At 71.3% G+C, this 57,671-nt stretch carries 44 protein-coding genes; 33 read left to right on the top strand and 11 right to left on the bottom strand.

Features of this window, described 5'->3' with window-relative positions:
* The first annotated feature begins 63 nt into the window (after positions 1-63).
* From Q5425_RS13735 to mmsB, 10 genes are all read left to right on the top strand, one after another.
* Complete coding sequence (locus Q5425_RS13735; protein WP_308672603.1) at positions 64-1,566, top strand: sugar ABC transporter ATP-binding protein; 1,503 nt, start codon at positions 64-66, stop codon at positions 1,564-1,566.
* Positions 1,563-2,609 carry an ABC transporter permease gene (locus Q5425_RS13730; RefSeq protein ID WP_308672584.1) on the top strand — a complete coding sequence of 349 codons (1,047 nt, stop codon included), beginning with the start codon at positions 1,563-1,565 and terminating at the stop codon, positions 2,607-2,609. The genes Q5425_RS13735 and Q5425_RS13730 overlap by 4 nt, the downstream gene beginning before the upstream one ends.
* Positions 2,606-3,589 carry a galactofuranose ABC transporter, permease protein YjfF gene (yjfF, locus tag Q5425_RS13725; protein ID WP_308672583.1) on the top strand — a complete coding sequence of 328 codons (984 nt, stop codon included), beginning with the start codon at positions 2,606-2,608 and terminating at the stop codon, positions 3,587-3,589. Before Q5425_RS13730 ends, yjfF begins: the two co-directional genes overlap by 4 nt.
* Positions 3,590-3,648: 59 nt before the next feature.
* Positions 3,649-7,464: a LamG-like jellyroll fold domain-containing protein gene (locus tag Q5425_RS13720; protein WP_308672582.1), complete on the top strand. Its 3,816-nt coding sequence runs from the start codon at positions 3,649-3,651 to the stop codon at positions 7,462-7,464.
* 70 nt (positions 7,465-7,534) lie between these two features.
* Positions 7,535-9,172 carry a ribulokinase gene (araB, locus tag Q5425_RS13715; RefSeq protein ID WP_308672581.1) on the top strand — a complete coding sequence of 546 codons (1,638 nt, stop codon included), beginning with the start codon at positions 7,535-7,537 and terminating at the stop codon, positions 9,170-9,172.
* Complete coding sequence (locus tag Q5425_RS13710; RefSeq protein WP_308672580.1) at positions 9,172-9,849, top strand: L-ribulose-5-phosphate 4-epimerase; 678 nt, start codon at positions 9,172-9,174, stop codon at positions 9,847-9,849. The genes araB and Q5425_RS13710 overlap by 1 nt, the downstream gene beginning before the upstream one ends.
* A gap of 17 nt (positions 9,850-9,866) precedes the next feature.
* Positions 9,867-11,375 (top strand): L-arabinose isomerase, encoded by a 1,509-nt coding sequence (gene araA / locus Q5425_RS13705; protein ID WP_308672579.1) that lies wholly within the window; start codon positions 9,867-9,869, stop codon positions 11,373-11,375.
* A gap of 51 nt (positions 11,376-11,426) precedes the next feature.
* Positions 11,427-12,530 (top strand): multiple monosaccharide ABC transporter substrate-binding protein, encoded by a 1,104-nt coding sequence (gene chvE / locus Q5425_RS13700; RefSeq protein WP_308672578.1) that lies wholly within the window; start codon positions 11,427-11,429, stop codon positions 12,528-12,530.
* On the top strand, positions 12,527-14,047 hold the full coding sequence (gene mmsA / locus Q5425_RS13695) for a multiple monosaccharide ABC transporter ATP-binding protein (protein ID WP_308672577.1): 1,521 nt from the start codon (positions 12,527-12,529) through the stop codon (positions 14,045-14,047). The genes chvE and mmsA overlap by 4 nt, the downstream gene beginning before the upstream one ends.
* Positions 14,044-15,264 carry a multiple monosaccharide ABC transporter permease gene (gene mmsB, locus Q5425_RS13690; protein ID WP_308672576.1) on the top strand — a complete coding sequence of 407 codons (1,221 nt, stop codon included), beginning with the start codon at positions 14,044-14,046 and terminating at the stop codon, positions 15,262-15,264. The genes mmsA and mmsB overlap by 4 nt, the downstream gene beginning before the upstream one ends.
* 355 nt (positions 15,265-15,619) lie before the next feature.
* Here the strand turns inward: mmsB and Q5425_RS13685 are convergent, their stop codons facing one another.
* Positions 15,620-17,065: a DUF1996 domain-containing protein gene (locus Q5425_RS13685; protein ID WP_308672575.1), complete on the bottom strand. Its 1,446-nt coding sequence runs from the start codon at positions 17,063-17,065 to the stop codon at positions 15,620-15,622.
* A gap of 249 nt (positions 17,066-17,314) precedes the next feature.
* On the opposite strand from Q5425_RS13685, the gene Q5425_RS13680 reads away from it, so the two are divergent.
* Complete coding sequence (locus tag Q5425_RS13680; RefSeq protein ID WP_308672574.1) at positions 17,315-18,148, top strand: substrate-binding domain-containing protein; 834 nt, start codon at positions 17,315-17,317, stop codon at positions 18,146-18,148.
* Positions 18,149-18,178: 30 nt separating this feature from the next.
* On the opposite strand, the gene Q5425_RS13675 is transcribed toward Q5425_RS13680, so the two are convergent.
* The 4 genes from Q5425_RS13675 to Q5425_RS13660 form a co-directional block, all read right to left on the bottom strand.
* Complete coding sequence (locus Q5425_RS13675) at positions 18,179-19,402, bottom strand: cytochrome P450 (RefSeq protein WP_308672573.1); 1,224 nt, start codon at positions 19,400-19,402, stop codon at positions 18,179-18,181.
* 114 nt (positions 19,403-19,516) lie between these two features.
* On the bottom strand, positions 19,517-20,947 hold the full coding sequence (locus Q5425_RS13670) for a pentapeptide repeat-containing protein (RefSeq protein WP_308672572.1): 1,431 nt from the start codon (positions 20,945-20,947) through the stop codon (positions 19,517-19,519).
* Between the two features lie 98 nt (positions 20,948-21,045).
* A complete protein-coding gene (gene glpK / locus Q5425_RS13665; RefSeq protein WP_308672571.1) occupies positions 21,046-22,995 on the bottom strand; it encodes a glycerol kinase GlpK in 1,950 nt (649 codons plus the stop codon).
* Between the two features lie 169 nt (positions 22,996-23,164).
* Positions 23,165-23,917, bottom strand: a complete 753-nt coding sequence (locus Q5425_RS13660) for an IclR family transcriptional regulator (protein ID WP_308672570.1) — start codon at positions 23,915-23,917, stop codon at positions 23,165-23,167.
* Between the two features lie 153 nt (positions 23,918-24,070).
* Here Q5425_RS13660 and Q5425_RS13655 point away from each other — a divergent pair, with 153 nt between their 5' ends.
* The 4 genes from Q5425_RS13655 (at position 24,071) to Q5425_RS13640 (ending at position 29,301) form a co-directional block, all read left to right on the top strand.
* Positions 24,071-24,892, top strand: coding sequence for an MIP/aquaporin family protein (locus Q5425_RS13655; RefSeq protein WP_308672569.1), 822 nt, complete (start codon positions 24,071-24,073; stop codon positions 24,890-24,892).
* Positions 24,893-24,906: 14 nt separating this feature from the next.
* A complete protein-coding gene (gene glpK, locus Q5425_RS13650) occupies positions 24,907-26,424 on the top strand; it encodes a glycerol kinase GlpK (protein WP_308672568.1) in 1,518 nt (505 codons plus the stop codon).
* Between the two features lie 17 nt (positions 26,425-26,441).
* Entirely contained in the window at positions 26,442-28,130 is a 1,689-nt protein-coding gene (gene glpD / locus Q5425_RS13645) for a glycerol-3-phosphate dehydrogenase (protein WP_308672567.1), read from the top strand.
* A 64-nt stretch (positions 28,131-28,194) separates the two neighbouring features.
* Complete coding sequence (locus Q5425_RS13640; RefSeq protein WP_308672566.1) at positions 28,195-29,301, top strand: hypothetical protein; 1,107 nt, start codon at positions 28,195-28,197, stop codon at positions 29,299-29,301.
* On the opposite strand, the gene Q5425_RS13635 is transcribed toward Q5425_RS13640, so the two are convergent.
* The gene (locus Q5425_RS13635) at positions 29,216-30,148 is read right to left on the bottom strand and encodes an aminoglycoside phosphotransferase family protein (RefSeq protein ID WP_308672565.1); all 933 of its coding nucleotides are present in this window, start codon (positions 30,146-30,148) and stop codon (positions 29,216-29,218) included. The two genes, Q5425_RS13640 and Q5425_RS13635, sit on opposite strands and share 86 nt — an antisense overlap.
* A 90-nt stretch (positions 30,149-30,238) precedes the next feature.
* On the opposite strand from Q5425_RS13635, the gene argG reads away from it, so the two are divergent.
* Positions 30,239-31,684: an argininosuccinate synthase gene (argG, locus tag Q5425_RS13630; RefSeq protein WP_308672564.1), complete on the top strand. Its 1,446-nt coding sequence runs from the start codon at positions 30,239-30,241 to the stop codon at positions 31,682-31,684.
* A gap of 50 nt (positions 31,685-31,734) precedes the next feature.
* Here argG and Q5425_RS13625 read toward each other — a convergent pair whose 3' ends face one another.
* On the bottom strand, positions 31,735-32,742 hold the full coding sequence (locus tag Q5425_RS13625) for a medium chain dehydrogenase/reductase family protein (protein WP_308672563.1): 1,008 nt from the start codon (positions 32,740-32,742) through the stop codon (positions 31,735-31,737).
* A gap of 76 nt (positions 32,743-32,818) precedes the next feature.
* The gene (locus Q5425_RS13620; RefSeq protein WP_308672562.1) at positions 32,819-33,385 is read right to left on the bottom strand and encodes a TetR/AcrR family transcriptional regulator; all 567 of its coding nucleotides are present in this window, start codon (positions 33,383-33,385) and stop codon (positions 32,819-32,821) included.
* A 198-nt stretch (positions 33,386-33,583) separates the two neighbouring features.
* Here Q5425_RS13620 and Q5425_RS13615 point away from each other — a divergent pair, with 198 nt between their 5' ends.
* Complete coding sequence (locus Q5425_RS13615; RefSeq protein WP_308672561.1) at positions 33,584-36,352, top strand: BTAD domain-containing putative transcriptional regulator; 2,769 nt, start codon at positions 33,584-33,586, stop codon at positions 36,350-36,352.
* Positions 36,353-36,725: 373 nt separating this feature from the next.
* On the opposite strand, the gene Q5425_RS13610 is transcribed toward Q5425_RS13615, so the two are convergent.
* The gene (locus Q5425_RS13610; RefSeq protein ID WP_308672560.1) at positions 36,726-37,226 is read right to left on the bottom strand and encodes a hypothetical protein; all 501 of its coding nucleotides are present in this window, start codon (positions 37,224-37,226) and stop codon (positions 36,726-36,728) included.
* A gap of 230 nt (positions 37,227-37,456) precedes the next feature.
* Between Q5425_RS13610 and Q5425_RS13605 the strand changes: the two genes are divergently transcribed.
* The 5 genes from Q5425_RS13605 to Q5425_RS13585 all read left to right on the top strand — a co-directional run bounded on the left by Q5425_RS13605 (position 37,457) and on the right by Q5425_RS13585 (position 42,270).
* Positions 37,457-38,053, top strand: coding sequence for a DUF6801 domain-containing protein (locus Q5425_RS13605; RefSeq protein ID WP_308672559.1), 597 nt, complete (start codon positions 37,457-37,459; stop codon positions 38,051-38,053).
* A 270-nt stretch (positions 38,054-38,323) separates the two neighbouring features.
* Positions 38,324-38,842, top strand: a complete 519-nt coding sequence (locus Q5425_RS13600; RefSeq protein WP_308672602.1) for a papain-like cysteine protease family protein — start codon at positions 38,324-38,326, stop codon at positions 38,840-38,842.
* Positions 38,839-39,603: a hypothetical protein gene (locus Q5425_RS13595; protein ID WP_308672558.1), complete on the top strand. Its 765-nt coding sequence runs from the start codon at positions 38,839-38,841 to the stop codon at positions 39,601-39,603. Before Q5425_RS13600 ends, Q5425_RS13595 begins: the two co-directional genes overlap by 4 nt.
* A gap of 67 nt (positions 39,604-39,670) precedes the next feature.
* Positions 39,671-40,708 carry an Lrp/AsnC family transcriptional regulator gene (locus tag Q5425_RS13590; RefSeq protein WP_308672557.1) on the top strand — a complete coding sequence of 346 codons (1,038 nt, stop codon included), beginning with the start codon at positions 39,671-39,673 and terminating at the stop codon, positions 40,706-40,708.
* A 323-nt stretch (positions 40,709-41,031) separates the two neighbouring features.
* Complete coding sequence (locus tag Q5425_RS13585; RefSeq protein WP_308672556.1) at positions 41,032-42,270, top strand: FAD-binding protein; 1,239 nt, start codon at positions 41,032-41,034, stop codon at positions 42,268-42,270.
* Positions 42,271-42,316: 46 nt separating this feature from the next.
* On the opposite strand, the gene Q5425_RS13580 is transcribed toward Q5425_RS13585, so the two are convergent.
* The gene (locus tag Q5425_RS13580) at positions 42,317-43,300 is read right to left on the bottom strand and encodes a LacI family DNA-binding transcriptional regulator (protein ID WP_308672555.1); all 984 of its coding nucleotides are present in this window, start codon (positions 43,298-43,300) and stop codon (positions 42,317-42,319) included.
* 287 nt (positions 43,301-43,587) lie between these two features.
* On the opposite strand from Q5425_RS13580, the gene Q5425_RS13575 reads away from it, so the two are divergent.
* The 11 genes from Q5425_RS13575 to Q5425_RS13525 all read left to right on the top strand — a co-directional run bounded on the left by Q5425_RS13575 (position 43,588) and on the right by Q5425_RS13525 (position 55,572).
* Positions 43,588-44,793, top strand: coding sequence for a Gfo/Idh/MocA family oxidoreductase (locus Q5425_RS13575; RefSeq protein ID WP_308672554.1), 1,206 nt, complete (start codon positions 43,588-43,590; stop codon positions 44,791-44,793).
* A gap of 211 nt (positions 44,794-45,004) precedes the next feature.
* On the top strand, positions 45,005-46,297 hold the full coding sequence (locus tag Q5425_RS13570) for an extracellular solute-binding protein (protein WP_308672553.1): 1,293 nt from the start codon (positions 45,005-45,007) through the stop codon (positions 46,295-46,297).
* A 3-nt stretch (positions 46,298-46,300) separates the two neighbouring features.
* The gene (locus Q5425_RS13565; protein ID WP_308672552.1) at positions 46,301-47,278 is read left to right on the top strand and encodes a sugar ABC transporter permease; all 978 of its coding nucleotides are present in this window, start codon (positions 46,301-46,303) and stop codon (positions 47,276-47,278) included.
* Positions 47,275-48,120: a carbohydrate ABC transporter permease gene (locus tag Q5425_RS13560; protein ID WP_308672551.1), complete on the top strand. Its 846-nt coding sequence runs from the start codon at positions 47,275-47,277 to the stop codon at positions 48,118-48,120. The genes Q5425_RS13565 and Q5425_RS13560 overlap by 4 nt, the downstream gene beginning before the upstream one ends.
* Before the next feature lie 3 nt (positions 48,121-48,123).
* Complete coding sequence (locus tag Q5425_RS13555) at positions 48,124-48,912, top strand: DUF624 domain-containing protein (RefSeq protein ID WP_308672550.1); 789 nt, start codon at positions 48,124-48,126, stop codon at positions 48,910-48,912.
* A complete protein-coding gene (locus tag Q5425_RS13550) occupies positions 48,909-50,042 on the top strand; it encodes a Gfo/Idh/MocA family oxidoreductase (RefSeq protein WP_308672549.1) in 1,134 nt (377 codons plus the stop codon). The genes Q5425_RS13555 and Q5425_RS13550 overlap by 4 nt, the downstream gene beginning before the upstream one ends.
* The gene (locus Q5425_RS13545) at positions 50,042-51,268 is read left to right on the top strand and encodes a Gfo/Idh/MocA family oxidoreductase (RefSeq protein WP_308672548.1); all 1,227 of its coding nucleotides are present in this window, start codon (positions 50,042-50,044) and stop codon (positions 51,266-51,268) included. The genes Q5425_RS13550 and Q5425_RS13545 overlap by 1 nt, the downstream gene beginning before the upstream one ends.
* Positions 51,265-52,206 carry a PmoA family protein gene (locus Q5425_RS13540; RefSeq protein WP_308672547.1) on the top strand — a complete coding sequence of 314 codons (942 nt, stop codon included), beginning with the start codon at positions 51,265-51,267 and terminating at the stop codon, positions 52,204-52,206. The genes Q5425_RS13545 and Q5425_RS13540 overlap by 4 nt, the downstream gene beginning before the upstream one ends.
* 10 nt (positions 52,207-52,216) lie before the next feature.
* Positions 52,217-53,503 (top strand): pectate lyase, encoded by a 1,287-nt coding sequence (locus tag Q5425_RS13535; protein ID WP_308672546.1) that lies wholly within the window; start codon positions 52,217-52,219, stop codon positions 53,501-53,503.
* Positions 53,504-53,698: 195 nt separating this feature from the next.
* Complete coding sequence (locus Q5425_RS13530) at positions 53,699-54,484, top strand: pectate lyase (protein WP_308672545.1); 786 nt, start codon at positions 53,699-53,701, stop codon at positions 54,482-54,484.
* Between the two features lie 65 nt (positions 54,485-54,549).
* Complete coding sequence (locus Q5425_RS13525) at positions 54,550-55,572, top strand: pectinesterase family protein (protein WP_308672544.1); 1,023 nt, start codon at positions 54,550-54,552, stop codon at positions 55,570-55,572.
* 83 nt (positions 55,573-55,655) lie between these two features.
* Here the strand turns inward: Q5425_RS13525 and Q5425_RS13520 are convergent, their stop codons facing one another.
* Positions 55,656-57,281 carry an ABC transporter substrate-binding protein gene (locus Q5425_RS13520; protein WP_308672543.1) on the bottom strand — a complete coding sequence of 542 codons (1,626 nt, stop codon included), beginning with the start codon at positions 57,279-57,281 and terminating at the stop codon, positions 55,656-55,658.
* Between the last annotated feature and the right edge of the window lie 390 nt (positions 57,282-57,671).

Here is a 57,671-nt window from a genome sequence, read left to right as displayed (position 1 = left end):
CGCCTTACCACTCACGACCCCCGCGGCCACCCCGGAGCACACCAAATGCCTGAACCGCAGCCCATGGTGCGGATGAGCGGTATCCGCAAGGAGTTCCCCGGCGTCCTCGCCCTGGACGGGATCGACTTCCGGATGTTCCCCGGCGAAGTCCACGCCCTGATGGGCGAGAACGGCGCCGGCAAGTCCACCCTCATCAAGGTGCTGACCGGCGTGTACGGGGTGGACGCGGGCACGATCGGGCTGAACGGCGACCAGGTCGCCTTCAGCGGGCCCGGCGAGGCGCAGCAGGCCGGCATCAGCACGGTCTACCAGGAAGTCAACCTCTGCCCGAACCTGTCCGTGGCCGAGAACGTCTGCCTCGGCCGCGAACCCCGCCGCTTCGGCCGCATCCAGTGGGGCGCGATGCGGCGGCGGGCCGAGGAACTCCTGGCCCGGCTGGACGTCCACGTGGACGTCTCGGCCGAACTGAGCACCTGCTCCATCGCGGTGCAGCAGCTGGTCGCGATCGCCCGCGCGCTCGACGTCGACGCGCGGGTGCTCGTCCTCGACGAACCGACGTCCAGTTTGGACACCGGTGAGGTCGAGCAGCTGCTGAAGGTCGTGCGGTCCCTGCGCGAAAGCGGTCTGGCGATCCTGTTCGTCTCCCACTTCATCGACCAGGTCTTCGCCATCGCCGACCGGATGACCGTGCTGCGCAACGGAAAACTGATCGGCGAGTACCGCACCGCGGACATCACGCCGGTCGACCTGGTCACCAAGATGATCGGCAAGGAACTCGAAGTCCTCGAGGACCTGGAGGACTCCGGGCCCAGCCGGGCCGAGGTCGCCGGAGCGCCGGTGCTGCTGGCCGCCGAGGACCTCGGCCGCAAGGGCGGTGTCGCGCCGTTCAGCCTCGACATCCACGCCGGGGAGGTCATCGGGCTGGCCGGTCTGCTCGGTTCCGGGCGCACCGAGCTGGCCCGCCTGCTGTTCGGCGCCGACCACGCCGACAGCGGCTCGGTGCGGGTCGACGGCGACCCCACCTCGCTGCGCACCCCGCGCGCCGGGCTCGACCACAAGATCGCGTTCCTCTCGGAGAACCGCAAGGCCGAGGGGCTGGTCGAAGAGCTCACCGTGCGGGAGAACATCGTGCTGGCGCTGCAGGCCTCCCGCGGCTGGGCGCGGCCGCTGTCCCGCCGCCGTCAGGACGAGATCGCCGAGAAGTACGTCAAGGCGCTCGACATCCGGCCCGCCAACCCGGAAGCGCTGGTGGGCAACCTGTCCGGCGGCAACCAGCAGAAGGTGCTGCTGGCCCGCTGGCTCATCACCGAGCCGCGGCTGCTGATCCTCGACGAGCCCACCCGCGGCATCGACATCGGCGCGAAGACGGAGATCCAGAAACTGGTCACCCAGCTCTCGGGCGAGGGGATGGCCGTCGTGTACATCTCCGCCGAACTGGAAGAGGTCCTGCGGCTGAGCCACCGGGTCGTCGTGCTGCGCGACCGGAAGGTGGTGGCGGTCCGGGACAACCAGGCCCTCACCGCGGACGACATCATGGCCACGATGGCCGAGGGGGTGCAGGCGTGAAAGGCTTGACGAAACACCGGCTGTTCTGGCCCGTGGTGGCGTTGCTGGTGCTGCTGCTGGGCGACCTGATCGCGAGCCCGTCGTTCTTCAAGGTCGAGATGCGCGACGGGCACCTCTACGGGAACCTCGTCGACATCCTCAAGAACGGCGCCCCGCTGATCCTCATCGCGATCGGCATGACGCTGGTCATCGCCACCCGCGGCATCGACCTTTCGGTCGGCTCGGTCGTGGCGATCAGCGGCGCGCTCGCGTGCCTCTGGGTCAGCGGCAACTCCGACGGCGCCGGCACCACGCTGATCGCGTTCGGGCTGGCGCTGGGACTGTCCCTGGTGCTCGGGGTGTGGAACGGCTGGCTCGTCGCGGCGCTGGGCATCCAGCCGATCATCGCCACGCTGATCCTCATGGTCGCCGGCCGGGGCATCGCGCAGCTGATCACCGACGGGCAGGTCATCACCGTCAACTCCCACTCGTTCGAGTGGATCGGCAGCGGGTTCCTGTTCACGCTGCCCAGCGCCATCCTCATCGCGCTGGCGGTGTTCGTGCTGGCTTCGGTGCTCGTCCGCCGGTCCGCGCTCGGGCTGCTGGTCGAGGCCGTCGGCGGCAACCCGGAGGCCAGCCGGCTGGCCGGCCTCCGCTCGGCGCGGCTGACCTGGCTCGTCTACGTCTTCTGCGCCCTGTGCGCGGGCATCGCCGGGCTGATGATCAGCGCGAACGTGCACAGCGCCGACGGCAACCACGCCGGGTTGTTCATCGAACTCGACGCGATCCTCGCCGTCGTCGTCGGCGGCACCCAGCTGACCGGCGGCCGGTTCTCCCTCGGCGGCTCGGTGATCGGCGCGCTGCTCATCCAGACGCTCACCACCACCGTCTACGCCCTCGGCATCCCGCCCGAGGCGATCATGCTGTTCAAGGCCCTGGTCGTGCTGGCCGTGTGCCTGCTGCAGTCGCCCGCGTTCCGCCGGAAGCTCCGGCGCCGCCGGACGCCGCAGGCCGGGACGGCGGCAGCCACGCCCGCTCCGGAGAAGGTGGAGGTCACGGCATGACCACGCTCGCCCGCGTCAAGGGCTACCGGCCGCAGCAGCGGCACCTGCCGATCCTGGCGACGATGGCGCTGCTGATCGGGGCGTACATCTTCGGCGCGTCGAGTTACGAGGCGTTCGGCTCGGGACAGGTCGTCCTCGACCTGTTCATCAACAACGCCTTCCTGCTCGTCGTCGCCGTCGGCATGACGTTCGTGATCCTCACCGGCGGCATCGACCTGTCCGTCGGGTCGGTGGTGGCGCTGTCCACGGTGATCTCCGGCGACCTGCTGCAGAAGCACGGCTGGCCGGCGTACGCGGCGATCGCCGTGGTGCTGGTCGTCGGCGCGCTGCTGGGCGCCGGGATGGGCGCGCTGATCCACTTCTTCGAGATCCAGCCGTTCATCGCGACGCTGATCGGGATGTTCTTCGCCCGCGGTCTCTGCTACACGATCACCACGGAGGCGTACTCGATCGACAACACGACGATCGCCACCCTGGCCCAGACGCAGCTCCCGCTCGGCGGCGAGCTGCACATCTCGATCAGCGTGGTCGCCGCCCTGGTGGTGGTCGCCGTCGCGGCCTACGTCCTGGCCTTCACGCGGTTCGGGCGCACGGTGTACTCGATCGGCGGCAACGCGCAGTCCGCGATGCTGATGGGGCTCAAGACCGGCCGCACCAAGATCGCGGTGTACACGATCAGCGGGTTCTGCTCGGCGCTCGGCGGGCTGCTGCTGGTCCTCTACAAGTCCTCGGGCGACCCGCTCAACGGCGTCGGCCTCGAGCTGACGGCGATCGCCGCGGTCGTCATCGGCGGCACCATTCTGACCGGCGGCTCCGGCTACGTGCTGGGCACCGTGCTCGGGATCATGGTGCTGGGCATCATCCAGACCCTGATCACCTTCGACGGCACCCTCAACTCCTGGTGGACCTCGATCATCACCGGGGCCCTCCTGTTCGTCTTCATCGTCCTGCAACGCCTCGTCACCCGCCGCCCCCGCTAGCGCCAACGCCGAGCTTTCACGTGAAAGCTCGGCTTCGGCACCCCCTTCGAAGGAGAGTCATGCTCCGCAGACTGCGGCGGCCCCTGGCCGTGCTCGCGGCCCTGACCCTGTTCTCCGCCCTGCCCGTGACCACCGCCGCGGCCGCCCCCGAGCCGGGCCTGGCCGGGCATTGGACGTTCGACGACGGCAGCGGGACGACCGCCGCCGACACCGCGGGTGCCCACCCGGCGACGCTGACCGGCGGCGCGGGCTGGGGCTCGGGCCTCCGCGGCGGGGCGTTGACGACCGACGGGACGAATGGTTTCGCCGACGCCGGCGCGCCCGTGCTCGACACGACCAAGAGCTTCTCCGTGAGCAGCTGGGTCAAGCTGGACAAAACCTCCGGGTACCAGACGTTCGTCAGCATCGACGGCACCCAGGTGAGCAACTTCTTCCTGCAGTTCCGCGACGACTCCCGCCGGTTCGCCTTCACCCGCCTGGCCGGGGACGCCCCGACCGACGGTGTCGTCGCGTCGGCGAACTTCGACCCCGTCGCCGGGCAGTGGTACCAGCTCACCGGCGTGTACGACGCCGCCGCGTCGACGCTGTCGCTGTACGTCGACGGCACCCGCCAGGCCGCCGCCGCCGCGCCCACCGCCTGGGCGGGCAGCGGCCACCTGGTGATCGGCCGCGGCAAGTACGGCGGCAACCCGGTGGACTTCGTCGACGGCACGATCGACGACGTCCGCGCCTACACCGGTGCGCTGACCGCCGCCGACGCCGCCCGCCTGGCCATCGCCGGGCACTGGGGCCTCGACGAAGGCACCGGCACCACGACCGCGGACGACTCCCTCGACACCCGCACCGCGACCTTGACCGGCGGCGCGGCCTGGGGCGACGGCGTCGTCGGCCCGCACGGCGGCGCGTTCAACGGGACCGACGCCGCGGTCGACGTCCCGGCCCCGGTCGTCGACACCGCGCAGAGCTTCTCGGTGTCCGCGTGGGTCAAACCGGCCGCGGCCACCGGCTTCCGGACCGCCGTGAGCGTCGACGGCTCGGCGATCAGCGGCTTCTACCTCCAGCGCACCGCGGACGGCCGCTTCGCCTTCACCCGCCGCGCGAGCGACGGCGACTCGGCGTCTTCTTCGGCCCTCTCGACGCTGCCCGCGCAGGCCGACCAGTGGCAGCACGTCGCGGGGGTCTACAACCGGGCCGCCGGCACGCTTTCCCTGTACGTCAACGGAACCCTGCAGCAGAGCGTCCCGTTCACCACGCCGTGGACCGCGGGCGGGCACCTGGAGATCGGCCGCGGCAAGTGGGCCGGCAACCCCGCCGACTGGTTCGCCGGCGGCATCGACGACGTCCGCGCCTACCCGACGCCGCTGACCGCGTCCGCCGTCGCCGCGCTGGCCGCGAGCGGCTCGTGGCACTTCGACGAGGGCACCGGCACGATCGCCCGCGACTCGAGCGCGAACGCCGCCGACGGGACGCTCAAGGGCGCCACCTGGACCGCCGGTGCGGCCGGCAAGGCCGGCCAGCTCGACGGCAAGTCCACTGTGGACATAGGCACCTCGCCCGCGTTCGACACCGGCACCGGCTCGCTGTCCCTGGCCGCCTGGTTCCGCACCACCGCGGCGGGCACCCTGGTGGACCACGGCGACGGGTACGCGCTCGGCGTCACCGGCGGCAAGCTCACCGCCCGAGTCGGTGCCGTCCAGGTGACCACCACCGGCGGCGGCCTCGCCGACGGCAACTGGCACCACGCCGCCCTCGTCCTCGACCGGGCTTCGCAGCGGCTCACCGTCTACGCCGACGGTGACGCGTCCGCGGTCACCAGCACCTGCGGCACACCCACCGGCACGACCCTCGACGTCTCCGCCTGCCCGGCCTCGGGCACGGCCGCGGCGCCGTTCACGGTCGGCTCCGGCTTCACCGGCGCTGTCGACGAGGTGGAGCTGCGCCGCTTCCCGCTGACCGCCGCGCAGGTCGGCACCCTCGCCGGGGCCAACCAGCTCGCCGTCGACGCCAACGTCGTCCGCGCGAACACGCGGCCGACCACCTACGGCTCGATCCTCGAAGACATCAGCCACTCGGTCGAAGGCGGCCTCTACGCCGAACTCGTCCGCAACCGCACCTTCAAGGAGGGCTACCAGCCGGGCAGCGGCGCGGGCAACACGCCGGTCCCGTACTGGTCGCTGCTGACTTCGGCCGGCGCCACCGGCACCTACACGATCGACACCGCGAACCCGCTGAACACCGCGCTCGACCGCTCGCTGAAGCTGCACGCCGACGCGGTCCCCGCCGCCGGCCGGGTGGCCGCCGCGAACGTCGGCTTCTACGGCGTCGCCGCGAAGCCGTCGACCAAGTACACCGGCAGCTTCTTCGCCAAGGGCACCTGGCCGGGCGCGGTCCGGGTCAGCCTGGAGAAGCCCGACGGCACGGTGCTGGCGAGCAAGGACCTCCAGCCGGTCGGTGCCGCGTGGGCGCAGCAGACGTTCAGCTTCACCACACCGTCGACGATCACCGCGTCGACCGACAACCGGATCGTGGTGTCCCTGCTCAACAAGGGCAAGACCGCGCTGAGCGGGGACGCCTGGTTCCAGCAGGTGTCGCTGTTCCCGCCGACCTTCAAGAACCGGCCCAACGGCGTCCGCGCGGACCTCGGGCAGAAGCTCGCCGCGATGAAGCTCGGCCTGTTCCGCGTCCCGGGCGGCAACTACCTCGAGGGCAACACCCTCGACACGCGCTTCGAATGGAAGAAGACGGTCGGCGCGCTGGAGCAGCGGCCCGGCCACCAGAACACCGCGTGGGGCTACTGGTCCACCGACGGCTTCGGCATCCTCGACTACCTGAAGCTCGCCGAGGACATCGGCGCCCAGCCGCTGCTCGGGCTGTTCGCCGGCTACACCCTCAACGGCCGGCACGTCGACCAAGCCGACTACCCGCAGTACATCGAGGAAGCCCTCGACGAGATCGAGTACGCCATCGGCGACGCCTCGACGACGTGGGGCGCGAAGCGGGCCGCCGACGGGCACCCGGCGCCGTTCGACCTGCGCTACGTCGAGGTCGGCAACGAGGACTGGTTCGACACCTCGGGCAGCTACGCCTGGCGCTTCACCGACATGTTCAACGCCATCAAGGCGAAGTACCCGCAGCTGACGGTCATCGCGACGACCGGCGGCCTGCAGGGCGGCGCCGCGTCGAGCACGTCGACCGGGGTGCGCCCGGACGCCGCGGACGACCACTACTACCAGTCGCCGCAGTGGTTCACCGACAACTCGACCCGCTACGACACCGCGGACCGATCCGGCCCGGAGATCCTCGTCGGCGAGTACGGCGCCCAGGACGGCCGGCCCACCGGCACCCTGGCCGCGGCGATCGGCGAGGCCGCTTTCCTCACCGGGCTGGAACGCAACAGCGACATCGTCATCGGCTCGATGTACGCGCCGGTGCTGGTGCACGAAAACCAGTCCAACTGGCCGGTCAACCTGATCGGGCTCGACGCCGGCAGCAGCTACGGTTCGCCGTCGTACTGGGTGCAGCAGATGTTCTCCAGCACCCTCGGCAAGCAGATCGTGACCAGCCGCCTCAACCAGGGCAGCCCCCTGCGGCAGGTGGTCAACGTGACCACGAAGAGCGGAAGGAAGACCTTCACGGTCAAACTCGTCAACCCGACTCCGCAGGTGCAGACCGCACGGCTGGCGCTCACCGGCGTCACCGCCGTCGACGGCACCGGCACGCTCACCACGCTCACCGGCGACCCGGCGGGGCGCAACAGCCTGGCCGCGCCGACCGCCATCGTGCCGCAGACCAGGGAGATCACCGGGCTGGCCGCGACGTCGAAGCTGACGTTGCCCGCCAACTCCGTGACGACGCTGGTCCTCACCGGCCGCTAGAACCCCGGGACGCGGCGCGGTCACACACCGCCCGCGCCGCGTCCCGGTACCAACCAGGAGGGAGGACACCGTGGGAGAACCACTCACCGTCGGCGTCGACTTCGGCACGCTGTCGGGCCGCGCGGTGGTCGTGCGCGTGGCGGACGGGGCCGAACTGGGCTCCGCCGTCTTCGAGTACCCGCACGGGGTGCTCGACGAGACGCTGCCCGCCACGGGCCGCGCACTGCCGCCGGAATGGGCGCTGCAGGTGCCCGCGGACTACGTCGGAGTGCTCCGCAACGCCGTACCGGCGGCGCTGCGGGACGCCGGCGTGGACGCGGGCGACGTCATCGGCATCGCCACCGACTTCACCGCGTGCACGATGGTGCCGACGACCGCGGACGGGACGCCGCTGTGCGAGCTGCCCGAGTTCGAGGCCGAGCCGCACGCGTACGTGAAGCTCTGGAAGCACCACTCGGCCCAGCCGCAGGCCGTGCGGATCAACGAGCTGGCCCGCACCCGCGGCGAGAAGTGGCTCCCGCGCTACGGCGGGCTGATCTCGTCGGAGTGGGAGTTCGCGAAGGCCCTCGAGGTCTTCGAAGAGGCGCCCGAGGTCTACGCCGCGATGCGGCACTGGGTGGAGGCGGCCGACTGGATCGTCTGGCAGCTCACCGGGTCCTACGTCCGCAACGCCTGCACCGCCGGCTACAAGGGCATCCTGCAGGACGGCCAGTACCCGAGCCGCGACTTCCTCCGCGAGCTCGCCCCCGGCTTCGAGACCTTCGTGGCCGACAAGCTCGAACACCCGCTGGGCCAGCTGGGCTCGCGCGCGGGTTCGCTGACCGCCGAGGCCGCGGCCTGGACCGGGCTGCCCGAGGGCATCGCGGTCGCCGTCGGCAACGTCGACGCGCACGTCACCGCCCCCGCCGCCCAGGCCGTCGAGCCCGGGCAGATGGTGGCGATCATGGGCACCTCGACCTGCCACGTGATGAACGGCGCCGAACTGCGCGAGGTCCCCGGCATGTGCGGCGTCGTCGAAGGCGGGATCGTCCCCGGGCTGTGGGGGTACGAGGCCGGCCAGAGCGGCGTCGGCGACATCTTCGGCTGGTTCGTCGAGCACAGCGTGCCGGCGGCCTACGAGGGGCACGAGCACCTCACCCGCCTCGCTGCCCAGCAGGAGATCGGCGAACACGGCCTGATCGCGCTGGACTGGCACAGCGGCAACCGGTCGGTGCTGGTCGACCACGAGCTGTCCGGCGTGCTCGTCGGCCAGACGCTCGCCACCCGCGCCGAGGACGTCTACCGCGCGTTGCTGGAGGCCACCGCCTTCGGCACCCGGAAGATCGTCGAGACGTTCAACGCCGCCGGCGTCCCGGTCACCGAGCTCATCATCGCGGGCGGGCTGGTGAAGAACGCGCTGCTCATGCAGATCTACGCCGACGTCACCAACCTCCCGCTGTCGGTGATCGGTTCGGCGCAGGGACCCGCGCTCGGGTCGGCCATCCACGCGGCCGTCGCCGCCGGGGCCTATCCGGACGTCCGCGTCGCCGCCGCCGCGATGGGCTCGGTCGAGCGCGCGGTGTACCGGCCGGTGCCCGCCCACGTCGTCGCCTACGACGAGCTGTACGCCGAATACACCGAGCTGCACGACTACTTCGGCCGCGGCGGCAACGATGTCATGCACCGGCTGGCCGCCCGCAAGCGCGCCGTCGCGAAAGGACAGTCCTGATGTCGCTGACCGGTGAAGTGCTCGACACCGTCGCGCAACTGCGCGAGACGGTGGCGAAGCTGCACGGCGAACTGACCCGCAACGAGCTGGTCATCTGGACCGCGGGCAACGTCTCGGCGCGGGTCCCGGGCCGGGACCTGCTGGTCATCAAGCCCTCGGGCGTCTCCTACGACAACCTGTCCGCGGACACCATGGTCGTCACCGACCTGCACGGCGAGCTCGTCGAGGGCGACCTCGCGCCGTCGTCCGACACGGCCGCGCACGCCTACGTCTACCGGCACATGCCGGAGATCGGCGGTGTCGTGCACACCCATTCGACCTACGCCACGGCGTGGGCGGCCCGCGGCGAGCCCATCCCGTGCGTGCTGACGATGATCGCCGACGAGTTCGGCGGGGAGATCCCGATCGGGCCGTTCGCCCTGATCGGCGACGACTCCATCGGCCGCGGCATCGTCGAAACGCTTCGCTCGAGCCGCTCGCCCGCGGTGCTGATGCGCAACCACGGCCCCTTCACCGTCGGCCGCACCGCGCGTGACGCGGTCAAGGCCGCGGTGATGGTCGAGGACGTCGCCCGCACCGTCCACAAGGCCTTCGAGCTCGGCACGCCCGAACCCCTCCCGCCCGAGGACGTCGACCGGCTCTACGCCCGGTACCAGAACGTCTACGGCCAGCACTGAAACGTTCGAGGAGAACGATGACCCGCGCGTCGAAACCCCAGCTCTGGTTCCTCACCGGCAGCCAGTCCCTCTACGGCGAGGAGACCCTCGAGCAGGTCGCCGGCCAGTCCCTGCGGATCCAGCAGCTGCTGGCCGCGTCCGGCAGCCTCCCGGCCGAGATCGTCGGCAAGCCGGTGCTGACCGAGGCCTCGTCGATCCGCCGCGTCCTGCAGGAGGCCAACGCCGATGCCTCGTGCGTCGGCGTGATCGCGTGGATGCACACCTTCTCGCCCGCGAAGATGTGGATCACCGGCCTCGACGCCCTGCGCAAGCCGCTGCTGCACCTGCACACGCAGCTCAACGAGGCGCTCCCGTGGTCCACGATCGACATGGACTTCATGAACCTCAACCAGGCCGCGCACGGCGACCGGGAATTCGGGTTCATCCAGACCCGTCTCGGCGTGCCGCGCAAGACCGTGGCCGGCCACGTGTCCGACCCGGCGGTCGTCGCGCGGATCGACGCGTGGGCGCGCGCGGCGATCGGCGCCGACCACCTGCGCAACCTGCGGCTGGCCCGGTTCGGCGACAACATGCGCGACGTCGCCGTCACCGAAGGCGACAAGGTCGAGGCCGAGCTGCGGTTCGGCGTCTCGGTCAACACCTACGGCGTCAACGACCTGGTCGAGCTGGTGGACGCCGTGTCCGAAAAGGACACGGTGGACGAGCTGGTGGCCGCCTACGCCGCGGACTACGACGTGGTCCCGGACCTGGCGGCCGGGGGAGCGCGGCACGAATCGCTGCGCTACGCGGCCCGGATCGAAGCCGGGATGCGGAAGTTCCTCACCGACGGCGGGTTCGGCGCGTTCACCACGAACTTCGAGGACCTCGGCGGGCTGCGGCAGCTGCCCGGCCTGGCGGTGCAGCGGCTGATGGCCGACGGCTACGGCTTCGGCGGCGAGGGCGACTGGAAGACCTCGGCGCTGCTCGCCGCGGTCAAGGCGATGGGCGTCGGCAAGACCGCCGGCACCTCGTTCATGGAGGACTACACCTACCACTTCGGACCCGGCAAGCCGAAGATCCTCGGCGCGCACATGCTCGAGGTCTGCCCGAGCATCGCCGCCGCCAAGCCGTCCTGCGAGATCCACGCGCTGGGCATCGGCGGCCGCGAGGACCCGGTCCGGCTGGTGTTCGACGCCGCACCCGGGCCCGGCGTCGTGCTCGGCCTGGTCGACCTCGGCGACCGGTTCCGGCTGGTGGCCAACGAGATCGACGTCGTCGCGCCGGACGAGCCGCTGCCGAACCTGCCCGTCGCACGCGCGGTCTGGGAGCCGGCGCCGTCCCTGGCGACGTCCGCGGAGTCGTGGATCACCGCGGGCGGTCCGCACCACACCGTGCTCACCCAGGCCGTGGGCACCGAGACCCTGCGCGACTTCGCGAATCTGCTCGGAGTAGAACTGCTGGTCATCGACCAGGGCACGACTCCGCACGACTTCGCCGACCGCATCCGCTGGAACCAGGCCTACCACCGCCTCGCCCAGGGTTTCTGACCCGAGCTTTCACGTGAAAGCTCCGGGTCGTCGAGAAAGGAAGAAGGAACAATGAAGTTCAGCAGAACAATCGCGGCGGTCGCCGCGGCGGGTCTCGCGCTCACGCTGTCGGCGTGCGGTTCGAGCCAGAAGACCGCGGACCAGACGGCTGCGCCCGGCGCGAGCGCGGAGGGCAGCCTGGTCGGCGTCACCATGCCGACCAAGTCCTCGGAGCGCTGGATCCACGACGGCGACAACATCAAGTCGGCGCTGGAGAAGCTCGGGTACAAGGTCGACCTGCAGTACGCCGAGAACGACATCCCCACCCAGGTGAACCAGATCGAAAACCAGATCACCAAGGGCGCCAAGCTCCTGGTCATCGCTTCGATCGACGGCACCGCCATCACCACCCAGCTGCAGGAGGCGGCCGACAAGAAGATCCCGGTCATCGCCTACGACCGGCTGATCCGCAATTCACCGAACGTCGACTACTACGCCACCTTCGACAACTTCAAGGTCGGCGTCGAGCAGGCGAACTCGCTGGTCAAGGGCCTGGGTGACGGCGCGGGCCCGTTCAACATCGAGCTGTTCGCCGGCTCCCCGGACGACAACAACGCCACCTTCTTCTTCAACGGCGCGATGTCCGTCCTCAAGCCCCTGATGGACAGCGGCAAGCTGGTCGTCAAGAGCGGCCAGACCGACTTCGCCCGCGCGGCCATCCTCCGCTGGGACCCGGCCACCGCGCAGCGGCGCATGGAGGACCTGCTCACCAAGACCTACACCGGTGGCGCGAAGGTCCAGGGTGTGCTCTCGCCGTACGACGGCCTGTCGATCGGCATCCTGTCGGCGCTGAAGAGCAACGGCTACGGCACCGGCGGCCAGGCGTACCCGATCGTCACCGGGCAGGACGCCGAGGTCGCCTCGGTCAAGTCCATCATCGCCGGTGAGCAGTACTCGACGATCTTCAAGGACACCCGCAAGCTCGCCGACACCACCGTCAAGATGGCCGACGCGGTGCTCAAGGGCGGCAAGCCCGAGGTCAACAACACGAAGGACTACGACAACGGCAAGAAGGTCGTCCCGTCCTACCTGCTGCAGCCGGTCACCGTGGACAAGGCCAACTACCAGAAGGAACTCGTCGACTCCGGCTACTACACGGCAGGTCAGCTGAAATGACCGAACTGCTCGGCATGCGCGGGATCACCAAGACCTTCCCCGGGGTCAAGGCGCTGTCGGACGTCAACCTTTCCGTGCGCCGCGGGGAAATCCACGCGATCTGCGGGGAGAACGGCGCCGGGAAGTCCACCCTGATGAAGGTGCTCTCGGGCGTCTACCCCCACGGGAGCTACGACGGCGAGATCACCTTCGACGGGCAGCGGTGCGAGTTCGGGTCGGTGCGCGACAGCGAACGGCGCGGGATCGTGATCATCCACCAGGAACTCGCGCTGTGCGGCCAGTTGTCGATCGCGGAGAACATCTTCCTCGGCAACGAACAGCAGAAGCGGGGCTGGATCGACTGGAACCGCACCAACCACGAGGCCGACGCGCTGCTCAAGCGCGTCGGCCTCGCCGAAAACCCCACGCGGGCGGTGCAGGAACTCGGTGTCGGCAAGCAGCAGCTCGTCGAGATCGCCAAGGCACTGTCCAAAGAGGTCGAGCTGCTGATCCTCGACGAGCCCACCGCGGCGCTAAACGACGACGACTCGGCCCACCTGCTCGAGCTGCTGCGCGGGCTGCGGGACGAGGGCGTCACGTGCGTGATCATCTCGCACAAGCTCGGTGAGGTGACGGAGATCGCCGACACCGTCACCATCCTGCGTGACGGCCGGACGATCGAAACGCTCGACGCGGCGGAGCTGACGGAAGAGCGCATCATCACCGGGATGGTCGGGCGCGACCTCGAGCACCGGTTCCCGCCGCGGGAGCCGGAGATCGGCGAAGAGGTGCTGCGGATCGAGGACTGGACCGTGCACAGCCCCACTCAGGCCGGTCGGGTCGTCGTCGACCACGCGTCGCTTTCGCTGCGGCGCGGGGAGATCGTCGGCTTGGCCGGGCTGATGGGCGCGGGCCGCACCGAACTCGCGATGAGCGTGTTCGGCCGGTCCTACGGCAAGGACATCTCCGGCCGGATCCTCAAGCACGGCAAGGAGATCGAGGTCCGGTCGGTGCAGGAGGCCGTCCGCCACGGCATCGCCTACGCCACCGAGGACCGGAAGCGCTACGGGCTCAACCTGATCGAGGACATCCAGCGCAACGTGTCCGCGGCCGGGCTGGGCAAGCTGGCCAAGCGCGGCTGGGTCAACGAGCACGCCGAGCACGACACCGCCAACCGGTATCGCCGCGACCTGCGGATCAAGGCGCCCAGCGTGCAGAGCGTGACCGGGAAGCTCTCCGGCGGCAACCAGCAGAAGGTCGTGCTGGCCAAGTGGATCTTCACCGATCCGGACGTGCTGATCCTGGACGAACCGACCCGCGGCATCGACGTGGGCGCGAAGTTCGAGATCTACACGATCATCAACGAGCTGGCCGCCCAGGGGAAGGCCGTCCTGGTCATCTCCTCCGAGCTGCCGGAGCTGCTCGGGCTCTGCGACCGGATCTACGCGCTGTCGGCGGGGCGGATCACCGGCGAGGCCAAGCGCGAAGAAGCCACTCAGGAACTGCTGATGCAGTACATGACTAAGGAACGGGAATGACCACGACCGAAGCGCGGCCCGCCGTGCCCCCGGTTGAGCGCTCCAAGCGGAGGATCTCGATCAACCCGCGCCAGAGCGGCATCTACGTCGCGTTCGCGCTGATCGTGGTGCTGTTCGAGGTGCTCACCGGTGGCGCGCTGCTGGAACCGCAGAACATCTCCAACATCATCGTGCAGAACAGCTACGTGCTGATCCTCGCGATCGGGATGATCCTGGTGATCATCTCCGGGCACATCGACCTGTCCGCCGGGTCGGTCGTCGCGATGACCGGCGCGGTGTCCGCGGTGCTGATGGTGAACTCGCACGTCCCGTGGTTCTGGGCGGTGCTGATCACCCTCGTCGTCGGCGCGGCGATCGGCGCGTGGCAGGGCTACTGGGTCGCCTACTTCGGCATCCCGGCGTTCATCGTGACGCTGGCCGGCATGCTGGCGTTCCGGGCGCTGACCCTGACCGTCCTGGGCAACCAGGGCATCGGGCCGTTCCCGGACGCGATCCGCACGCTGTCCAACGGCTTCACCGACGGCTACCTGGGCAACATCGGCCTCGGCCCGCTCGGTGGCGCCGACCTGGTGTCGCTGCTCGCCGGCGTCGCCGCGGTGGCCGGGATCGTGTTCACGCAGTGGCGCAAGCGGGCCGGGCGCATGGGCTACGGCCAGGACGTCGACCCGTTCGGCGTCTTCGTGCTGAAGCTCGCCGGGATCGCGGTGCTGGTGCTCGCGCTGGTCGTGCAGCTGGCCCGGTTCAAGAACCTGCCGTGGGTGCTCATCCTGCTCGCGGTCCTGGTGCTCGGCTACTCGCTGGTCGCCGGCAAGTCGGTGTTCGGCCGGCACATCTACGCCGTGGGCGGCAACCTGCAGGCCGCGACCCTCTCCGGGGTCAAGGTCAAGTCGGTGACGTTCTGGATCTTCGTCAACATGGGCGTGCTGGCCGCGCTGGCGGGCATCATCTTCGCCGGCCGGCTCAACCAGGCGGGCCCGACCGCGGGTGTCAACTTCGAACTCGACGCGATCGCGGCGGCGTTCATCGGCGGCGCGGCGGTCCAGGGCGGCGTCGGCAAGGTCGTCGGCGCGATCACCGGTGGCCTGATCATGGCGGTGATCAACAACGGCATGTCCCTGATCGGCGCACCGAGCGAGCGGGTGATGCTGGTCAAGGGCGTGGTCCTGCTGGCCGCGGTGGCCTACGACATCTGGACGAAACGCCGCGCGGCTTCCTGACCCGGTACGCAAAAGGGGCTTTCCGCGGTCACCGCGGAAAGCCCCTTTCGTCTGTCTGCGATACCCCGTGTCACCCGCCCACCACGCGAGATGCCCCTCCAATCACGCGAGATGCCCTTCCGATCACACGAGATGCCCTTCCGATCACACGAGATCCGCGCCCAATCACGCGAGATCCGCGTCCGATCACGCGAGTCACGTGCTCGATCACGCCGGCGGCGGCTTCGCTCGTGCGCGGAAGGGCATCACACGTGATCGAGCGGGCATCACGCGTGATTGGAGGGGCATCACCCGTGATTGGAGGGGCATCACGAGGTGGCCGCGCCGGGGGCTTTCCGGCGCGGCCACCCCGCGGTCACTGCTTGCAGCGCTTGCCGGTGTTGATGCAGTTGACGACCTGGTTCATCAGGCGCTGGCCCATGACGTTGGCGAAGTCGTCGTGGTCCGAGCGGGGGTTGTGGCTCTCCTGCTCGAAGGCGTCCACCTTGTACTGGCCCTTGACCTGGATGTCCCGCGGGATGTTGTAGACGAGCTTGATCACCAGCTGCGGGACGTTCTTGAAGCCCTGCGGGCACTTGCCCTGCTGGTCGGCGAACACGATGTGCGTGCGGTGGTTCGCGCTGTCGATGTTCTTGCCGTCCCAGCAGTTCGGGAAGGCATGGATGCGCTCCACCTTGCTGTTCTGCGGGCAGATCGGGTAGTGGTCGGTGAGCCGGTCCTCGAAGCCGGTGCAGGTCCAGCTGGGCCGGGCGTTGGCCGGGCCGTTGGTGCTCTGCTTGGCGTCGCCGTAGAGGATGCGGAGGAACTGCGGCATCGCGACGACCTTGCTAGCGCCGCCGCTGGTGAACGTGATCGTCGCCGACTGGACGCGCTGGATCTCGCCGTCGTTGTCGCCGACCTCGTTCTTGTCGTTGACGCCCGGCAGTTCGCCCGCCTGGCCACCGCTGTTCTGGCCGCCGTTGTCGAGGCCGCCCTGGCCGTTCTGCTTGAGCGCGCACTGAGCGAGGCCACCGAGGTTCGCCGGCTTCGCGGCCCGGCGGCCGATCGCGATGGCGATCCGGTCGATGGTCGAGGCCCGCTTGTCCTTGAGCGGGCCGACGACGGCGTTCTGGATGTCCTGCGGCGTCTTCAGGTCGCCGTTCGCGATCCGCTTGTTGGCTTCGTCGATCTGCTTGTCGAGCAGGTCGAGGTTGCGGTCGACCTCGGCCATGGCCTGGTCCGGGACGTCGGGCAGCTTGCTGGCGACGTCGGGGCAGTCGACCTGGGCGCTCGCCTTGTCCTTGGCGCTGCCGGCCCGGTCGGGCTGCGTGGCGGGCGGGTTCTTCTCGGCGTCACCGGTGTCGATGCGGACGACGGGCCAGAAGTAGGCGGACTTGTCGCCGTTCTTGCAGGTGGTGCCGGCCTTCGCGAGGCTCTTGTTGTTCGAGTCGGCGTTGGTGGAGAGGTTGCCGACGTAGTCGTGCAGGTGCTGGGCACCGTTCTTGATCCCCGGCTGGGCGATGAAGTTGTCCGGGTTGAAGTGCTGGTTTTCGTTGCGGCCGCAGTCCACCGAGAACGTGCCGCGGGCGCCCTTCTGCTGCAGCGCCTTGTTCACGTTGATGCCGGAGGGGACCTTCGCGATGTCGATGAAGAACGACGGGTCGGCCTCGTCCGCGCTGGCCTCGCCGGTGCGGCCGGCGGTGGTCGCGACGACGATGCCGCCGACGGCCAGCGCGAGCGCCAAGCCACCGGTCGCGATCTTCGTGCGGCGGGTGATGCGATGTCTGCCCGTGGCGGGGGTGCGGGAAGTATTCCGGGCCATGTTCACCTCGTTCGGTTTTCCGGGCACGCCGAAGACAGCTGCGTGTCCGGGCTTCAGATGCGCGGAACCCGGGGAGCGGCACCGGGGCGCGGGTATCGGGGGAACCCGCCCGGTGTCACTGGTTCCGGCATTGGGGGGAACGGCCGCGAACGGGGACCGGTTCAAGCGGCGGTTCCGCCGTTACCGGTTCGTTATTTATGGAAGGTGAACAAAGTTCACGTCCCACGGTGTGATCGCTAACATCGACCCATGTCCGTGGACGACGCAGGTCCCGACGGCCCTCTCCGCGCGCGGGCCACCCGGCGGCAGGGCACGCTCGGCGTGATCGCGACCGGCTCGTCCGCGTCGGGACCGGTCCTGCACGGCCTCCGCGCGGCCGCCCGCGAGCAGGAGTACTCGCTGAGCGTCTTCAGCGTGCCGGGGACCGGCGGCGCGGGGGTGCCGGCCGCGGTGGCCGGCCTGCAGCTGCAGGGCGTCGCCGGGATCGTCGTGCTCGACGGGTACCTCCTGGCCGAGCTGGCGCCGGCCGCCGGGATCCCCCTCGTCCCGGCGGCGTCCACCGACCAGTACGCCGGCGCGCGCCGGGCGACCGAGCACCTCCTGGAGCTCGGCCACCCGACGGTCTGGCACCTCGGCGGCCCGGAAGAAGGACCGGTGGCACGGGCCCGCGAGCGCGGCTGGCGCGAAACCCTGGAACGTCACGGAGCGGAGGTCCCCCCGGTGGTCCGCGGCGACTGGTCCGCCCGCTCCGGCTTCCGCGCCGGCCAGTCCCTGGCGGTCGAACCCGGCGTCGGCGCGGTGTTTTCGGCGAACGACCACATGGCCCTCGGCCTGCTGGCGGCGTTCACGGAGGCGGGAATGCGCGTCCCGCGCGACGCGCACGTCGTCGGCTTCGACGACGTCCCGGAGGCCGCGTACTTCGCGCCTCCGCTGACCACGGTCCGCCAGGACCACCTGGCGGCGGGCCGCCACACCCTGGCGGTCCTCGCGGCCCGGATCGACGGCGTGGCGGCCCCGGCGGCGGGAGCGGTCGAGGCCGAATTGGTGGTGCGGGAGAGCAGCCGCTGCCTTCGAGCGGGGTGACACCGCCGGGTGCTCTCCGGACGCCACCGGCTACCGGGTGAGCGGCAGAGCCGTCATCCCGCGCAGTGCGGGGTTCGGGCGGCGCTCCACCTCGCCCTCGATCCGCAGCGACGGGAACCGCTTTCCCAGCTGTTCCAGCAGCACGGTCATCTCGAGCCGCGCCAGTGCCGCGCCGAGGCACAGGTGCAGGCCGTGCCCGAAGAACAGGCCGCGGCCGTCGTCGCGGGTGATGTCGAAGCGGTCCGGGTCCGCGAACCGCGCGGGGTCCCGGTTCGCCGCTCCGACGAGGACCACGACCATGTCGTCCGCCGGAATCTCCTGGTTGCCGAGCACCACCGGCCGGACGGCCGCGCGCTGGCTCAGCTGAGCGGCCCCGTCCCACCGCAGCATCTCCTCGGCCGCGCCGGCCGCCAAGCCCGGATCGCCGGCGAGCAGGGCGAACTGGTCGGGGTGGGTCAGCAGAGCGTGGATCCCGTTGCCCAGCGCGCCGGCTGTGGTCTCGTAGCCGCCGCCGAACAACACCAGCAGCGAATTGAGCACCTCGTCCTCGGCCATCAGGTCGGCGTCCTCGGCGGGCCGGGCCAGCAGCGCGGACGTCAGGTCGGCACCCGGTTCCGCCCGCCGCCGCGCGATCAGGTCGGTGAAGTAGGCCCGGAATTCGACGGCGGCCGCGTCGACCTCGGCGCGCAGCTCCGGCGGCATCGCCGGGTCGACCTGCAGGCCGATCAGGCCGGTGACGCGGCGGAGCCGGTCGCGGTCGGCTCCGGGCACGCCGACCAGGTCGCCGATGACGGCCATCCCGAGCGGGTAGAGGACTGTGCCGGAGAACTCCGCCGGGGTTCCGTCCGCCGTGGCGTCGGCGAAGCCGTCCAGCACCTGGTCGACCGCCCGGCGGACCGCGGGTTCCAGCTCCTGAACGCGCCGGACGGTGAAGTCCCGCATGAGAAGACGGCGCTCGCGCGTGTGTTCCGGTGGGTTCTTCCACGGCAGCAGCGCGGTCAGCAGCGCCATCGCGGGGTTGTCGCGCCAGCCGGGCCGGTGCCGATCGCGCCACTGCGCGTCCAGCACCCGGAACGCCTCCCCGTCGGCGAGCACCCGCTGGCAGTCGGCGAACCGGCTGAGCACCCAGCCGCCGAAGACCTCGCTGCGGAAGACCGGTGACTCTTCGCGGAACTTCGCGTAGACCGGGTACGGATCGGCGATCCCGGCCGGGGTGGACAGGGACAGCAGGGCTTCATCGGCAGCTGCGGACACCAGTGCTCCCTCCAGTGGCGAAACGGTGCCCGCAGTCTTCTCCCCGGATCCCGTGCCGTGGCAGGGGAGGACCGCGGCTTCACCCGGATGGCCGGGGGTGAGCGGATCAGAGTGTCAAGCGGTCGCCGGGCCGGGCAATTCCGGCGGCACGCCACCCGGAAACTGGCCGGCGGTGACGCGAGGCGCCTGGGCGAAGCGCGTGCCGCGGAACTCGGTGTGCTTGCGGAACGTCGCGTCGCGCAGTCCGATGGCGCCGTCGAAGACCCCGCCTCGGAAGCTCACGTCGCGAGCGAAGACGGCTTCGCGGAAGCTGACGTCGCGCCGGAACGCGACGCCGTGGAAGTTGGCGTTGCCGGCGAAGGTGGTGGCGACGAACCTCGTGTTGCCGGTGAAAACCGCGCCGCGAAACTCGGCGTCGGTGGCGAAGCGAGCGGAACCGAACTCGGCGCCGCGCGCGAAGACGGTTCTGGCGAACCAGGCGCGGCGGGCGAACTTCGCTCCGGTGAACCCGGCGTCGGCGGTGAACGAAGCGTCCTCGAATCGAGCGCCTCGCAGGAACTTCGTCCCGGCGAAGTCCACACTCGCGGGGAAGGTCATGCCGCGAAACTGAGCGCGTCCGGCGAAAGTGGCGTGGCCGAACTGCGCCTCGCCGGTGAAGGCGGCGTGTTCGAAGGCCGCGTCCTCGGCGAAGGTCGTCCCGGCGAAGCGGGCAGCGCCGAGGAAGGTGACGCTGTTCAGCTTGAGAACGTGCAGGTGGCAACCACTGAAGTCGGCTTCGAGCAGGACCGCGCCGGTCAGGTCGAGTTCCAGACCGGGCCAGAACGTCGCCGCCGGATTCCCGGGTTCGGGTCCCGGGCGCAGGTGGCCGGTCAGGATCCGTTGCGCAGTGAGCCGGACTTCGTGTTCCCGCTGCCGCTGCCGGTCCGCGTCCGGGTCTTCGCCCGGCTCGCGCGCCGGGTCGACCGGCATCCGCAGATAGGCGCAGATGACGTTGACGATCGTCTGCCGTTGCTCGGAGTTGTCCTGGGCCAGTCGTTCCAGCGCGTAGAGCCCGCCCAGGCGAACCGGGGCCTCGCCGGCCCCGAGGTGCTCGACCGCCTTGCCTAACAGCTCCGTGATCCGGCGGGCCGTCGCGTCGGTTTCGGTGGCGAGCGCGACCCGCTCCTGGTGCGCCCGGTTTTCCGCGGCGACGCGCTCTTGGAGGGCGTAAGCGCGGGCGACGTCGGCCTGGTCACGCTCCTTCTGGAGCAGGGCGAGGTCCGTGGACCGCTGCCGGCGCCACGCCAGGTACAGGGCGAACAGCCCGCCGCCCCCCAAACCGAGGCTCAACCCGATCCGGAGCACCTCCAGCCGCGCCGTCACCCGGCTCGGGTCGGTGCCGTCCGTGGTGAGGCCGACCCACAAGGCGGTCACCACCGCGGCCACCACGAGCGCAGTTCCCACCGCGGTGGCCAGCACGGCCCGGCCGGACAGCGGGGTCACGATCTGCTTCGGCCGATCGGCGGGGCGCAGGACCGGCGGTGGCCCGGAGGCGGTATCGCTCACCGCCCCATCATGACGTGCGTCTTGGCGTTCCGAAGCGATCATCGCCTCGAAAGCCGGCGTGTTGCCGACGCCGGAACAACCCGCGGAGCGCGGGCCGGCTAGAGCTTCAGCCGGTCGCCGAGGTCGCGGACGTGGCCCGCCGCGCCGCAATCGAGATCCAGCTGGCGGCGCCGCTCCGCGACGAACGCCCGGCCCAGCCCCGTCCGGTCCGAAGTGGACGTCGTGCGGCGCAGTTCGTTGAGCAGCCCGCGTTCTTCGCCGCGGACGTGGGCGTCCACGACGTTCTCCAGGCGCAGCAACGCCTTCTCGAAGTCGTCGCCCTCCAGGACGGCCAGGAGGTCGTCGGCGAACGGGTCGCCCGGCGAGGCCGGGCGGACGATCCGCTCGGTCGCCGTCGCGTGGGCGACCAGCAGGGCCGCCAGCTCCGCCACCAGAGCCGGGCGGTCGGCTTCGGCGTTGCGCAGGTCGCGCAGCAGCTGCTCGAACCGGCGGTGGTCGGCCAGCAGCACCTCGACCAGGTCCGAGCCCGGCGCCGCGGCGGCCGGGGCGGGGCGCATCCAGCCGAACGTCAGCTCCACCGCCTGGCGCCAGTGAGCGTACTCGGAGTCGCGGCGGGCCGGGTCCATCGCCGGCAGCCACTGGCCGGCGCGGTGCCAGTTGCGCCGCAGCCCCTCCAGGTCCGGCCAGTACCCCACGGACAGCCCCGCCGCGTAGGCCGCGCCGAGCGACACGGTTTCCGCCACCATCGGGCGCACCACCGGCACGTCGAGGACGTCGGCGACGAACTGCATCAGCAGGTTGTCGGCCGTCATGCCGCCGTCGACCTTCAACGTCGAAAGCGCCAGCCCGGAGTCGGCGTTCATCGCGTCGACGACCTCGCGGGTCTGCCAGCCGGTCGCCTCCAGCACCGCCCGCGCCAGGTGGCCCTTCGTGATGTACGACGTCAGCCCGGCGATCACCCCGCGCGCTTCGCTGTGCCAGTGGGGCGCGAACAGCCCGGAGAACGCGGGCACGATGTAGCAGCCGCCGTTGTCTTCGACCGTGCGGGCGAGCGTCTCGATCTCGGGCGCGCTGCCGATCAGCTCGAGGCCGTCCCGGAACCACTGCACCAGCGACCCGGTGACCGCGATCGAGCCTTCGAGGGCGTACACCGCGGGCTCGTCGCCGATCTTGAAGCCGACCGTGGTGAGCATGCCGTGGGTCGACAGCACCGGCGTCGGGCCGGTGTTGAGCAGCAGGAAGCTCCCGGTGCCGTACGTGCACTTCGCCTCGCCCGGCGCGAAGCAGGTCTGGCCGAACAACGCCGCCTGCTGGTCGCCCAGCGCCGCCGCGATCCGGATGCCCGGCACAACGCGCGAAGTGGTGCCGTAGACCTCGGTGGAGGACCGGATCTCCGGCAGCATCGCGCGCGGGACGTCGAAGAAGTCGAGCAGCTCGTCGTCCCAGCTCAGGGTGCGCAGGTTCATCAGCATGGTGCGCGAGGCGTTGGTGACGTCGGTGACGTGCACGCCGCCTTCGGCACCGCCGGTGAGGTTCCAGATCAGCCAGCTCTCGATGGTGCCGAAGAGGACGTCCCCGCGTTCGGCGCGTTCGCGCAGGCCGGGCGTGCGTTCGAGCAGCCAGCGGACCCGGGGCGCGGAGAAGTAGGTCGCCAGCGGCAGGCCGCAGAGCTGCCGCACGCGGTCGGCGCCGGGTTCGCGGGCGAGCTGCTCGAGCATGGCGTCGGTCCGGGTGTCCTGCCAGACGATCGCCCGCCCGACCGGGTTACCGGTGCGCCGGTCCCACAGGACGGTGGTCTCCCGCTGGTTGGCGATCCCGAGCCCGACGACCTGCTCGGCGGTGGCCCCGGCGTCGGCCAGCGCCTGCGGCACGATCCGGGACACGTTCCGCCAGATCTCGGTGGCGTCGTGCTCGACCCAGCCGGGCCGCGGGAAGTGCTGCTGGTGTTCGCGCTGCACCACGGAGACGAGCCGGCCGCGGGCGTCGAACAGGATGCACCGGGTGGAGGTGGTGCCCTGGTCGATGGACATCACGTACCGCTGGACCATGCCCCTCCCTTCACCATCGGGACGCTCTCAGGTCCCGCGAAACCGCCCGCCCCCGGCGGCCGGCCCGGAGATCGCGAATGACTCATTCGGGGCGCCGGAGGTCGCGAATGAGTCATTCGCGACGCCGAAGCCGGGCCGGCCGGGCCGAGGGCCGTCACGCGCACCTGCCTCACCACCGGGACGCTCCCAGGTCCCGCGAGACCGCCCGCGCCGCATCGCGGATGTGGCCCAGCAGCCGGACGCTCGGGCTGCCGTCCGGCTCGCAGATGCGCTCCACCGCCCCGGACACCCCGATCGCGCCCACCACGATGCCGCCGTGGCCGCGGATCGGGGCGGCGATCCCGGCCTCGCCCGAGATCATCTCGCCGTTCTCCACCGCCCACCCCGCCTCCCGTACCTTCGCACACGCTCGTTTGATCGCGGTCTGGGTGACCAGCGTGCGGCGCGTGTACGGCTCCGGGTCCGCCTTCAGCGTCGTGTCGTAGGCCAGCAGCACTTTGCCGAGCGCGGTCGCGTGCAGCGGCAGCAGCGTGCCGACGTCGAGGGTCTGCAGGCTGTCGTCCGGCCGGAACACGTGGTGCACGACCAGCACCCGGCCCTCCAGCGGCGCCCCGATCCGGACCGCCTCGCCGCTGCGCGCGGCCAGCGCGTCCGCCCAGTTGATCGCCCGGGACCGCAGCTCGTTGACGTCGAGGTAGCTCGTGCCCAGGTGCAGCAGTGCCGCACCGAGCTGGTACTTGCCCGTGTCGCGGTCCTGCTCGACGAACCCGACGCCCTGCAGCGTGCGCAGGATCCCGTGCGCGGTGCCCTTGGCCAGTTCGAGGGACTCGGCGATCTCGCCGACGCCCAGCCGCCCCGAGCCGCGCGCCAGCAACCGCAGGATCGCGGCGGCGCGCTCGATGGACTGGATCGGACCCGGCACGGCGCGACCCTAACCTGACCGGCCCTGATTCGACAATGTCGAACATCCACTTCGGTCGTTCGACAATGCCGACCGCCGTCCGTTGACCCCCTCGACCAGCGAACTTAACTTTCATCCACCAATAGGGGGACAAGGTCCTTTGTGGAGGAAGCAATGGTGCGAAACCTCAAGGCCCGTGGGCTCGGCGGCGAGATGGCCGCCGAGTTCGTGGGGACGATGATCCTCATCCTGTTCGGGTGTGGCGTGGTGGCGCAGGTCGTCGCCGCGGGCATCGGGGACCACGACAGCATCGCCTGGGCCTGGGGCCTCGGTGTCACGCTCGGTGTCTACGTCGCTTCGCGGATCAGCGGCGCGCACCTGAACCCGGCCGTGACCATCGCGCTCGCGGTGTTCAAGGGCTTCGAGTGGCGCAAGGTCGCCCCCTACGCCCTGGCGCAGACGGCCGGGGCCTTCGTCGCCGCCCTGCTCGTGCGCTGGAACTACACCGAGGTGCTCAACGCCAAGGACCCCGGCCTCACCATCAAGACCCAGGGTGTGTTCTCCACCCTCCCGGGTAACGGCACGCTCCCGGTGGGTGACTGGGGCGCCTTCCGCGACCAGATCATCGGCACGGCGATCCTGCTGATCGTCCTCTTCGCCATCACCGACCTCCGCAACACCTCGCCGGGCGCGAACCTGGCCCCGGTCGTCGTCGGCTTCCTCGTCGTCGCCATCGGCATGGCCTGGGGCACGAACGCCGGCTACGCGATCAACCCCGCCCGTGACTTCGGCCCCCGCCTCGCGTCCTGGCTGACCGGTTACGACACCGCGTGGTCGGACCAGTACGGCTTCCCCTACTGGTGGATCCCGGTCGTGGCTCCGGTCATCGGCGCCCTCGTCGGCGGCGCGATCTACAAGTTCCTGATCGAGCGCTTCCTCCCCACGGGGGACCCGCTGGACGCCATGCCCGCCAAGGACCTCGAGCCCGCCAACTGAGTAGGAGCACGACCATGCCGGACTTCGTCGGTGCCGTGGACCAGGGCACGACCAGCACCCGCTTCATGATCTTCGACCACGGCGGCAACGAGATCGCCCGCCACCAGCTCGAACACGAGCAGATCCTGCCGAAGCCCGGCTGGGTCGAGCACGACGCCACCGAGATCTGGGAACGCACCCGCTCGGTCATCGCGACCGCGCTCAACAAGGCCGGCCTGACCGTCAAGGACCTGGCCGCCCTCGGCATCACCAACCAGCGCGAGACCACCGTCGTGTGGAACCGCCGCACCGGCCGCCCCTACGGCAACGCGATCGTCTGGCAGGACACCCGCACCGACCGGATCGCCTCCGCACTGGAGCGCGAGGGCAAGGGCGACGTCATCCGCCGCAAGGCCGGCCTGCCGCCCGCCACCTACTTCTCCGGCGGCAAGCTGCAGTGGATCCTCGAGAACGTCCAGGGCGTGCGCGAGGACGCCGAGAAGGGCGACGCGATCTTCGGCACCACCGACTCGTGGCTCATCTGGAACCTCACCGGCGGCCCGGACGGCGGCGTCCACGTCACCGACCCGACCAACGCCTCCCGCACCATGCTGATGGACCTCGAGACCCTCGACTGGGACGACGAGCTGCTGTCGTTCTTCGGCGTCCCGCGGCAGATGCTCCCGGCGATCCGGCCGTCGTCGAACCCGGGCTTGTTCGGCACCACCCGCGCCGACGGCCCGCTCGGCGGCGAGGTCGCCATCACCGGTGTCCTCGGCGACCAGCAGGCGGCCACCGTCGGGCAGGTCTGCTTCCGGCCCGGTGAAGCCAAGAACACCTACGGCACCGGCAACTTCCTGCTGCTCAACACCGGCCACGAACTGGTCCGCTCGAAGCACGGCCTGCTGACGACGCTGTGCTACCAGTTCGGCGACGACAAGCCGGTCTACGCGCTCGAAGGCTCGATCGCGGTCACCGGCTCGGCGGTGCAGTGGCTGCGCGACCAGCTGGGCATCATCAGCGGTGCGTCCCAGAGCGAGAGCCTGGCCCGCCAGGTCGAGGACAACGGTGGCGTCTACTTCGTCCCGGCGTTCTCCGGCCTGTTCGCGCCGTACTGGCGCTCGGACGCCCGCGGCGCGATCGTCGGCCTCACTCGCGCCACGACCAACGCCCATCTGGCCCGCGCGACGCTGGAAGCGATCTGCTACCAGACCCGCGACGTCGTGGAGGCGATGCAGAACGACTCCGGGGTCACCCTCGACGTGCTGCGCGTGGACGGCGGCGTCACCGCCAACGAGCTGTGCATGCAGCTGCAGGCGGACATCCTCGGCGTGCCGGTGTCGAAGCCGGTCGTCGCCGAGACCACCGCGCTCGGCGCCGCCTACGCGGCCGGGCTGGCCGTCGGGTTCTGGTCCTCGCCCGACGAGCTCGAGCAGAACTGGAACGAGGACAAGCGCTGGACGCCGTCGTGGAGCGAGGAGCAGCGCGCCGAAGGCTACGCGGGCTGGCAGAAGGCCGTCGGCCGCACCCTCGACTGGGTCGACGTGCAGTGAACTTGAGGAGGAGCACCGTGACACCGCTTTCCCCGCAGTACCGGGCGGAAACCCTGCGGAAGCTGGTGAGTGAAGAGGTCGACGTGCTCGTCGTCGGCGGGGGCGTGACCGGCGCCGGCATCGCGCTCGACGCCGCTTCGCGCGGGCTGTCGACCGCGTTGGTCGAAGCCCGCGACTTCGCCGCCGGCACGTCCAGCCGGTCGTCGAAGCTGATCCACGGCGGCCTGCGCTACCTGGAGCAGCTGGACTTCAAGCTGGTGCGCGAAGCGCTCAAGGAGCGCGGGCTGCTGCTGCAGAAGCTGGCCCCGCACCTGGTGCGGCCGGTCAAGTTCCTGGTCCCGCTGCAGCACCGGGTGTGGGAGCGCGGCTACATCGGCGCCGGCGTCACGCTGTACGACACCCTCGGCGGCGCCCGTGCGCTGCCGCGGCACCGGCACCTGTCCAAGCGCGGCGCGGTCAAGGTGGCCCCGGCCCTCGCGGACGACGCCCTGATCGGGGCGATCCAGTACTACGACGCCCAGGTCGACGACGCCCGCCACACGATGACGATCGCGCGGACGGCCGCGGAGCAGGGCGCTTCGGTGCTGACGCGGACTCGCGTCACTTCGCTGCTTCGCGACGGCGAGCGCGTCGTCGGGGCGAAGGTCGTGGACCGCGAGAGCGGGGTCGAGTTCGAGGTCCGCGCGCGCACGGTCGTGGCCGCGACCGGCGTGTGGACCGACGACATGGCGGAGGCGGCCGGGATCCCCGCGCCGTTCACCGTGCGCGCGTCGAAGGGCATCCACCTGGTCGTGCCGCGGGAGAAGATCGACCTGGACACCGGGCTGATCCTGCGCACCGAGAAGAGCGTGTTGTTCGTCATCCCGTGGGGACGGCACTGGATCGTCGGCACCACCGACACCGAGTGGGACCTCGACCGCGAGCACCCGGCGGCGAGCCGCGCGGACGTCGACTACGTGCTCGACCACCTCAACGCCGTCCTGCGCACCCCCGTGACGCACGACGACATCGAGGGTGTGTACGCCGGTCTTCGCCCGCTGCTGGCGGCGAAGGCGGCCGCGACGACGAAGCTGTCGCGGGAGCACGCGGTGGCGCACCCGGTGCCGGGCCTGGTCATCGTGGCCGGCGGGAAGTACACGACGTACCGGGTGATGGCCGCGGACGCGGTCGACGTCGTGGTCGAGGAGCTCGGTCGTCCGGCGCCGCCGTCGTGGACCGACCGGCTCCCGATCGCCGGCGCCGAGGGCTACCACGAGCTCTGGGACGACCGGTACTCCGTGGCGTCGAAGACGGGCCTGCCGGTGCCGGCGGTCGAGCACCTGCTGGGCCGGTACGGGACGCGCATCTGGAACCTCGTCGAGCTGATCGAGGAGCAGCCTTCGCTCGGGGAGCCGATCACGGAGACCTCGGAGTACCTCCGCGTAGAGGCCGTTTACGCGGTTTCCCACGAGGGTGCCTTGCACTTGGAGGACGTGCTGACCCGGCGGACGCGCATCTCGATCGAGGAGCGTGACCGCGGTGTGGCGGCGGCCCCGGTGGTCGCCGGGCTGATGGCCCCGCTGCTGGGCTGGGATTCGCACCGGACCGGCCGCGAAGTGGCCAACTACCTGGCTCGGGTCGAGGCGGAACGCTCGGCGCAGGAGGCCCCGGACGACGCGGCCGCCAACGCCACCCGTCTCGCGGCGCCGGCGCTCCTGCCGGGCTGACTCAACCGATCGCCGCCGTCGCGCGTGAACACCCCGAATCGACCTGACAGGGGAGGAGCAGGGGATGTTCAGAGGGGTTTTCGCGCTGGCGGCGGCGATGACGGTGCTCGTCGCGGTCCCGGCGAGCGCGGACGAGATCCAAGGGCCGATCGACCTGGGTACGCTGCCCGGCGGGCTGAGCAGCTACGGGCTGGCGGTGACGAACCACGGGACGGTGTTCGGCACGGCGTACGACAAGGCGTACCACGAGCACGGGGCGCGGTGGGACGCGGCCGGTCGGATCACCGAGCTGCCGCCGCTGCCGGGCTACGGGTCGGTTCTCCCCGTCGCGATCACGGAGGGCGGGGTGGCGGTCGGGAACTCGATCGCCAATCCGCTCGCCGGGCGGGCCACGCTGTGGGGCGCGTCGGGCGTCCCGGTGGACCTGCCGCCGGTGCCCGGCTTCCCGAACTACGCGTCGTCCAGCGTGGCCGCGATCAACAGCCACGGCATCGCCGTCGGGTACGCCTACGGGGCGCCGGGCCCGGACACGGCGGTGAAGTGGGACACCGCCCGGGGCACGGTCACTTCCCTCGGCCTGGGCCACGCCTACCTGATCAACGACGCGGGCGCGCTGATCGCCTCGTTGCAGGACGGGCTGCGCTACTGGGACCCCGCGGGCAACCTCGTCGAGCTGGAGGGCGGCGGCGGAGTGGAGGACCTCGACGAGGCGGGGACGGTCGTCGGCACGTACGGCCTCCACGCCGCGAAGTGGGACTCGACCGGCCGGCTCACGGTGCTCGACACCACCTGGAAGTTCAGCGAGGCGAAGAAGATCGGCGAAGACGGGACGATCTACGGGGAAGTGGGAGCGGGGGACGGCACGGTCCGCCCGGCCCGGTGGGACCCGGCCGGGCGGCTCACGGTGTTCCCGGTCCCGGACGGCGCCCGGAGCTGGTTCACGGCCGCGAACGACACCGGCAGCGCGCTGGTGGAGACCAGCCCGGGCGGATACTTCGTCTGGGGTCCCGGCGGCGCCGTCACCCCGCTGCCGCTGCCGGCCGAGAACGCCTTCTGCCGCGCTTCCGGCCTGAACCACTGGGCGGTCACGGGGTCGTGTTCCCTGCCCGGCCGGAACGCGCACGCGGTGCTGTGGAAGCTGTCGGAACCGACCGGCAGCTCAGCTCACTGAGCACGTACCGGGCGTTGGCCGAGATGACCGGGTTGGTGTGCCGGTAGTACGGCAGCTGGATCACCGCCATCGACAACGCCCGGCCGCGGCCGCGGGCCCAGGTCGCGTCGTCGGCGCCGACGACGTCGCGGAAGACCGGGCGCGCGGCCGCGGGCAGCAGGTTCCACGCGGGGATCAGGTCGCACGCCGGGTCGCCCAGGCCCGCGGTCGCCCAGTCGAGGACGCCGCTCAGGTGGCCGTCGCGCAGCAGCAGGTTGCTCGGCATCAGGTCCGCATGCACCCAGCACGGCGGCCCGGTCCAGGGTGGAGCGTCGAGCGCCTCGGTCCAGACCGCCAGCGCGGTGGCCGCGTCGAACGGCTCGTCGGTACGGCTCAGCTCCTCGATCGCCCGGCGGGTGGCCGTGTCCACGGTAAACAGCGGCTTCCCGCGGAACGCCGGGGGACCGTCCGCCCGGTTCGCCCGCAGCGCGAGGACGAAGCCGGCGAGTTCGCGGGCCGGTGCGTCCCGGCCTTCGAGCGCCGGTTCGCCGTCGAGCCAGCCGTGCACCGCCCACGGCCACGGGTAGCCCTCGGCGGGCTCGCCCAGCGCGACGACGGCCGGGACGGCCACCGGCAGCCCTTCGAGCGAGGTGAGGACGCGGGCTTCCTTCGTGATGTCACCGGCACCACCGCCGGTCAGGGGAAGCCGGACCGTGTGGCCGGAGCCGAGCCGGTACACGGCGTTGACCGTGCCGCCGGAGGCTAGGGGAGTGACCGGCAGGCCCGTCCAGTGCGGGAACTGCCCGTGCACCAGCCGCCGGACCAGCCCGGCGTCGATCGGGTGCTCGTCGGCGTGCATGCGGCCCATGCGCTCACGCAACCACGCACGTCAACCGGGTTTCCGTGCCACAGGCACCCCGGATTGCACGACGATGCATAGCCGTGCATAATCATTCGCATGTCCAAGGTGCTCACTTCCCTGCCCGTCGGCGAGCGTGTCGGTATCGCCTTCTCCGGTGGCCTCGACACTTCCGTAGCGGTCGCGTGGATGCGCGACAAAGGCGCGGTCCCCTGCACCTACACCGCCGACATCGGCCAGTACGACGAGCCCGACATCGATTCGGTGCCCGGGCGCGCCGGCCAGTACGGCGCCGAGATCGCGCGGCTGGTCGACTGCCGGGAAGCGCTGGTCGAAGAGGGGCTCGCCGCGCTGACGTGCGGCGCGTTCCACATCCGCACCGGCGGCCGCAGCTACTTCAACACCACCCCGCTCGGCCGCGCGGTCACCGGCACGCTGCTGGTGCGCGCCATGCTCGAGGACGACGTGCAGATCTGGGGCGACGGCTCCACCTACAAGGGCAACGACATCGAGCGGTTCTACCGCTACGGCCTGCTGGCCAACCCCTCCCTGCGCATCTACAAGCCCTGGCTCGACGCGGACTTCGTCACCGAGCTCGGCGGCCGCAAGGAGATGTCCGAGTGGCTGCTCGCGCACGACCTGCCCTACCGCGACAGCACCGAGAAGGCCTACTCGACCGACGCCAACATCTGGGGCGCCACGCACGAGGCCAAGTCGCTGGAGCACCTGGACACCGGCATCGAGATCGTCAAGCCGATCATGGGTGTGGCGTTCTGGGACCCCGAGGTCGAGATCCCGGCCGAGGACGTCACGATCGGCTTCGAGCAGGGCCGGCCGGTGACGATCAACGGCAAGGAGTTCGCCACCGCCGTCGACCTGGTCCTCGAGGCCAACGCCGTCGGCGGCCGGCACGGCCTCGGCATGTCCGACCAGATCGAGAACCGGATCATCGAGGCCAAGAGCCGCGGCATCTACGAGGCGCCCGGCATGGCGCTGCTGCACGCCGCCTACGAGCGGCTCGTCAACGCCATCCACAACGAGGACACCCTCGCCAGCTACCACAACCACGGGCGGCAGCTCGGCCGCCTGATGTACGAGGGCCGCTGGCTGGACCCGCAGGCGATGATGCTGCGCGAGTCGCTGCAGCGCTGGGTCGGTACCGCGGTCACCGGCGAGGTGACGCTGCGGCTGCGCCGCGGCGAGGACTACTCCATCCTCGACACGACCGGCCCGGCCTTCAGCTACCACCCGGACAAGCTGTCGATGGAGCGGACCGAGGACTCGGCGTTCGGCCCGGTCGACCGGATCGGCCAGCTGACCATGCGCAACCTCGACATCGCCGACTCGCGGGCGAAGCTGGAGCAGTACGCGAGCCTCGGCATGGTCGGCGGCTCGAACCCGAAGCTGATCGGCGCCGCCCAGGCCGCGTCGACCGGCCTGATCGGCGCGATGCCCGAGGGCGGCGCCGAGGTGATTGCCTCGCGCGGCAAGACCGACGACGTCGAGCTGCTCGACAACGCCGCGATGGAGTTCGGCACGGACTGATCCGCAACGCCCGAAGGCCACCACGTCCGCCGTGGTGGCCTTCGGTGCGTTCAGGGGACGAGCACGACCTTGCCGGTGACCGTGCCGGATTCCGCCAGCGCCAGCGCCCGGCCGGCTTCGGCCAGCGGGATCCGCGCGGCCACCTGCGCTGTGAGCCGGCCTCCCGCCGCCAGGTCGAACACGGCGGTCAGGTCTTCGGCCAGGCGCGCGCGGAACCGGGTGAGGTTCCGCTTGCCGCCCCACACGTTGTAGAAGTGCGTGCGGCGCCGGTTCGGCAGCGCGTTCCACCACAGCAGCCGGGCGAACAGCTTCAGCACCGGCACGCGGGGGTTGCCGCCGGTGTCCCTGGTCGACGCGCTGCCGTAGGCGACCAGCGTCCCGCCCGGCGCGAGCAGCCGGAACGAGGCGGTGATGCCGGGCCCGCCGACGTGGTCGAACACCGCGTCGACCCCGCCCGGCGCCAGCTTGCGGACCTCGGCAGGCACGTCGCCGCGGTAGTCGACGGCGGTCGCGCCGAGCGCGGTCACGACGTCCTGGTTGCGAGCCGAGGCGGTGCCGATCACCTCGATCCCGGCCGCGCGGGCCAGCTGCACCAGCGTGGTGCCGACGCCGCCGCTCGCGCCGTGCACCAGGATCGTCGCCCCGGCCCGCACGCGGGCGATCCGGTGGAGCATCTGCCACGCCGTGATGCCGTTGACGACGAACGTCTCGGCTTCCGCCGCGTCCAAGCCGTCCGGCACCGGGACGAGGTCGGCTTCCGGCAGGACGAGGTGGCTGCTCCAGCCGCCGGTCTTCGTCAGCGCGGCCACGCGACGGCCGGCCAGCGCAGGATCGGTGGCTTCGAGCACCGTGCCGACCACGTCGTAGCCGGGCACGAACGGGAACGGCGGCTGGTCGTAGTACTTGCCGCGACGCATCTGCTGTTCGGCGAAGGAGATTCCGCTCGCCTCGACGCGGACGAGGGCCTCGCCGGCGCCGGGCCGGGGCACGGCGCGGTGTTCGACGCGCAGGCCGTCCGGCTCGACGAGGCCGGGGAGGACGATTTCGGTGGCGGTCATGGTGCTTCCTAACGGTTGTGAGTGACTGGTCAATCACTCGACGGGCGAGAAAAAGGGCCGGGGAGGGCCGGTTCGGTTACCGGCCGGGGTGGCGGATGCCGGCGGAGAGCACGGCGGCCCAGTCACCGGACCGGCCGTCGAGGTCGAGGGTGGCGATCAGGTGGCAGAGCTGGCCGTAGGCGACGAACCGCTGCACCTCGCCGTCGGCCGCTCCGGAGCGCGAGCGGGCGAACTCGGTGACCTTGGCCAGCCCGCGGCGCACGGCGTCGGCGATTTCCGGGGTGTCGGTGGCGGACTGGGCGTGCACCTGCAGCATCAGCAGGTTCCGGTCGGCGATCAGCTCGGCGTACGCGCCGCCCATCTCGTGGAGGATCTTCTCCGGATCGGCGTCCCCGGCGCGCGCGGCCCCGTTCGAAAGGGCGTGGACGACGAGTTCGTAGCACCGGTCGAGTGCGGCGACGAACAGGGAAACCTTGCCGGGGAACAACTTGAAGACGTAGGCGGGGGAGATGTCCGCCCGGGCGGCGACCGCGCTGATCGGCGTGCTGTGGTAGCCGCCGCGGGCGAATTCGGCGATGGCGGCGTCGACGACGGCGTCCCGCCGGGCGTCGGAGGTGGAGAGCGTGGCCCCGCGTCTGGTCATGTGAGTGACTGTACACTCACTCTCGCTCGGCGGTCAACCGGGCGGTCCGGCGGCCCGGCAAACGAGTGACATCCACTGTCCCGCTGTCCCGGATGTCCGCGATTTCCCCACGGGCCGCGCCGTCGTCCGGTTACAGTCCGGCTGCTGGTTCCGCCTGGGGGCGGCCGGGGGAACGGGGGCGACGCGATGGGGCCTGAAGTGCGGTTTTACCTGCTCGGACCGCTGACCGTGACGGTCAGCGGCCGGGCGCTGGCCCTCGGCGGGGCGAAGCAGCGGGTCCTGCTCGCCCACCTGCTGCTCAACGCAAACCGGATGGTCTCGCCCGGGCAGCTGATCGACATCCTCTGGGCGGGCGAACCACCGACGTCCGCCACCGCCAACCTCCAGACGTACGTGTGGCGCCTGCGCCGGCTGCTGCCCGAAGGCGCCGTCCTGCGCACCCACGGCCCGGGTTACTCGCTGGTCGCCGACCCCGGCGACGTCGACGCCCACCGGTTCACCCGGCTGGTCGCCGACGCCGCCCGCGTGGCCAAGGACGGCTCGCCCGAGTCGGCGCTGACGCTGCTGGCCGAGGCCGAAGCGCTGTGGCGCGGCGACCCGCTGGAAGACCTGCCGACCGCACCGGCCTGGGACGCCGAGCTCGGCCGGCTCGTCGAAAACCGGCTGGCCGCCGTCGAGGAACGGCTGGCGTTGCAGGTGCGGCTGGGCCGGCACGACCCCGCGATCGCGGAGCTCACCGTGCTGCTGGCCGAACACCCCTACCGCGAACGGCTCTGGCAGCAGTACCTGCTCGCGCTCGCCGGCGCGGGCCGCCGGGCCGAGGCGCTGCGGGCGTACACGACCGCCCGCGAGCGGCTGGTCACCGAACTCGGCGTCGAACCGGGGCCGGAACTGCGGGCCCTGCAGGCGGCGATCCTCACCGGCGAGCCGCTGCCCGGGCCCGCGTCCGCCCCGGCCGGCCCGTCGCCGTTGCGGCAGCTCCCGGCGGACCTGCCCGACTTCACCGGGCGCGAGGAGTACGTCCGCGAGCTGGCCGGGCTGCTCGGGGCGGGGCCGGCGCCGGTCGTGCTGACCGGCGCGCCCGGCACCGGCAAGACGGCGCTGGCCATGCACGTCGCCCACGGCCTCGCGGACCGGTTCCCGGACGGCCAGCTCTACGTCGACCTCGCCGGCACCGGCGCGCCGCGTGACCCGGCGGAGGTGCTCGCCGACTTCCTGCACGCACTGGGCGTCACGGGCAACACCGTCCCCGCCGGGCTCGGCCAGCGGGCCGCGCTGTTCCGCTCGCGCCTGGCCGGGCGCCGGATGCTGCTGGTGCTCGACGACACCGCGACCGCCGCGCAGGTCCGCCCGCTGCTGCCCGCCGACGCCGGGTGCGCCGTGCTGGTGACGACCCGCGGGCGGCTGCCGGAGCTGGCAGGCGCGAAGCACGTCGAGCTGACGGTGTTCGGGGAACGGGAAGCTGCGCAGCTGCTGGCGGAGCTGGCGGGAGCGGACCGCGTCGAGGGCGAACCGGCCGAAGCCGCGGCGATCGTCCGGTGCTGCGGGTACCTGCCGCTGGCGATCCGCATCGCGGGCGCGCGGCTGGCCGGGCGGCAGGCGTGGAGCCTGCGCACGCTGCACGACCGGCTGGCCGACGAATCGAGCCGGCTGAGCGAGCTGCGCGTCGGCGACCTCGGCGTCCGGCCGAGCTTCGAGCTCAGCCTGCGTCAGCTGCCGCCGTCCGCGCGGACGGCGTTCGGCCGGTCGGCGGTCCTGGGCGCGCAGGACTTCCCGAGCTGGGTGATCGACGCGCTGCTGGACCGCGACGGCACCCACGACGTCCTCGACGTGCTCGTCGACGCGAACCTGGTTTCCCTGGTGGGGCAGGATTCCAGTGGGCACCCGCGGTACCGGCTGCACGACCTGCTGCGGTGCTACGCGACGGAACTGCTCGCGCAGGAGCCCTTCGCGCAGCGGCGGGAGACGCTGGCCCGGGTGCTGTCGGTCCTGCTGGCGCTGGCGAAAACGGCGGCGGCCGGTCTGCCGCCGGCGTTCGGCGCGATGACCGGTCCCGCGCTGGACGTTCGTGCGGTGCCCGGCCGGTTGCCGGCCGACCCGCTCGCCTGGTTCACCGCGGAGCGCAAGCTGCTGGCGGCGGCGGTCCAGCTGGCGGCGGACGCGGGTCTCGACGAGCTGGCCTGGCAGCTGACCGCGGCGGCGGTCCCGTTCTACGACCTGCGAGGCGCGTACGACGACTGGCGGCGCAGCCACGCGACGGCGCTGGCGGCAGCCGAGGCGGCGGGCAATCGCCGGGGAGCGGCGGTCCTGTGCCGCGGCCTCGGCCAGGTCCGGCTGTACCACGACGAATACGCGGAAGCGACCCGCGACATGCGGCGTTCGGCGGAGCTGTTCGCCGAACTGGGCGACGTCCGCGGCGAAGCACTGGCGGTGGCGGGCCTCGGCACGGTGGCCCGCGTCCGCGACCGCCCCCGCGACGCGCTCGGGTTCTACCGCCGGGCGTTGGCGGGCCTGGAGCGGGCGGACGACCGCAGCGGCGTCGCCCAGATGCGCAATTCGATCGGCTCGACGTATGCGTTGCTGGGCTCGTACGCGGAGGCGGAGACGTGGCTGCGCCGGGCCCGCGAGCTGGCGCGCGAGATCGAGGACCCGCACCGGGAGGCGAAGGTCCTGACGGAATTGGGCACGCTGCACCGCGACACGGACAGGCTGCCGGAGTCGTTGACGTGTCTGAGGCTGGCGTTGAGCATCCTGGAGGGCCTCGACGACGAGAGGTGCAGCGCGTACGCGTTGCTGGGAATAGGGCAGACGCTCCTGGCGGCGGGCGAGCCGGTGCAGGCCCGCGGGGTGTGCGACCGGGCGTTGCGGGTGTTCCGCGAGACGGGGAACCACCAGGGCGAGACGACGGGGCTGGCGTTGCTGGAGCAGGCCCAGCGCCGCCGGAGCCCGGCCGCGGTTCGCACCTGACTCATCCGTGTCTTCGCCTGCCTGGACTGCAAGTTCAACGACGCGGGCACGTCGCAAGCGCGAAGCTCACAAACTTGTGCTTTCGGCCGGGATCGGCGTGATTGAAGCCGGATCTCGCGTGATCGGGGCCGGATCTCGCGTGATCGAAGCCGGAACTCGCGTGATTGGGCCCGGAACTCGCGTGCTTGAAGCCGGATCTCGCGTGATTCGGCGGGCATCTCACGTGACTGGAGGGGCATTTCGCGTGATTCGGGGGGCATCTCGCGTGATTGGAGGGGCATCTCGCGTGATTCGGCGGGCATCTCGCGTGATTCGGCGGGGCATCACTCGGGATTGGGGGCCGCCGGCGCGGAGTGCCGGCGGCCCCGCCCGGTCAGTTGCTGTTGCCCGGCTTCCAGCCGAGGTAGTTGGCGAAGTAGCCCTGGCGTGCGTGGCCGATCGCGCCGTTGACGCTCGTGGCCCAGACTCCGCCGCTGCCGTCGGCGATGCCGACGTGGCCGTACGCCGAGATGTTCCAGAACACGAACGCGCCGCGCGGCGGGGTGCCCGTCGTGTGGCGGGCGCCGTCGGAGGAGCGCCAGTGCTCGATCGCGCTCGCGTGGTGCGTCACGCGGTCCCACGCCAGGCGCACCGCCCGCTCGCAGTAGCCCTGGTAGGCCGTGCTGCCGTTGCGGCTGGAGAACCAGGCGATCGCCTGGCTCGCCGTCCGGGCCGCCGCCAGGTCCGCGGCGGAGTCGGTGATGACCGCGCCCGGCTCGGCGATGTCGGCAGCGGTGACTTCCGAATACACCTCCGGCGTGGCGGCCGAAGCGACGGTCGCGCCGCCGAAGAGCAGGGCGGCCGAGAGCGCGGCCGCCTGGCAGATGGTTCGCATGGTGTCTCCCTCAGTAGGCCGGGGCAGGGGTCCCGGCGTCGACGGGAACCACCCTGCGCGCGGCCGCTACACCGCCACTACACGGCCGCTCTCGCGGGCACGTGACAAAAACCGCGGCGGTGTGGACCGAGCGGCGTGACAAATTCCCGGGCAACGGAAAAAGGGAATGGCCGGTTGGGAAGTTTTCCACCTAGTATCCGAAAGGCCGTTCAACGAGGAAAGGACCAGACATGACGGAAACCCTCATGCGGAAAACCACCCGTCGATTCCGGGGAATCGGGGTCGCCGCGCTGCTGGCGGGCGCGATCGCCGTCGTTTCCGCGGCACCGGCCGCGGCGGCGGAGAAAACGCTCACCTACCGGGGCGGGTTCCCGCTGATCGGCGACCAGCAGGTCACCGTCGTGGTCAAGGCCGACATCCCGGCGACCGCCACCGCGGGCAGCACGGTTTCGGTGCCCTTCAGCCTCGACGTCGACGCCGGTCAAACCGCGGGCGACGGCCTGCGCCTCGTCGGTGCCACCAAGCTCTCCGGCACGATCAAATCGCAGGTCAACGTCGCGATCGGCGACCAGTCCGTGGCCATCCCGGTCGAGCTGCCGATCCCCGAGACGCCCGTGCCCGCCGAAGGCAGCCTGAAGTTCACCGCGCTCGGCCAGGTCGACTTCACCGTCCCGGCCGGCACCCCGGCCGGCGAGGCGACCAGCGGCGTCGACGCCGCCGCGACCACGCACGTGATCACCGACAGCGGCCTCGGCGAGTTCGACGTCGCGCTGACGCTCGACCCGCCGGGCCAGGACGTCACCCTCGGCACGACGACCGTTTCCTGACCCCGGGCGACCGGTCGGGGCCGCCGGAATCCGTCCGGCGGCCCCGAGCCGATGCCGGAATCCGGCACCCTGCGCATGCCGGGATCCGCCGGAATCCTTTTCCCGCCGAAGCAATCCTCCCTTGGTAGGTACCGGATCCCCGTGCCGGCGCGGAGTATTCCCTGCCACCACGTCGAATCGTCACCGGCTGGAGGAGCACTTCGTGAAAACACATCAGGAGTCCTACGTGGACTCGCCGCGCTTTGGGCCGTCACGGCTGCGGTCGTCGCGCTGCAGGCACCGGCCGCCGCGGCCGCGGCGCGCACCGATCTCGGCATCACCATGCAGGCCCAGCAGAAGGACCAGTGGTGCTGGGACGCCAGCGGCAACACGATCGCCGACTACTGGGGCTATTCGCTGACCCAGACCCGGTTCTGCCAGATCGCGCACAACGAATCCGGCAGCGATTGCGCCAACAACCAGGGCTACCTGTCCGACCAGCAGCGCGTGTTCCGCTACCTCGGGTTCACCACCGCCGGGACGTACAACTCGGGCGGCCAGACGCTTTCCTTCACCGGCGTCAAAACGCAGATCGACGCGGGAAAGCCGGTCGGCACCCGCATCGGCTGGCGGTCCGGTGGCGGCCACATGCACGTGCTCTACGGTTACGACAATGCGAGCGGGGCCACCCGGGTCGAATACGGCGACCCGTGGCCGAACAACAGCCGCTACAACTCGATGAACTACGACACCTACCGTTCGAACACCCAGTTCCAGTGGACCCACACGCTGTACGGGATCGAGGGATGAGCATGCTGCGGAAAGCGATGGGCGTGGCCGTGCTGGCCGGCGCCGCGATGTTCACCACGACCGGCGCGGCGGGCGCGGCGAACGGGCCCGCGGACGCCCCGACCGCCGCCGACACCGCCGCCATCGGGCAGGTCACCGGCGGCCCCGCGACGCTCGGCCGGCTCGCGACCACGAAGTTCCCCGGCGCACGGGCGGCCGCGGCGGCGCAGCAGGCGGCCGACCCGCGCACGCAGGTCCCGGTCTACGAGCCGACGGCGGCGTTCGTCGCCGGGAAGTCGGACGTCCCGGCCGCGCTCGCCTACGTCGCGGTCCCGGCGCGGACCGGCGACGGCGCCACCGCGACCGTGTGGGCGGAGCGCCAGGGCCCGGCCTGGACCGTCGTCAACGTCGCGTCCGGCGACTACGAGCGGCAGTACGCGCAGGCCGCGGCCGGCGGCTACCTCCTGCACGAACCGCAGGTCAACGCCTGGTACGCGGTGCACGGCGACACCGTCACCGTCCTGGACGGCTCGGTCACCGGGCTCGCCGCGGGCACGCAGCTGTCCCTGCGGGACTACCGCGCGGCCCTGCACGAGCGGTACTCGGACAAGCTGCCGGGCTCGGCCTACGACCGCGACGGTGCGGGCGGCGGTTACGGCGGGCGGGAACGCGCCGTCCCGGCCGCGGACCCCGGCGACGTGCCGGCGCTGCCCTTCGTGATCGGCGGTGTCCTCGTGCTGGTGGCGGGCGCGGCCGCGGTGCCGCGGCTGCGGCGGCGGTAGGACGGCGAGGGGCCGGCGGACGCCGCCGGTCCCTTGGCAGCCGATCATGACCAGGCCACAATTCGCCATGCCCGTTTCCCCCGGTGTGCAGCCGGACACGGCGCGCCCGGGACTGAACGCGTCCGACCTCGCGCTGGTGGAGGCCCTGCAGCGCGATCCTCGGGCGCCGTGGACGCGCATCGCCGCCGCCGTGGGCACCGACGCGACGACGGCGGCGCGCCGCTGGGAGCGGCTGCAGGCCGCCGGGCTGGCTTGGCTCACCGCCTACTCGACCCCGCCGACGACCACGGTCGGCTACGTCGACCTGGCCTGCCGCCCGGACGCGCTGAGCGGGCTGACCCGCGAGCTGTCCGGCTGGCCGCCCGTGTTCAGCGTCGAGCGCACGACCAGCCGGTTCGCGCTGTTCCTCGGACTGGCGGCGCGCGACCTCGACGCGCTGGACGCGCTGGTCACCGGCCGCATCGGCACCCTGCCCGGAGTGCGGGAGGTCCGCTTCGCCGTCGCCACCCGCGTCTACCGGGAAGGCAGCGGGTGGCTGGTGGACGCGCTCGCCCCGGAGCAGCGGGCCGTGCTGGACGACACCGCGGTGCAGGCCCGGCTGGTCGTGCCGCAGCAGTGGAACGACCAGGGCCTGCGCGCGCTGGTCGAGTCCCTCGGCGAGGACGGGCGGCGCAGTTACGCCGTGCTGGCCCGCGACTGCGGGATGAGCGAGTCGGCGGTGCGGCGCACGCTGGCGCGGATGCTGCGCAACCACGAACTCGACTTCCGGTGCGACCTCGCGCACGTCCCGGCGGGCTGGCCGGTGATCGCCGGCTACCGCCTCGACGTCGGCGCGGCGGAGCTCGAGCGCGCCGGCGCGGCGATCGCGCAGCTGCCGGAGACCCGGCTCTCGGCCGCGGTGGTGGGCGAGGGCAACCTGGTGGTGTCGGCTTGGCTGCGGGTGCCGTCGGACTGCACGGCCTACGAGACGCGGCTGGCCGAAGCCGCGCCCGGCGCGCGGGTCCTCGACCGCGCGATCACCCTGCGGATGCCGAAGCGGATGGGCCGGCTGCTCAGCCCGCACGGCCTCGGCGGCCCCCACCAGGCGATCATCCCGGCCCGCTGAACTATCGTCGGCCGGACCGGCCCGGGGGAGGATCATGAGCCCGCGGCGGCTGCCCGGCGCGGTGGCGGTCGTGGACCGGGACCGCGGGGCTCACACCGGAATCCGTCCGGCTGACGACCACCGGCCAACCCGCCCCGGCGCACCGCGGGATCGGCGCACTGTTCCTCGAAGGCCGGGGCTGGGGGATGGGCGGGGCGGTGGACATCGCCGCCACCGCGCACGTCATGCCCAACCCCGTGCCACCGGACTGGATGCGCGGCTTCTGGCGCGCGGCGGCCGCGTAGGGTCGGGGACGAAGATCGGGCACGGGAAGGACACAGCGGGTGGGCGAGTCGAACTGGGCCGGGAACCACACCTACGGCGCGGACGCGGTGACGACCCCGCGGACGGTCGACGAGGTGCGGGCGGCGGTCGCGGCGGCGACCCACGTCAAAGCCCTCGGCAGCCGGCACTGCTTCAACGACATCGCCGACTCCCCGGGCGGGGTCCTGCTGGACCTGCGCGCCCTCGACACCGGCGTCGAAATCGGCGACGGCACCGTGACCGTCGGCGGGTCGGCCCGGTACGGCGACTTCGCGCAGCAGCTGCACGCCGCCGGGTACGCGCTGCCGAACCTCGCGTCGCTGCCGCACATCACGGTGGCGGGCAGCGTCGCCACCGGCACCCACGGCTCCGGGCGGCGGCAGCCGGGGCTCGCGGCGGCCGTCTCGGCGGTGGAGCTGGTCACCGCGGACGGCGGGCTGCGGACGTTCACCCGCGCCGACGCCGCGTTCCCCGGCCTGGTCGTCGGGCTCGGCGCGGCCGGGGTGGTCACCCGGCTCACCCTCGACGTCGTCCCCGCCTTCGACGTCCGGCAGGACGTCTTCGACGGATTGCCGTGGGACGCCGCGTACCGGCACTTCGACGAGATCGAAGACGCCGGCTACAGCGTCAGCATGTTCACGAACTGGGTGAACGACGCGGTCGACCAGGTGTGGGTCAAGAGCCGCGTGGACGCCTTCACCGAGCGGCCGGAGCTCTTCGGCGCGGTCCCCGCGGACGGACCGCGCCACCCGGCCCACGCCGCCGGCATCCCGGCGGACAACTGCACGCCGCAGCAAGGGGTGCCGGGCCCGTGGCACGACCGGCTCCCGCACTTCGCGCTGGCGTTCACCCCGAGCGTGGGCGACGAGCTGCAGTCGGAGTACTTCGTGCCCTACCGCGACGCGGTGGCGGCGGTGCGGGCGGTCCGCGAGATCGGCGACCTGGTGGCGCCGCTGCTGCTGGTCTCGGAGATCCGCGCGATAGCGGGCGACGACCTGTGGCTGAGCCCCTGCCACGGCGGCGACCGGGTGGCCCTGCACTTCACGTGGCAGCCGCGCCAGCCCGAGGTCGAGGCGGTGCTGCCGGTGCTCGAGGAGCGCCTGGCCCCGTTCGGCGCGCGCCCGCACTGGGGCAAGCTCTTCGACGCCGTGCCGGAGCACTACCCGCGGCTGGCCGACTTCCGGGCGCTGGTGGCGGGCCTGGATCCGCAGGGGAAGTTCCGCAACCCGTTCCTGGAGCGCCACGTCTTCGGCGGCTAGGGTCTCCGCTCGCCGCGTCACCGACGTCATGAGCCGCAACAGCCGGCTAGCCCGAGGGCGGGGCCGTGGTGGCGCGGACGATGAGGTGGGTGTCCAGCATCTGCGTCGTGTGCTCGTCGGCCTCGCCGTCGAGCCGGCCCAGCAGGATCGTCACGGCCGCGCGGCCCGCTGCCTCCGTCGGCATCGCGATCGTCGTCAGCGGGGGTGCGGAGATCGCCGCGAACACCAGGTCGTCGAAGCCGACCAGGCTGATCTCGTCCGGCACCGGGACCCCGCGGGCGTTCAGCCGCGCCAGTGCGCCGAAGGCGACGAGGTCGTTGTAGGCCACGATCGCCGTCACGTCCGCCGCCAGTGCCAGGTCCGCGCCCTGCAGGCCGCCTTCGAACACCGGGGGGAACGGGCCGAACTCGACGACGTCCGTGCCGTACCGCTGCGCCGTCTCCGCCAGGCCCTGCTTGCGGGCGCGGTTCGCCCACGACGTGCGGGGACCGCCCAGGTAGGCGCACCGGCGGTGGCCCAGCGCGGCCAGGTGCTCGATCGCCTGCCGCATCCCGTCGGCGGCGTCCATCACGATCGACGGGATCCCGGGCACCTCGCGGTTGAGCAGCACCAGGGTCGTCTGCCCGGCGAGCGCGCGCAGCTGGTCGTCGGTCATGCTCGGGCTGCACAGCACGACCCCGTCGACCTGCTTGGCCATCCGGCGGACGAGGTTCTGCTCGGTCGCCGGGTCCTCGTCGCTGTTGGCGAACAGCACCGCGATGTCGTCCTGCCGCGCCCGGGCCTGGACGCCGTTGAGCACCCCGGTGAAGAACGGGTTGCCGAGGTCGGAGACCACGATCCCGATGTGCCCGGTGCGGACGGCGGGCCCGGGCTGCGGCGCGCCGGCCGCGTGGTAGCCCAGTTCGTGCGCCGCGGCCAGCACCCGGGTGCGGGTCTGCTGGCGGACCAGGCCGGGGGACGTGAACGCCCGCGACACGGTCGAGATCGACACGTTGGCCCGGCGGGCGACGTCGTGAATGGTCACGGTCACGGCAACTCCTCGGCAGGCTCCGGGCAACATCATGGAAACACCCTGAGTGCGTTGTCAACAAATCCTGCAAACCTTGCAAGCGGAAGTGGTCTATTCCAGTAAGCGCTATCTCGAAAGCCCGCCCGCCGTTCGGCGTACCGGCGTTTCGACGAATTCGACGGAGCTGTCCCGTGTGTTGACACGTTTGTCGCGCACGCCCTACGGTGACGACCGGAAGTTTCTCCCGAACTCCTGACCCATTCGTCAGTTCCGCGCGGCCCGCACCGGGTCCCGCCGATCGGAGATCCATGTCGGGGAGCCGGAGCCGCATCGTCGCGGACCCGCCGAGGCTGGCGGTCGTCGGCACGTCCGGCTACGCGTTCAGCTACCTGCACCGCGCGCGGATCCTGCACGACGAGGGCCTGGTCCGGTTCGCGGGCATGGCCGACATCCGTCCCCCGTCGGCGGCCGCGATCGCCTTGCTGCCCCCGGGCGGCACCGCGCACACCGGCGTCGAGGACCTGCTCCGCCGCTGCCGACCCGACATCACCGTGGTCGCGACCCCGCCGCACGCCCACGTCCAGGCCGGGGCCGCGGTGCTGCGCGCGGGCAGCGACCTGCTGCTGGAGACCCCGCCGGTGCTCGACCTCGACGGCTTCACCACGCTGTCCCGGCTGGCCGCGGAGACCGGATCGGCCTGCCAAACCGGGTTCCAGAGCTTCGGCTCCCCGGTGCTGCCCGTCCTCCGCGCGGCCATCGCGGCCGGGAAGCTCGGGAGGGTCGCCGGGGTCGGTGCGGCCGGGGCGTGGATCCGCACCGACGCCTACTACCGCCGCAACCCGTGGGCCGGCCGCCGGTGGCTCGACGGCGAGGCCGTCGTCGACGGCGCGCTGACCAACCCGTTCTCCCACGCCGTGGCCACCGCGCTGCTGGTCGGCGGGGTCGCCGGGCGCGACCCGGCGGAGATCGCCCTCGAGCTCTACGGCACCCGCGACATCGAAGCCGACGACACCGCGTGCCTGCGCATCCGGTTCGGCGACGGGCCGGAGATCGTCGTCGCCGCGTCGCTGTGCGCCGAACAGGACCACGAGCCCTACGTCGTGGTGCACGGCGAGCGGGCGCGCGCGAAGTTCTGGTACAAGAGCCACCGCCTCGAGATCGACGACGAGCGGATCCACCTCGGCGAACCGGCCGACCTGCTGCGCAACCTCATCGCCCACCACCTCGACCCGGACGGGGTGCCGCTGCTCGCGCCGCTGTCCGGGACCCGGGCGTTCGCTTCGGTGGTCGAAGCGGTGCGGGACGCGCCGTCGCCGTCGCGGATCCCGGCGGGCTGGATCCGCACCGTCGGCGAAGGGGCGAGCCGGCACCCGGTGGTGCGGGGGATCGGCGAAGAGGTCGCCGTCGCCGCGGACCGGCTGGCGCTGTTCTCCGAGATCGGCGTCCCGTGGGCGAGTGCTTCGCGACGGCCGGGCGGCGGCCCGGGCGCGGAGACGGCCGAACGCACCGGATAACGCGGGCCGGTGCGCACCAGCGCTGGCAGCCCGGTTTTCGACGCCGTTGCTGTAAGCGCTTTCTCGGCATGTCCGCTGAGCTGCGGAAACGTTGGTGCGCAAGGGCTATTACCGCCATTTGCCCGTTGACACCGGTGCGGCGCACTGCCTACCGTGAGCGCGCTGACAGCGTTTTCAGAAAAGTGCTGACCGGCTGAGGACGGAGAGTTCGATGGGGCGGACAACTGAGCGTAGGACCAGAGGGCGGGGTGTCGCCGCGCTGGCCGTGGTGGTGCCGTTGCTGCTGACGGGGGTGGCCGCCTGCGGCTCGGACTCCGGTGGCGGCGGTGACGTGACCATCAACTTCGTCTGGTGGGGCAGCGAAGGGCGGGCGAACCTGACGAAGAAGGCCGTCGAGCTGTTCCAGCAGAAGAACCCGAACATCAAGGTGCAGACGTCCTTCTCGGCGTACGCGGCCTACTGGGAGAAGCTGGCGACGCAGACGGCCGGGGGCAAGCCGCCGGACGTGCTCAACGTCGACAGCCGCTACCTGGCCGAATACGGCGGCCGCAACGTGCTGGCCGACCTGAACTCCGGCGCGGGCAAGGCGATCTCGCTCGCCGACGTCAACCCCGAGCTGGCGGCCACCGGGGTGTACCAGGGCAAGCGGTTCGCCGTGCCGTGGGCGCAGAACACGCCGGCGATGATCTACGACCCCGCGGCCTTCACGGCGGCGGGCGCGGACCCGGCCAAGGGCATGACCTGGGACCAGTACGCCGAGACGGCCCAGAAGGTCAGCGCGGCGGGCTCGGCACGCGGGGTGACCGACTTCGGCATCCTCGACACCACGCTGGAGATCTGGCTGCGCCAGCAGGGCAAGCAGTTCTACACCCCGGAGGGCAAGCTCGGCTTCGCCGCCGACGACCTGCGCCGCTACTGGCAGCTGGCGAGCAAGTTCCGCGACACGAAGGCCGCCTCGCCCGCGGACGTCACGGCGTCCTACAACACCTCGCCCGAGCAGGCCCCGCTCGGCAAGAAGCTGACCAGCTCCGAGTTCGCCTACGACAACCTGCTGCCGGCGTACCAGAAGGCGAACGGCAAGCCGCTGAACGTGGCGCCGTACCCGAGCGGCGCGAACGGCGACACCGGGCAGTACCGGCGGCCGTCGATGTTCCTGGCCGTCTCGGCGCGCAGCCAGCAGCAGGAGGCGGCGGCGAAGCTCGTCGACTTCCTGGTCAACGACCCCGAGGTCGGCAAGATCGTCGGCACCGACCGCGGCCTCGCCCCGAACCTCAAGGTCCGCGCGCAGCTGGCGGCCGGCGCGTCCGGCAACGACAAGACCCTCTACGACTACGAAGCCGCGCTCGAACCGAAGCTCGGGGCCGCGCCACCGGTGCCGCCGAAGGGCGCCGGCGCGATCCAGAAGCTGCTCCAGCGCACGTACGAGGAGGTCGCGTTCGGCCGGATGAACATCGACGACGCGGTCAACCGGTTCATGACCGAAGCCCAGAAGGGACTGTCCTAGCCGATGACGACCCTGCGCACACCGGACCCGCCGGTCGCGCCCGGGGACCGCCCGGTGCGCGCCCGGCGCCGGGACTCCCCGGCCGGGCGCCGTCGCAAGAGCCAGCCGGAGGCGTTCGCCTTCCTCACCCCCTGGCTGCTCGGCGCGGTGGCGCTGACCGTCGGCCCGATGGTGGTCTCGCTCTACCTGTCGTTCACCGACTACGACCTGTTCACCGCGCCGAAGTGGGTCGGGTTCGGCAACTTCGCGCACATGTTCGCCGGCGACGACCGTTACCTGCAGTCGGTGAAGGTCACGCTGATCTACGTGCTGGTGTCGGTGCCGCTGAAGCTGGCGGTGTCGCTGCTGGTGGCGATGCTGCTCAACACCCGCCGCGGCGCAGGTGGCTTCTACCGCGCGGCGTTCTACGCGCCTTCACTGCTGGGCGCGAGCGTCGCGGCGGCGCTGGTGTGGCGGGCGCTGTTCATGGGCGGCGGCCCGGTGAACGAGGTGCTCGCGTTCTTCGGCTGGCACACCCCGAGCTGGGTGGACGACCCGCAGTTCAGCCTCGCATCGATCGTGCTGCTGGGCGTGTGGCAGTTCGGCGCGCCGATGGTGATCTTCCTGGCCGGGCTCAAGCAGATCCCGGCGGAGCTGCACGAGGCGGCCGCGATCGACGGCGCGGGCGCGTTCCGCCGGTTCCGGCACATCACGCTGCCCATGCTGTCGCCGGTGATCTTCTTCAACCTGGTGATGGAGGCGATCCACGCCTTCCAGGCGTTCACCCCGGCGTTCGTCATCGGCGGCGGCCGCGGCGGCCCGGCCGACGCGGACCTGTTCTACACGCTCTACCTGTTCGAGGTCGGCTTCCAGGACTTCCGGATGGGCTACGCGTCCGCGATGGCGTGGGTGCTGCTGGCGGTCATCGCGATCGTGACGGCCATCGTCTTCCGCACGGCGAAGCTCTGGGTGTTCTACGACGATGCGGAGGACCGGAAATGACGGTGCTGCCGCGCACGGCGCGGTCGTTCGGCTGGCACGTGCTGTGCCTGGTCATCGTCGCCGTGGTGCTGTACCCGCTGGTGTGGCTGGCGTTCGCGTCGGTCAAGCCGCCGGACGAGATCCTCTCGCGGCTGGCGCTGCTGCCGACCCGGTTCGTCTTCGACGGCTACACGAAGGGCTGGGAGGGAGCGGCGGGCGTCGGGTTCGGCCGCTTCTTCCTCAACTCGTTCCTCGTGGCCGGCCTGTCGGTGGCGGCGAACGTGCTGTCGTGTTCGCTGGCCGCGTTCGCCTTCGCCCGGTTGAACTTCCGGTTCCGCGGCGCGCTGTTCGCGTTCATGATCACCACGCTGATGCTGCCCTACCACGTGACGCTGATCCCGCAGTACGTGATCTTCCAGCAGGCCGGGCTGGTCAACACGTTCGTTCCGCTCATCCTGCCGAAGCTGCTGGCCACCGAGGCGTTCTTCGTGTTCCTGATCGTCCAGTTCATGCGGGGGATCCCGCGCGAGCTCGACGAGGCGGCGATCATCGACGGCTGTTCGGTGTACCGCACGTTCTGGCACGTGGTGCTCCCGCTGTCGAAACCGGCGCTGGTCACGACGTCGATCTTCACGTTCATCTGGACGTGGAACGACTTCTTCACGCAGATGGTGTACCTGAACGACACGGAGAAGTTCACCGTGCCGCTGGGCCTGCGGCTGTTCGTGGACACCAGCAGCGAGTCGAACTTCGGCGCGATGTTCGCGATGTCCGCGCTCGCGCTGGTCCCGATCGTGCTGTTCTTCCTGGCCTTCCAGCGCCTGCTGGTGGAAGGCGTCAGCACCAGCGGCCTGAAGGGGTGAGGGATGCGAACGCTGAAGCGATCTACAGGGTGGCGAGCCGGGCTCGGTGACTTTTCGGACTGCCTGCTGGCGGGGTTGCTCGTCGCGCTCGCGTCGGTGCCGGTGGTGACGGCGGCCCCGGCGTTGACGGCGGGCTGCCGGATCCTGGACCGGGCCCGGCACGACGTCGGAGCTCCACTGTGGACGACGTTCTGGGCCGACTTCCGCGAGGCCGCGCGGGGCGGGGTGCTCTTCGGGCTGGGGTGCCTCGCGGCGGTGGTGGTGTTCGCGGTGGACCTGGAAGTGGTGGCTTCGATGCCGGCGGCCGGCGTGCTGAAGCCGGCGTTGTGGGTGCTGGTGGTGGCGGGTGTGGTGGTCGCCGTGCGGACGTGCGAGGTCATGGCCACGGGCAGCCCGGCTTGGCGCCGGGCCGCCGGGGCGGCAGCGCGGGAAGCCGCCGTGGTGGGTCCTGCTTGGCGTCGGGAGTTCGGGGCCGCAGCGCGGGAAGCCGCCGTGGTGGGTCCCGCGTGGCGTCGGGAGTTCGGGGCCGCAGCGCGGGAAGCCGCCGCGGGCGGTCCCGCTTGGCGCCGGGCCGCCGGGACCGCAGCGCGGGAAGCCGCCGTGGTGGGTCCCGCGTGGCGCCCGGCATTCGTCGCGGCGGCGCGGGAAACCGCCGGGTCGCCGGGCCGCAGCCTCCTCCTCGCCGCTGCTGTTGGCCTGGCCGTCCTGCTCGTCTGGATGCTGCCCATCCTCGCCCTCGTGGTGGCCGGGCCCCTCGCCCTGGCCGCGGTCGCGACCGGCGGCCGCCGATGACGCCGAAGGTGGTCGTCTTCGGCACGGCCGGTTACGCGGGCCAGCACCTGCGCCGGGCCCGCGCGCTGCACGACCGCGGCGAGCTCGTCCTCGCCGGTGCCTGCGACATCCGCGAGCCACCGCAAGAGGCTCGCGCACTGCTGCCCGAAGGCGCGGTGACCACCCGGGACGCGGCGGAGCTGCTCGCCCGCACGACCCCGGACATCGCCGTCGTGGCGACCCCGCCGCACACCCACCTGCCCCTGGCGAAACTCGCGCTCGCCGCCGGCTGCCACCTGCTCGTCGAAAAACCACCCGTGCTCGACCTCGCGGCCTTCGGCGAACTCACCGAACTGACCCGCGGCCGCGCCTGCCAGACCGGGTTCCAGAGCTTCGGCTCGGCCGCCGTCCCGGTGGTGCGGGCCGCGATCGGAACCGGCGCGATCGGCGCGGTCACCGGGATCGCCGCCGCCGGGGCGTGGATCCGGCGGGACCGGTACTTCGCCCGCGCCGAGTGGGCGGGCCGCCGCCGCGTCGGCGGGCAGCCGGTCGTCGACGGGGCGCTGACCAACCCGTTCGCCCACGCCGTCGCGACCGCCCTGCTGGTCAACGGGACCGCCGAGGTCCTGCCGGAGCGGACCGCCGTCGAGCTGTACCGGGCGCGGGACATCGAGTCCGACGACACCGCCTGCGCGCGGTTGAGCTTCGCCGGGGCGCCGGACGTCGTCGTCGCGGCCACGCTCGACGCCGAAGCCGACCACGACCCGTACGTGCTGGTCCACGGCACCCAAGGCCGGATCCGCTGGCACTACAAGACCGACCTGGTCACCATCGACGGCGAACAGCGTGAGGTCGGGCCGCCCCGGGACCTGCTGGCCAACCTCGTCGCGCACGTCCGCGGCGGCGAGCCGCTGCTGGCTCCGCTGGCCGCCACCCGCGCCTTCACCGCGCTGGTGGAGGCGGTCCGCGACGCGCCCGAACCGCTGCCGCTGCCCACCGCATGGGTCCAGGCCGTGGACTCCGGGCCCGAACGGCACTTCGTCGTCCCGGGCATCGACCGCGACGTCGACACCGCGGCCGAACGGCTCGCGCTCTTTTCCGAACTCGCCCTGCCCTGGACCGGCGCGACTTCACCGGAACGAGAGAGGTGATGGCGGTGCGACGCCACGCGATCGTCGGCCTGGGCTCCCGGGCCCAGCTCTTCGCCCGGGCCCTGGCCTCCTCCCCGCGAGCGGAACTCGCGGCCTTCTGCGACCGGAACGTCACCCGCATGCGGGTGCACAACGAGTGGCTCGGCACGCAGGTCCCCGGCTACCGGCCGGCGGACTTCACCGCCATGCTCACGAAGGAACGCATCGACGTCGTCGTGGTGTGCACGCCGGACCACACGCACGCGGACTACGTCGTCGCCGCGCTCGAGGCCGGCTGCGACGTCGTCACGGAAAAGCCGATGACGACCGACGTCGGGGGTGCGCGGCGGATCCTGGCGGCCCGGCGCGAGACCGGCCGCTCGGTGCGGGTCGCCTTCAACTACCGGTACAACCCGGTGCACCGCCGGGTGCGGGAGCTGCTCGCCGGCGGCGCGATCGGGGAGATCGGCTCGGTCGAGTTCAGCTGGCTGCTCGACACCGCGCACGGCGCCGACTACTTCCGCCGCTGGCACCGGGACAAGGCGAACTCCGGCGGCCTGCTCGTGCACAAGTCCGGCCACCACTTCGACCTCGTCAACTGGTGGCTCGGCAGCGGCCCCGAGACGGTGTTCGCGCTGGGCAAGCTGTTCTTCTACGGCGACAAAACCGGCCACCGCACGGCCGGCGACCGGTTCGCGCTGGACCTCGAAGCCTCACCCAGGCTGCGCGCGCTCTACCGCGACGCCGAGCGGGAAGACGGTTATGTCCGGAACCAGGACGTGTTCGCGCCCGGCGTCACCATCGAAGACGACTTGTCGGTGCTCGTGCGCCACCGCGGCGGGGCGGTGCTGAACTACCACCTGCACGCGTATTCGCCGCGGGAGGGCTACCGCGTCGCGTTCTCCGGCAGCGAAGGGCGGCTGGAACTGGACGTCCGGGAGAACGAGTACGCCTCCGGTGCCGAGCCGGTGCCGGAGCCGGGGCGTGCCCGGCTGACCGTGCAACGGCACTGGGAGCCGCCGGAAGCCGTGTTCGACGGGCTGCTCGGGGACGGGCACGGCGGCGGCGACGAGCGGATGCTCGCCGAGCTGCTCGGCGACGCCGAACCGGACGCGCTCGGCTGCGCGGCCGACCACGACGCCGGACTGCAGGCCCTGCTCACCGGGCTCGCCGCGAACCGGTCCCTGGAAACCGGCCGGCCGGTCTCCGTCGAAGAGCTGCTGGGGGAGATCGGGGAACCGGCGTGAGCCGGGCGGCGGTGGGGGACGGGACGCTGGCGATCGCCGATGAGGACGACGGCCGGGTGCGCGTGCGCCTCGGCGACGTCGTCCTGGCCGAGTACGTCGTCGAGCCGCCGACACCGGCCGGGGACTCGCCGAAGCCCTACCTGCACCCGTTGCGCACCACCGCGGGGGAGATCGTGACCGCGGTCCGGCCGCACGACCACACCTGGCACAACGGCCTGCAGTTCACCATGGCCCACCTTTCGGGCGAGAACTTCTGGGGCGGCCGCACCTACGTGCGCGGCCGCGGTTACACCCCGCTCGACAACAACGGCACCATCGGCCACGTCCGCTGGGAGAGCATCGGCGGCGCGGACGGGCACTGCGAACTGCGCCACGAGCTGGCCTGGCGGACGGCGGCCGGACGGCGCTGGCTCACCGAGCACCGCACGCTCCGCTTCGGCGACGTCTCGTCCGCCGGCGGGCACTGGACGCTCACCTGGTCCAGCCGGCTGCGCAACACCAGCGGCCACGAGCTGCGCTGGGGGAGCCCGGTGACCGAAGGCCGGGACACCGCCGGCTACGGCGGGCTGTTCTGGCGCGGGCCGCGCTCGTTCGTCGGCGGCACGGTCCGGACGTCGGACGGGAAGTCCGCGGCCGACGCGATGGGCCACCGGGCGCCGTGGCTCGCCTTCACCGGGCAGCACGACGAAAGCCTGCGGACCTCGACGCTGCTGTTCGCCGACAGCCCGGCGAACGCGGCGCACCCGACGGCCTGGTACGTCCGCGCCGAGCCGTTCCCCGTGGTCAGCTTCGCCGCGACCTACCACCGGCCGTGGCTGCTCGAACCGGGCGCCGAGCTGACCTTGACCCACCACGTCGTCGTCATCGACGGCGCCCCGGACGCCGCCGGGCTCGCCCGGCTCGCGGCGCGGGTGCTCACGGGACCGGACACCGACTAGAGGAGCCGACATGCGCTGGAAGGCTTTCGCGGGGTGCCTCACCCTGCTCGGACTGACGCTCACCGCAGCACCCGCCCAAGCGCACGGCCGCGACCCCGGCCGGGTCGTGCTGGGCGCGCACGACGGCTGGGCCGCCGCGACCACCGGGACCACCGGCGGGGCGGCCGCCGCCCCCGGCGACGTCCACACGGTGACCAAGCGCTCCGAGCTCGTGGCCGCACTGGCCGCGCACCCGGGCGCACCGAAGATCGTCTACGTCCGGGGCACGATCGAGGGCAACGTGGACGCCGCCGACCGGCCGGTGAGCTGCGAAGGGTTCGCGGACCCGGCCTACAGCCTGCCGGCGTACCTGGCCGCCTACGACCCGGCGACGTGGGGGAGAGTGCCGCCGTCGGGACCGCTGGAAGAGGCCCGCGAGCGGTCGCAGGCCAACCAGGCGAAGCAGGTCGTGGTCGACGTCGGCCCGAACACGACGATCGTCGGGCTCGGCGGCCGCGCGACGCTGCACGGGCTGACCCTGCGCGTCACCGGCGACAACGTGATCCTCGAGAACCTGCACTTCTCCGACGCCCACGACTGCTTCCCGCAGTGGGACCCCCTCGACACCGCCGACGGCAACTGGAACTCCGAGTACGACAACCTCGACCTGGTCGGCGCGACGCACGTCTGGGTGGACCACAACGAGTTCAGCGACGGCGGGAACGACCGGCAGCCCTCGTACTTCGGCCGCAAGTACGAGGTCCACGACGGGCTGCTCGACATCGTCAACGGCTCGGACCTGGTCACGGTGTCCTACAACCGGCTGCACGACCACGACAAGACCATGCTGATCGGCAACACCGACAAGCCCACCTACGACGTCGGCAAGCTCCGGGTGACCCTGCACCACAACCTCTTCTCCGAGATCGGCCAACGGGCACCGCGGGTGCGCTACGGCCAGGTGCACGTCTACGACAACCTGTACGTGGTGCAGGACCCGGCCGCCTACACGTATTCGCTCGGCGTCGGCGTCGAGTCCCGGATCTACGCGGAGAACAACTTCTTCCGCATTCCGGCCGGCCTGCCGCTGGGCCAGCTCGTGCACTACTGGAAGGGAACGGTGCTGCACGCGACCGGCACGCTGGTGTCCCAGGGCAACCAATGGCCGCGTGCGGTCGACCTGCTGGCCGAGTACAACGCGGCCAACGACCCGGATCTCGGGGCGGACGTCGGCTGGACACCCACCCTCGTCGAACGCCTCGACCCCGCCTGGGCGGTCCCGGCGCTCGTGCTCGCCGGGGCCGGCACCGGTCGCTGAAACCTTCGACAATTTCGGCGTTTTCAGAAAACCCCCGCCGTCGGCGACCATCCGGGCGACATGTCCGGCGCTGCGGCGACCGACATTGACACCACGAGGCCGCAACCCGAAACTTCGGTACGAGAAAGCGCTTTCACAACCCGGTCGGACGTTTTCCATCAGCGCCGATTGAAGCACGAGACCAGGGAGTGGCCAATGATTTCCCCAGCAACGTCCCGGATCGCCCGGGTGGCGGCCGTCGCCGCGCTCGTCGTTTCAGCGGCGGTCGGCACCGGCGCCACCGCGTCGGCCGCCTCGTGGCCGACCCCGAGCAGCAGCGTGCCGGTGGGCGCGACGATCAAGGTCACCAGCGGCACCTACGACGGCGGGCTCAAGCGGTTCTACGGCACCGGCGACCTCGGCAGCGGTGGCCAGGACGAGGGCCAGAGCCCGCTCTTCCAGCTGGCCAACGGCACCACCCTGAAGAACGTCGTCCTGGGCAGCCCGGCCGCCGACGGGGTGCACTGCCTCGGCACCTGCACGCTGCTCAACGTCTGGTGGGAGGACGTCGGCGAGGACGCCGCGACCTTCAAGGGCACCTCCGCCTCGCAGTCGATGACCATCGACGGCGGCGGCGCGCGCAAGGCCTCGGACAAGGTCTTCCAGCACAACGGCCCCGGCACGATGTACATCCGGAACTTCCAGGTCAACGACTTCGGCAAGCTCTACCGCTCCTGCGGCAACTGCGGGACGCAGTACAAGCGCAACGTCGTCGTCGACAACGTCACCGCCACCGTGCCCGGCAAGGCGCTCGTCGGCATCAACACCAACTACGGCGACACCGCCAAGCTGACGAGGATCACCATCGTCGGCGACTCCAGCCGCAAGCTCGAGCCCTGCACGAAGTACAAGGGCGTCACCAGCGGCGAGCCGACGAAGATCGGCAGCGGCCCGGATTCGACGAACTGCCTCTACACCTCGGCCAACATCACCTACAAGTAACCGATCCACGCCGGGAGTGCCGGCCGCCGTCCGGTACTCCCGGCGTGTTCCACCGCGGAGGTGTCATGCTCAAGACCTTGCTCGTCGCTTCGGCGCTCGCCGGAGCGGTGCTGTGCGCGCCACCGTCCGGGGCCGCGGCGGCCAACGTCGTCGTGGCCAAGGACGGCTCGGGGAACTACCCGACCGTCCAGGCCGGGATCAACGCGGTGTCGGCGGGCGGCACGATTTCGATCAAGCCCGGCACCTACCGCGAAGTCGTCACCGTGCCCGCCGGCAAGACCGGGATCACCCTGCGCGGGACCACCGGCACCGCTGCCGACGTCGTGATCGACTACGACAACGCCAGCGGGACGAAGAAACCCGACGGCTCGACCTACGGCACCTCGGGCAGCGCGACCGCGACGATCGCCGCGAACGGCTTCACCGCGTCCGCGCTGACCTTCCGCAACTCCTTCGACCGCAAGGCCCACCCGGAGATCACCGACACCCAGGCGGTCGCGGTCAAGACCACCGGCGACCGGATGGTCTTCGACAACGTCACCTTCCTCGGGCACCAGGACACCCTCTACGCCGACACCGCGGCCGTCGGCACGATCGGCCGCCAGTACTACCGCAACTGCGCGATCAGCGGTGACGTCGACTTCATCTTCGGCCGCGCGACGGCGGTGTTCGACCGGGCGACGATCACCCTGCTCGACCGCGGTTCGAGCAGCAACAACGGCTACCTGACCGCGGCCAGCACCCGGCGGTCGAACCCGTACGGCTTCCTGATCACCGGCAGCAAGGTGGTCAGCTCGGCGGCCAAGGCGAGCTTCCACCTGGGCCGTCCGTGGCACCCGGGTGGTGACGTCGACGCCATCGCCCAGGTCCTGATCCGCGAGACGTCCCTGCCGGCCGCGATCAAGCCGGCCCCGTGGACGGACATGTCCGGCTTCTCGTGGAAGGACGCGCGGTTCTTCGAATACCGCAACACCGGCCCGGGTGCGGGGACCGGGACCGACCGGCCGCAGCTGCCCGCCGCGCAGGCCGGGAACTACACCGCGCAGAAGTACCTCGCGGGCAGCGACGGGTGGAACCCCGTGCACTGACTCCGTCTCCCCGCCGTCGTGAGTGGTAAGGCGGGTTCTAACCCGCCTTACCACTCACGACGGCGTGGTGGTGGGAGCCGCAGCTACTTCTTCAGGACCTCGATGGACGGGTAGTCCGGCATGCGGCGGAAGTCCAGGGCCGCGGACTTGAGGTTCTTCGACTTCGCCGCCACGCCCTTCTCGTCCCACACCGGGATCGTCGGCAGGTCCTGCGCGACCAGGTCCTCGGCCTGCTGGTACAGCTTGACCGCGGCGTCCTTGTCCGCGGTGGCGTCCGCCTGGCCGAGGAGCGCGTCGACCTTCGGGTTGGAGTACGTCGAGTCGTTCGAGGACCCGCCGGTCTTGAAGATCGGGTTCAGGAAGTCCTCGATGGACGGGTAGTCCGCCGACCAGTCCGAGCGGCCCATGCCGGTGAGCTTGTGGCCGGTCACGATGCTGCGCCACTGGCCGAAGTCGGTCGCGGGCACGAAGTCGCACTCGACACCGAGGGTGTTCTTGATGCTGTTGCACGCCGCGACCAGCGGTTCCTTGCGGCCACCGTCCGCGTTGGACGCGATGGTCAGCTTGCCCTTGAAGCCGGACTTCGCGAAGGCTTCCTTGGCCGCCGCCGGGTCGTACTTGCAGAACTGGCAGACGCCGGGACGCGCACCCGGGATGCCCTGCGAGATGTAGCCGTCCGCCGGCACGTAGGTTTCGTTCATGACCGTCTTGGTGATCTGCACGCGGTCGATCGCCATCGAGATGGCCTTGCGCAGGTCCAGGTTGTTGTAGCCGGGCACGTAGTACGGGATGTTGATGGTGCTGATCCCGAGCAGGTGGCCGGTCACCAGCCGGTCGCCGAGGTCGTTCTTGTACTTGCCGCCCGCGACCGCCGACGGCGGCAGCGCCTCCATGAAGTCGAGCCGTCCGCTCAGCAGGTCCTGGTAGGCGGTCTCCTGGCTGGCGTAGATCTTGACGTCGAGGTTCTTGAACTTGACCTTGTCGTCACCCTTGTAGTCGTCGTTGCGGGTGAGCTTGATGTCCTGGTTGGGCGTCCGCGAGACGAACTTCAGCGGGCCGTTGCCGATCGGGTGCTGCTCGAAGGCCTTGGGGTCCTTGAAGAACGAGTCGGGCAGCGGCGCGAAGGCGTGGTAGCCGACCTTGATGTCGAAGACCGAGAACGGCGCGTTCAGCGTCACCTGGAACTCGTAGTCGCCCTTGGCGACCAGGCCGGACATCTTGTCGGTGGCCGGCTTGGCGTTCTCGTCCTCGGGGTGGACCTCGGCGTAGCCCTGGATGTTGGAGAAGAAGTCGGTGTTGAGCTGGCCGTTCGGCGCGTAGGCGCCGTAGTTCCAGGCGTCGATGAAGTTGTGCGCCTTCACCTCGGTGCCGTCGTGGAACTTCCAGCCCTGCTTGATCTTGATGTCGTAGACCTTGGAGTCGGTCGTGGTGATCGAGTCCGCCATCAGGTTGTAGGGCTTCGCGTCCGCGCCCTTGAACCCGACCAGCGTGGCGAACATCGGCTGGACCGCCTTGGTGCCGCCCAGGTCGTTGATGTTGGTCGGGACCAGCGCGTTCTGCGGTTCGGTGCCGTAGACGCTGACCGTGCCGTCCGGGTCTGCCTCGCCGGACCCCGTGGAGCTGCCCGAGCCACCGCCGCACGCAGCGAGCGCGAGCGCCAGCGAGGTCATCACCACCGTGGGTCCCCAGAGCCTGCGCGAACGACGCATGATCCCTCCATCTCCGTCTGCCCGAAAGGTGAGACGCACGCTATCGGGGGCGGTGAAGCCGATCACAGGACTGCGGTGTTGCAAATGTGTGACGGTCGTCAGGACCACCTGGTTGGAGCACAACCAACGTAGGAATCCGGATACTCCGGGCGGCCTAGCGCGGACAGTTGGTCATCGCCCGCTCACCCACGGTTTGCGTTGCGGCACAAGCCCTTTGGGGCGGCCGAACGGTCGGTCAGGTGAACGAAAAGCCCCGGCCCGGGCGTCTCGCGTGACTGAGCGGGCATCACGCGTGATCAGAGAGGCATCACGCGTGTGGAGTTGCCCCGGCGGGGCGGACACGGGGTTTTCAGGCAGCTGGGGCTTGAGCGTAGTAGTTGGTTCGGGTTT

Origin of the sequence: Amycolatopsis sp. A133 (genome assembly GCF_031082405.1) — a bacterium.
In the GTDB taxonomy this organism is placed as follows: domain Bacteria; phylum Actinomycetota; class Actinomycetes; order Mycobacteriales; family Pseudonocardiaceae; genus Amycolatopsis.
This window is presented reverse-complemented; position numbering and strand designations above follow the sequence as displayed.

Bases quoted from the DNA above. Each gene is read 5' to 3' on its own strand.
- Q5425_RS13735 (WP_308672603.1), top strand. From the start codon at position 64: ATGGTGCGGATGAGCGGTATCCGCAAGGAGTTCCCCGGCGTCCTCGCC.
- yjfF (WP_308672583.1), top strand. From the start codon at position 2,606: ATGACCACGCTCGCCCGCGTCAAGGGCTACCGGCCGCAGCAGCGGCAC.
- Q5425_RS13720 (WP_308672582.1), top strand. From the start codon at position 3,649: ATGCTCCGCAGACTGCGGCGGCCCCTGGCCGTGCTCGCGGCCCTGACC.
- Q5425_RS13710 (WP_308672580.1), top strand. From the start codon at position 9,172: ATGTCGCTGACCGGTGAAGTGCTCGACACCGTCGCGCAACTGCGCGAG.
- araA (WP_308672579.1), top strand. From the start codon at position 9,867: ATGACCCGCGCGTCGAAACCCCAGCTCTGGTTCCTCACCGGCAGCCAG.
- chvE (WP_308672578.1), top strand. From the start codon at position 11,427: ATGAAGTTCAGCAGAACAATCGCGGCGGTCGCCGCGGCGGGTCTCGCG.
- mmsA (WP_308672577.1), top strand. From the start codon at position 12,527: ATGACCGAACTGCTCGGCATGCGCGGGATCACCAAGACCTTCCCCGGG.
- mmsB (WP_308672576.1), top strand. From the start codon at position 14,044: ATGACCACGACCGAAGCGCGGCCCGCCGTGCCCCCGGTTGAGCGCTCC.
- Q5425_RS13685 (WP_308672575.1), bottom strand. From the start codon at position 17,065: ATGGCCCGGAATACTTCCCGCACCCCCGCCACGGGCAGACATCGCATC.
- Q5425_RS13680 (WP_308672574.1), top strand. From the start codon at position 17,315: ATGTCCGTGGACGACGCAGGTCCCGACGGCCCTCTCCGCGCGCGGGCC.
- glpK (WP_308672571.1), bottom strand. From the start codon at position 22,995: ATGGTCCAGCGGTACGTGATGTCCATCGACCAGGGCACCACCTCCACC.
- Q5425_RS13655 (WP_308672569.1), top strand. From the start codon at position 24,071: ATGGTGCGAAACCTCAAGGCCCGTGGGCTCGGCGGCGAGATGGCCGCC.
- glpK (WP_308672568.1), top strand. From the start codon at position 24,907: ATGCCGGACTTCGTCGGTGCCGTGGACCAGGGCACGACCAGCACCCGC.
- Q5425_RS13640 (WP_308672566.1), top strand. From the start codon at position 28,195: ATGTTCAGAGGGGTTTTCGCGCTGGCGGCGGCGATGACGGTGCTCGTC.
- Q5425_RS13635 (WP_308672565.1), bottom strand. From the start codon at position 30,148: ATGGGCCGCATGCACGCCGACGAGCACCCGATCGACGCCGGGCTGGTC.
- argG (WP_308672564.1), top strand. From the start codon at position 30,239: ATGTCCAAGGTGCTCACTTCCCTGCCCGTCGGCGAGCGTGTCGGTATC.
- Q5425_RS13625 (WP_308672563.1), bottom strand. From the start codon at position 32,742: ATGACCGCCACCGAAATCGTCCTCCCCGGCCTCGTCGAGCCGGACGGC.
- Q5425_RS13620 (WP_308672562.1), bottom strand. From the start codon at position 33,385: ATGACCAGACGCGGGGCCACGCTCTCCACCTCCGACGCCCGGCGGGAC.
- Q5425_RS13610 (WP_308672560.1), bottom strand. From the start codon at position 37,226: ATGCGAACCATCTGCCAGGCGGCCGCGCTCTCGGCCGCCCTGCTCTTC.
- Q5425_RS13605 (WP_308672559.1), top strand. From the start codon at position 37,457: ATGACGGAAACCCTCATGCGGAAAACCACCCGTCGATTCCGGGGAATC.
- Q5425_RS13595 (WP_308672558.1), top strand. From the start codon at position 38,839: ATGAGCATGCTGCGGAAAGCGATGGGCGTGGCCGTGCTGGCCGGCGCC.
- Q5425_RS13590 (WP_308672557.1), top strand. From the start codon at position 39,671: ATGCCCGTTTCCCCCGGTGTGCAGCCGGACACGGCGCGCCCGGGACTG.
- Q5425_RS13575 (WP_308672554.1), top strand. From the start codon at position 43,588: ATGTCGGGGAGCCGGAGCCGCATCGTCGCGGACCCGCCGAGGCTGGCG.
- Q5425_RS13570 (WP_308672553.1), top strand. From the start codon at position 45,005: ATGGGGCGGACAACTGAGCGTAGGACCAGAGGGCGGGGTGTCGCCGCG.
- Q5425_RS13565 (WP_308672552.1), top strand. From the start codon at position 46,301: ATGACGACCCTGCGCACACCGGACCCGCCGGTCGCGCCCGGGGACCGC.
- Q5425_RS13560 (WP_308672551.1), top strand. From the start codon at position 47,275: ATGACGGTGCTGCCGCGCACGGCGCGGTCGTTCGGCTGGCACGTGCTG.
- Q5425_RS13555 (WP_308672550.1), top strand. From the start codon at position 48,124: ATGCGAACGCTGAAGCGATCTACAGGGTGGCGAGCCGGGCTCGGTGAC.
- Q5425_RS13550 (WP_308672549.1), top strand. From the start codon at position 48,909: ATGACGCCGAAGGTGGTCGTCTTCGGCACGGCCGGTTACGCGGGCCAG.
- Q5425_RS13545 (WP_308672548.1), top strand. From the start codon at position 50,042: ATGGCGGTGCGACGCCACGCGATCGTCGGCCTGGGCTCCCGGGCCCAG.
- Q5425_RS13535 (WP_308672546.1), top strand. From the start codon at position 52,217: ATGCGCTGGAAGGCTTTCGCGGGGTGCCTCACCCTGCTCGGACTGACG.
- Q5425_RS13530 (WP_308672545.1), top strand. From the start codon at position 53,699: ATGATTTCCCCAGCAACGTCCCGGATCGCCCGGGTGGCGGCCGTCGCC.
- Q5425_RS13525 (WP_308672544.1), top strand. From the start codon at position 54,550: ATGCTCAAGACCTTGCTCGTCGCTTCGGCGCTCGCCGGAGCGGTGCTG.
- Q5425_RS13520 (WP_308672543.1), bottom strand. From the start codon at position 57,281: ATGCGTCGTTCGCGCAGGCTCTGGGGACCCACGGTGGTGATGACCTCG.